The sequence below is a fragment of the Helicobacter pylori genome (assembly GCF_011175115.1).
Classification (GTDB): domain Bacteria; phylum Campylobacterota; class Campylobacteria; order Campylobacterales; family Helicobacteraceae; genus Helicobacter; species Helicobacter pylori_DF.
Window position 1 is genome coordinate 55256 of sequence record NZ_SHOW01000003.1, and the last position, 57450, is coordinate 112705.

At 39.1% G+C, this 57450-nt stretch carries 58 protein-coding genes and 6 pseudogenes (2 of these 64 only partly in view); 14 read left to right on the top strand and 50 right to left on the bottom strand.

Annotated elements, in window-relative coordinates; all coding sequences use genetic code 11:
* The 14 genes in view from rplE to rpsJ are tightly spaced (at most 36 nt apart) and all read right to left on the bottom strand, a layout consistent with a single transcriptional unit that may run on beyond the window.
* On the bottom strand, window positions 1–85 hold the 5' end (the start) of the coding sequence (rplE, locus tag EXS92_RS04465; RefSeq protein WP_000467365.1) for a 50S ribosomal protein L5. It extends 461 nt beyond the left edge of the window; the window shows 85 of its 546 coding nt (coding positions 1–85); its start codon is at window positions 83–85; its stop codon lies off the left edge, out of view.
* Between the two features lie 12 nt (window positions 86–97).
* Entirely contained in the window at window positions 98–319 is a 222-nt protein-coding gene (rplX, locus tag EXS92_RS04470) for a 50S ribosomal protein L24 (RefSeq protein WP_000834238.1), read from the bottom strand.
* Entirely contained in the window at window positions 319–687 is a 369-nt protein-coding gene (gene rplN / locus EXS92_RS04475) for a 50S ribosomal protein L14 (protein WP_000616110.1), read from the bottom strand. The genes rplX and rplN overlap by 1 nt, the downstream gene beginning before the upstream one ends.
* A 2-nt stretch (window positions 688–689) precedes the next feature.
* Window positions 690–950, bottom strand: coding sequence for a 30S ribosomal protein S17 (rpsQ, locus tag EXS92_RS04480; protein ID WP_001092746.1), 261 nt, complete (start codon window positions 948–950; stop codon window positions 690–692).
* Window positions 951–963: 13 nt separating this feature from the next.
* Window positions 964–1164, bottom strand: a complete 201-nt coding sequence (gene rpmC / locus EXS92_RS04485) for a 50S ribosomal protein L29 (RefSeq protein ID WP_000877877.1) — start codon at window positions 1162–1164, stop codon at window positions 964–966.
* A complete protein-coding gene (rplP, locus tag EXS92_RS04490) occupies window positions 1151–1576 on the bottom strand; it encodes a 50S ribosomal protein L16 (RefSeq protein WP_000928961.1) in 426 nt (141 codons plus the stop codon). The genes rpmC and rplP overlap by 14 nt, the downstream gene beginning before the upstream one ends.
* 2 nt (window positions 1577–1578) lie before the next feature.
* Window positions 1579–2283: a 30S ribosomal protein S3 gene (gene rpsC / locus EXS92_RS04495; RefSeq protein ID WP_000529972.1), complete on the bottom strand. Its 705-nt coding sequence runs from the start codon at window positions 2281–2283 to the stop codon at window positions 1579–1581.
* 3 nt (window positions 2284–2286) lie between these two features.
* The gene (gene rplV / locus EXS92_RS04500; RefSeq protein WP_000030349.1) at window positions 2287–2655 is read right to left on the bottom strand and encodes a 50S ribosomal protein L22; all 369 of its coding nucleotides are present in this window, start codon (window positions 2653–2655) and stop codon (window positions 2287–2289) included.
* Window positions 2656–2664: 9 nt separating this feature from the next.
* Window positions 2665–2946 carry a 30S ribosomal protein S19 gene (rpsS, locus tag EXS92_RS04505; RefSeq protein ID WP_000091385.1) on the bottom strand — a complete coding sequence of 94 codons (282 nt, stop codon included), beginning with the start codon at window positions 2944–2946 and terminating at the stop codon, window positions 2665–2667.
* Between the two features lie 11 nt (window positions 2947–2957).
* Window positions 2958–3788, bottom strand: coding sequence for a 50S ribosomal protein L2 (gene rplB / locus EXS92_RS04510; RefSeq protein ID WP_000985811.1), 831 nt, complete (start codon window positions 3786–3788; stop codon window positions 2958–2960).
* A 15-nt stretch (window positions 3789–3803) separates the two neighbouring features.
* Window positions 3804–4085, bottom strand: a complete 282-nt coding sequence (locus tag EXS92_RS04515) for a 50S ribosomal protein L23 (protein WP_000763613.1) — start codon at window positions 4083–4085, stop codon at window positions 3804–3806.
* Window positions 4086–4088: 3 nt separating this feature from the next.
* Complete coding sequence (gene rplD, locus EXS92_RS04520) at window positions 4089–4736, bottom strand: 50S ribosomal protein L4 (RefSeq protein WP_120887996.1); 648 nt, start codon at window positions 4734–4736, stop codon at window positions 4089–4091.
* 34 nt (window positions 4737–4770) lie between these two features.
* Window positions 4771–5346 (bottom strand): 50S ribosomal protein L3, encoded by a 576-nt coding sequence (gene rplC, locus EXS92_RS04525; RefSeq protein WP_000395323.1) that lies wholly within the window; start codon window positions 5344–5346, stop codon window positions 4771–4773.
* Window positions 5347–5382: 36 nt separating this feature from the next.
* Window positions 5383–5697, bottom strand: coding sequence for a 30S ribosomal protein S10 (rpsJ, locus tag EXS92_RS04530; protein WP_000411561.1), 315 nt, complete (start codon window positions 5695–5697; stop codon window positions 5383–5385).
* Between the two features lie 210 nt (window positions 5698–5907).
* Here rpsJ and EXS92_RS04535 point away from each other — a divergent pair, with 210 nt between their 5' ends.
* On the top strand, window positions 5908–6996 hold the full coding sequence (locus tag EXS92_RS04535) for an ATP-binding protein (RefSeq protein WP_165515699.1): 1089 nt from the start codon (window positions 5908–5910) through the stop codon (window positions 6994–6996).
* A 176-nt stretch (window positions 6997–7172) separates the two neighbouring features.
* On the top strand, window positions 7173–7751 hold the full coding sequence (locus EXS92_RS04540) for a hypothetical protein (protein ID WP_165515700.1): 579 nt from the start codon (window positions 7173–7175) through the stop codon (window positions 7749–7751).
* Here the strand turns inward: EXS92_RS04540 and EXS92_RS04545 are convergent.
* The 3 genes and pseudogenes from EXS92_RS04545 to fumC all read right to left on the bottom strand — a co-directional run bounded on the left by EXS92_RS04545 (window position 7725) and on the right by fumC (window position 12363).
* On the bottom strand, window positions 7725–8339 hold the full coding sequence (locus tag EXS92_RS04545; RefSeq protein ID WP_165515701.1) for a ribonuclease HII: 615 nt from the start codon (window positions 8337–8339) through the stop codon (window positions 7725–7727). The two genes, EXS92_RS04540 and EXS92_RS04545, sit on opposite strands and share 27 nt — an antisense overlap.
* A pseudogene (locus EXS92_RS04550) lies at window positions 8336–10968 on the bottom strand (SIR2 family protein). The gene EXS92_RS04545 and the pseudogene EXS92_RS04550 overlap by 4 nt, the downstream one beginning before the upstream one ends.
* A gap of 3 nt (window positions 10969–10971) precedes the next feature.
* Complete coding sequence (gene fumC / locus EXS92_RS04555) at window positions 10972–12363, bottom strand: class II fumarate hydratase (RefSeq protein WP_165515702.1); 1392 nt, start codon at window positions 12361–12363, stop codon at window positions 10972–10974.
* Window positions 12364–12537: 174 nt separating this feature from the next.
* Here fumC and crdA point away from each other — a divergent pair, with 174 nt between their 5' ends.
* Genes crdA through EXS92_RS04575 form a run of 4 tightly spaced genes read left to right on the top strand, consistent with a single transcriptional unit; the run spans window position 12538 to window position 18279 of the window.
* On the top strand, window positions 12538–12915 hold the full coding sequence (gene crdA / locus EXS92_RS04560; protein WP_000731628.1) for a copper resistance determinant CrdA: 378 nt from the start codon (window positions 12538–12540) through the stop codon (window positions 12913–12915).
* A gap of 4 nt (window positions 12916–12919) precedes the next feature.
* Complete coding sequence (gene crdB / locus EXS92_RS04565; protein ID WP_165515703.1) at window positions 12920–14158, top strand: copper resistance outer membrane protein CrdB; 1239 nt, start codon at window positions 12920–12922, stop codon at window positions 14156–14158.
* Window positions 14155–15171 (top strand): efflux RND transporter periplasmic adaptor subunit, encoded by a 1017-nt coding sequence (locus EXS92_RS04570; RefSeq protein ID WP_165515704.1) that lies wholly within the window; start codon window positions 14155–14157, stop codon window positions 15169–15171. Before crdB ends, EXS92_RS04570 begins: the two co-directional genes overlap by 4 nt.
* Complete coding sequence (locus EXS92_RS04575; RefSeq protein WP_165515705.1) at window positions 15172–18279, top strand: efflux RND transporter permease subunit; 3108 nt, start codon at window positions 15172–15174, stop codon at window positions 18277–18279.
* Here EXS92_RS04575 and EXS92_RS04580 read toward each other — a convergent pair.
* From EXS92_RS04580 to dnaJ, 3 genes are read right to left on the bottom strand one after another with little or no spacing between them, the layout of a single operon-like run.
* Complete coding sequence (locus EXS92_RS04580) at window positions 18260–18616, bottom strand: branched-chain amino acid transporter permease (RefSeq protein WP_165515706.1); 357 nt, start codon at window positions 18614–18616, stop codon at window positions 18260–18262. The two genes, EXS92_RS04575 and EXS92_RS04580, sit on opposite strands and share 20 nt — an antisense overlap.
* Entirely contained in the window at window positions 18610–19296 is a 687-nt protein-coding gene (azlC, locus tag EXS92_RS04585) for an azaleucine resistance protein AzlC (protein ID WP_120853241.1), read from the bottom strand. The genes EXS92_RS04580 and azlC overlap by 7 nt, the downstream gene beginning before the upstream one ends.
* A gap of 10 nt (window positions 19297–19306) precedes the next feature.
* Window positions 19307–20416: a molecular chaperone DnaJ gene (dnaJ, locus tag EXS92_RS04590; protein WP_165515707.1), complete on the bottom strand. Its 1110-nt coding sequence runs from the start codon at window positions 20414–20416 to the stop codon at window positions 19307–19309.
* 181 nt (window positions 20417–20597) lie between these two features.
* On the opposite strand from dnaJ, the gene EXS92_RS04595 reads away from it, so the two are divergent.
* Both EXS92_RS04595 and EXS92_RS04600 read left to right on the top strand, forming a co-directional pair.
* Window positions 20598–21677, top strand: coding sequence for a hypothetical protein (locus tag EXS92_RS04595; protein WP_242673983.1), 1080 nt, complete (start codon window positions 20598–20600; stop codon window positions 21675–21677).
* A 201-nt stretch (window positions 21678–21878) separates the two neighbouring features.
* A pseudogene (locus EXS92_RS04600) lies at window positions 21879–22578 on the top strand (NYN domain-containing protein).
* Window positions 22579–22641: 63 nt separating this feature from the next.
* Here the strand turns inward: EXS92_RS04600 and mnmA are convergent.
* Window positions 22642–23670 (bottom strand): tRNA 2-thiouridine(34) synthase MnmA, encoded by a 1029-nt coding sequence (mnmA, locus tag EXS92_RS04605; protein ID WP_165515709.1) that lies wholly within the window; start codon window positions 23668–23670, stop codon window positions 22642–22644.
* A 139-nt stretch (window positions 23671–23809) separates the two neighbouring features.
* On the opposite strand from mnmA, the gene EXS92_RS04610 reads away from it, so the two are divergent.
* Entirely contained in the window at window positions 23810–24571 is a 762-nt protein-coding gene (locus tag EXS92_RS04610) for a J domain-containing protein (RefSeq protein WP_165515710.1), read from the top strand.
* Here EXS92_RS04610 and nadD read toward each other — a convergent pair.
* A complete protein-coding gene (gene nadD, locus EXS92_RS04615) occupies window positions 24568–25083 on the bottom strand; it encodes a nicotinate (nicotinamide) nucleotide adenylyltransferase (protein WP_165515754.1) in 516 nt (171 codons plus the stop codon). The genes EXS92_RS04610 and nadD overlap by 4 nt on opposite strands.
* Window positions 25076–25522 (bottom strand): nickel-responsive transcriptional regulator NikR, encoded by a 447-nt coding sequence (gene nikR / locus EXS92_RS04620; protein WP_165515711.1) that lies wholly within the window; start codon window positions 25520–25522, stop codon window positions 25076–25078. The genes nadD and nikR overlap by 8 nt, the downstream gene beginning before the upstream one ends.
* Before the next feature lie 309 nt (window positions 25523–25831).
* Here nikR and exbB point away from each other — a divergent pair, with 309 nt between their 5' ends.
* The 4 genes and pseudogenes from exbB to EXS92_RS04640 all read left to right on the top strand — a co-directional run bounded on the left by exbB (window position 25832) and on the right by EXS92_RS04640 (window position 28947).
* Window positions 25832–26269, top strand: a complete 438-nt coding sequence (gene exbB / locus EXS92_RS04625; protein ID WP_001862479.1) for a TonB-system energizer ExbB — start codon at window positions 25832–25834, stop codon at window positions 26267–26269.
* Window positions 26266–26655: a TonB system transport protein ExbD gene (exbD, locus tag EXS92_RS04630; RefSeq protein ID WP_108400803.1), complete on the top strand. Its 390-nt coding sequence runs from the start codon at window positions 26266–26268 to the stop codon at window positions 26653–26655. The genes exbB and exbD overlap by 4 nt, the downstream gene beginning before the upstream one ends.
* On the top strand, window positions 26621–27487 hold the full coding sequence (locus EXS92_RS04635; protein WP_165515712.1) for an energy transducer TonB family protein: 867 nt from the start codon (window positions 26621–26623) through the stop codon (window positions 27485–27487). The genes exbD and EXS92_RS04635 overlap by 35 nt, the downstream gene beginning before the upstream one ends.
* Before the next feature lie 190 nt (window positions 27488–27677).
* Window positions 27678–28947 (top strand): annotated as a pseudogene (locus EXS92_RS04640) (outer membrane protein).
* A gap of 117 nt (window positions 28948–29064) precedes the next feature.
* Here EXS92_RS04640 and EXS92_RS04645 read toward each other — a convergent pair.
* The 27 genes and pseudogenes from EXS92_RS04645 to EXS92_RS04775 all read right to left on the bottom strand — a co-directional run.
* A complete protein-coding gene (locus EXS92_RS04645; protein WP_165515713.1) occupies window positions 29065–29793 on the bottom strand; it encodes a TerC family protein in 729 nt (242 codons plus the stop codon).
* A gap of 6 nt (window positions 29794–29799) precedes the next feature.
* A complete protein-coding gene (gene corA, locus EXS92_RS04650) occupies window positions 29800–30756 on the bottom strand; it encodes a magnesium/cobalt transporter CorA (RefSeq protein ID WP_000248511.1) in 957 nt (318 codons plus the stop codon).
* A 15-nt stretch (window positions 30757–30771) separates the two neighbouring features.
* Window positions 30772–31980: a phosphoglycerate kinase gene (locus tag EXS92_RS04655; protein WP_165515714.1), complete on the bottom strand. Its 1209-nt coding sequence runs from the start codon at window positions 31978–31980 to the stop codon at window positions 30772–30774.
* Between the two features lie 14 nt (window positions 31981–31994).
* The gene (gene gap, locus EXS92_RS04660; protein ID WP_165515715.1) at window positions 31995–32987 is read right to left on the bottom strand and encodes a type I glyceraldehyde-3-phosphate dehydrogenase; all 993 of its coding nucleotides are present in this window, start codon (window positions 32985–32987) and stop codon (window positions 31995–31997) included.
* Between the two features lie 89 nt (window positions 32988–33076).
* Window positions 33077–33778, bottom strand: a complete 702-nt coding sequence (ung, locus tag EXS92_RS04665; protein ID WP_165515716.1) for a uracil-DNA glycosylase — start codon at window positions 33776–33778, stop codon at window positions 33077–33079.
* Window positions 33775–34476: a 1-acyl-sn-glycerol-3-phosphate acyltransferase gene (locus EXS92_RS04670; RefSeq protein WP_001978381.1), complete on the bottom strand. Its 702-nt coding sequence runs from the start codon at window positions 34474–34476 to the stop codon at window positions 33775–33777. The genes ung and EXS92_RS04670 overlap by 4 nt, the downstream gene beginning before the upstream one ends.
* Window positions 34463–35626, bottom strand: coding sequence for an SH3 domain-containing protein (locus EXS92_RS04675; RefSeq protein ID WP_165515717.1), 1164 nt, complete (start codon window positions 35624–35626; stop codon window positions 34463–34465). The genes EXS92_RS04670 and EXS92_RS04675 overlap by 14 nt, the downstream gene beginning before the upstream one ends.
* 6 nt (window positions 35627–35632) lie before the next feature.
* A complete protein-coding gene (locus EXS92_RS04680; RefSeq protein WP_165515718.1) occupies window positions 35633–36997 on the bottom strand; it encodes a S41 family peptidase in 1365 nt (454 codons plus the stop codon).
* Between the two features lie 219 nt (window positions 36998–37216).
* A complete protein-coding gene (locus tag EXS92_RS04685; protein WP_165515719.1) occupies window positions 37217–38089 on the bottom strand; it encodes an HpyAIV family type II restriction enzyme in 873 nt (290 codons plus the stop codon).
* A complete protein-coding gene (locus EXS92_RS04690) occupies window positions 38089–39168 on the bottom strand; it encodes a DNA-methyltransferase (protein WP_165515720.1) in 1080 nt (359 codons plus the stop codon). Before EXS92_RS04690 ends, EXS92_RS04685 begins: the two co-directional genes overlap by 1 nt.
* A gap of 119 nt (window positions 39169–39287) precedes the next feature.
* Complete coding sequence (locus EXS92_RS04695; protein WP_158225996.1) at window positions 39288–39425, bottom strand: DNA methyltransferase; 138 nt, start codon at window positions 39423–39425, stop codon at window positions 39288–39290.
* Window positions 39418–42878: pseudogene (locus EXS92_RS04700) on the bottom strand (type ISP restriction/modification enzyme). Before EXS92_RS04700 ends, EXS92_RS04695 begins: the two are co-directional and overlap by 8 nt.
* A 23-nt stretch (window positions 42879–42901) precedes the next feature.
* Window positions 42902–43723, bottom strand: coding sequence for a carboxylating nicotinate-nucleotide diphosphorylase (gene nadC, locus EXS92_RS04705; protein ID WP_165515721.1), 822 nt, complete (start codon window positions 43721–43723; stop codon window positions 42902–42904).
* On the bottom strand, window positions 43723–44733 hold the full coding sequence (gene nadA, locus EXS92_RS04710; RefSeq protein WP_165515722.1) for a quinolinate synthase NadA: 1011 nt from the start codon (window positions 44731–44733) through the stop codon (window positions 43723–43725). Before nadA ends, nadC begins: the two co-directional genes overlap by 1 nt.
* Window positions 44723–45526, bottom strand: a complete 804-nt coding sequence (locus EXS92_RS04715) for a phosphatidylserine decarboxylase (protein ID WP_165515723.1) — start codon at window positions 45524–45526, stop codon at window positions 44723–44725. Before EXS92_RS04715 ends, nadA begins: the two co-directional genes overlap by 11 nt.
* Window positions 45520–46026, bottom strand: coding sequence for a DUF6115 domain-containing protein (locus EXS92_RS04720; protein ID WP_000953090.1), 507 nt, complete (start codon window positions 46024–46026; stop codon window positions 45520–45522). Before EXS92_RS04720 ends, EXS92_RS04715 begins: the two co-directional genes overlap by 7 nt.
* Before the next feature lie 12 nt (window positions 46027–46038).
* Window positions 46039–46533: a hypothetical protein gene (locus tag EXS92_RS04725; RefSeq protein WP_165515724.1), complete on the bottom strand. Its 495-nt coding sequence runs from the start codon at window positions 46531–46533 to the stop codon at window positions 46039–46041.
* A complete protein-coding gene (mqnP, locus tag EXS92_RS04730) occupies window positions 46526–47410 on the bottom strand; it encodes a menaquinone biosynthesis prenyltransferase MqnP (RefSeq protein WP_165515725.1) in 885 nt (294 codons plus the stop codon). The genes EXS92_RS04725 and mqnP overlap by 8 nt, the downstream gene beginning before the upstream one ends.
* Before the next feature lie 28 nt (window positions 47411–47438).
* A complete protein-coding gene (locus EXS92_RS04735; protein WP_165515726.1) occupies window positions 47439–48752 on the bottom strand; it encodes a ComEC/Rec2 family competence protein in 1314 nt (437 codons plus the stop codon).
* Window positions 48749–50209 carry a replicative DNA helicase gene (locus EXS92_RS04740; RefSeq protein WP_000349728.1) on the bottom strand — a complete coding sequence of 487 codons (1461 nt, stop codon included), beginning with the start codon at window positions 50207–50209 and terminating at the stop codon, window positions 48749–48751. The genes EXS92_RS04735 and EXS92_RS04740 overlap by 4 nt, the downstream gene beginning before the upstream one ends.
* Before the next feature lie 10 nt (window positions 50210–50219).
* A complete protein-coding gene (locus tag EXS92_RS04745; RefSeq protein ID WP_165515727.1) occupies window positions 50220–51614 on the bottom strand; it encodes an NAD(P)H-hydrate dehydratase in 1395 nt (464 codons plus the stop codon).
* Window positions 51615–51616: 2 nt separating this feature from the next.
* On the bottom strand, window positions 51617–52819 hold the full coding sequence (gene crdS / locus EXS92_RS04750; protein WP_165515755.1) for a copper-sensing histidine kinase CrdS: 1203 nt from the start codon (window positions 52817–52819) through the stop codon (window positions 51617–51619).
* Window positions 52785–53426 carry a copper response regulator transcription factor CrdR gene (gene crdR, locus EXS92_RS04755; protein ID WP_097687927.1) on the bottom strand — a complete coding sequence of 214 codons (642 nt, stop codon included), beginning with the start codon at window positions 53424–53426 and terminating at the stop codon, window positions 52785–52787. Before crdR ends, crdS begins: the two co-directional genes overlap by 35 nt.
* Window positions 53427–53514: 88 nt before the next feature.
* Window positions 53515–54793: pseudogene (locus EXS92_RS04760) on the bottom strand (restriction endonuclease subunit R).
* Between the two features lie 15 nt (window positions 54794–54808).
* Entirely contained in the window at window positions 54809–55591 is a 783-nt protein-coding gene (locus EXS92_RS04765; RefSeq protein ID WP_165515728.1) for a DNA methyltransferase, read from the bottom strand.
* Entirely contained in the window at window positions 55578–56162 is a 585-nt protein-coding gene (locus EXS92_RS04770) for a DNA methyltransferase (RefSeq protein WP_242673984.1), read from the bottom strand. Before EXS92_RS04770 ends, EXS92_RS04765 begins: the two co-directional genes overlap by 14 nt.
* A gap of 273 nt (window positions 56163–56435) precedes the next feature.
* Window positions 56436–56708 (bottom strand): annotated as a pseudogene (locus EXS92_RS04775) (DNA methyltransferase); the annotation flags it as partial.
* 246 nt (window positions 56709–56954) lie between these two features.
* Between EXS92_RS04775 and EXS92_RS04780 the strand changes: the two are divergent.
* Window positions 56955–57450: the beginning of a site-specific DNA-methyltransferase gene (locus EXS92_RS04780; protein WP_165515757.1), read on the top strand. 1958 nt of this gene lie beyond the right edge of the window; only the first 496 of its 2454 coding nucleotides appear in the window; its start codon is at window positions 56955–56957; its stop codon lies beyond the right edge, outside the window.

Sequence of the window (57450 nt, forward strand, 5' to 3'; positions counted from 1 at the left end):
GTAAAAGCATGGGGTTTTTGATGTCCAATTCTTGAGCGAGTTTTGCCCTCACTTCATTTTGATAAAATTGTTTCAAACCAAACATGTATCCAACTCCTTAGGCTTTCTTCACATTGGAAATGTGCATGGGCTTTTCTTTATGGATAAAGCCCCCTTTAGGGTTATCATCAGTAGGTTTAATCGCTTTTTTCACCACCTTACACCCTTCAACAACCACTTGAGAAGTCTTAGGCAACACCGCTAGAACCTTAGCGACCTTACCCTTATCGTCTCCTGCAATGACTTTCACCATGTCATTTTTTTTGATTTCGCTTTTCATTATACAACCTCCGGCGCTAGAGAAATAATTTTCATGAAATTAGCGTAACGCACTTCTCGGCTCACTGGCCCAAAAATCCTTGTGCCAACCGGATCTTTTTTAGCGTCCAAAATCACTGCCGCATTGTCATCAAAACGCACCAAAGAACCATTTTTCCTTTGGATTTCTTTTTTCGTTCTCACCACAACGGCTTTGACGACTTGACCGCGTTTCACCTTACCATTAGGGATAGCTTTTTTCACGGAAGCCACGATCACGCTACCCACGCTCGCATAGCGTTTGTGGCTGCCTCCTAACACCTTAATGCACATGATTTCTTTAGCGCCGCTATTGTCAGCGACATTCAATCTTGTAAAACTCTGTATCATGCTTATACTCCCACTACTAAAATTTCTTTAAGCGTGAAGGACTTGGTTTTAGAAAGCGGTCTGCACTCAATCGCGCTCACAAAATCCCCTACTTTCACCTGATTGTTTTCATCATGGATGGTGTATTTTTTGAATTTTTTAACAATCTTGCGGTATTTTTCATGCACCACTTTTCTTTCCACAAGAATCACAGCGCTTTTTTCAGCAAACTTGCTGATAACCTTGCCTTGCACCAGCCTTTTATGTGGCTCTTTCGTATTCATTGCTTACCCTTTTTTACTCAACGCTAGAAGAATAATGCGCATTAATAGCCGTGTTAATGCGAGCGATATTTCTTCTGGCTTTCTTAATCTCGTTAGGATTACTCAATTGCATAGCCTTTAATTTAATGCGCAACTCAAAAAGCTCCGCTTTCTTAGCATGCAACAACTCTTCTAATTCCTTGATACTTTTATCTTTCAATTCAGTATATTTCATTTTCGCTCTCACAAGTTACAATTTTGGTTTTAAAAGGAAGTTTGCTCTGAGCTAACGCTAAAGCTTCTCTCGCTAGTCCTTCTTCAATGCCTAGCATTTCATAAACGATTCTGCCCGGCTTGATATTCATCACCCATTTTTCCACAGAGCCTTTACCTTTACCCATCCTGGTTTCTAAAGGCTTAGCGGTCAAAGGCTTATCGGGAAATACTCTAATCCACACCTTACCCGCTCTTTTAATGTGCCTTGTCATGGCCACCCTTGCGGATTCAATCTGGCGTGAATCAATCCTCCCATGCTCTATGGCTTTAATCGCAATATCCCCAAACGCAATGGAATTACCACGATGGGCTTTCCCACGATTGCGCCCTTTCATTTGCTTTCTGTATTTTGTTCTTTTTGGCATTAACATGATTATTGCCTCCCTCTTCTGCTTCTTCTAGGCTCTCTTTCTTCTTTAGCCTCTTCTTTTTTCTCAAATTGGATGCCTTTTTGCAAAACTTCCCCTTTGAAAATCCACACTTTCACGCCAATAATACCATATACCGTCATCGCTTCAGCAAAGCCATAATCAATTTTAGCCCTTAAGGTGTGTAAAGGCACGCGCCCTTCCATATACCATTCGGTGCGAGCGATTTCAGCCCCTGCTAAACGGCCAGAAACGCGCACCTTGATCCCTTTAGCGCCGGATTTTAACGCCGCTTGCATGACCTTTTTCATCGCGCGGCGGAAAGCGACCCTTTTTTCTAGCTGGGTGGCTACATTTTCTGCGGCTAATTGGGCGTCAGCTTGGGGGCGTTTGACTTCTTTAATATTAATGGAGACTTCTTTTTTAATGAGCGTTTTTAAGCCTTCTTTGACTTTTTCAATATCCACGCCTTTTTTACCAATGATAAGCCCTGGGCGAGCCGCTACAACCGTAACGCGCAGTTTTTTAGCCGCTCTTTCAATCACAATCTCGCTCACGCCAGCGTAATAAAGCTCTTTTTTAAGGAATTTCCTAATCTTATTGTCTTCATCAATATTGCTTGGAGCAGTGCGAGCACTAGGGAACCATCTGGAAGTCCAATTCCTATTAATACCTAATCTTAAACCTACCGGATTAACTTTTTGTCCCATGCCCTACTTACCTTCTGCTTGATTTTTTTTATGGCTTTTAGAAGATTTCATTTCTTTCCCTTCTGCTACTTCTACGAATACATGAGATGTTGGCTTTCTAATGGCTGTGGCTCTGCCTTTAGCCCTTGGAATGGAGCGCCTAAGCACAGGACCAGCATCCACTCTGCAAGAAACAATCAGAGCGCTCTTGGCGTCTAAAGAGCCGTTAGCGACCGCAGAAGCCACCACTTTTGAAAGCACTCTGGCCGCTTTATTGGGCGTAAATTCCAAACTAGCGATCGCTAATTCAGCGTTCATGCCTTGGATCTGTCTTGCAATCAATCTGGCTTTAGTAGGAGATAACCGCACAAATTTTAATAACGCTTTACTCATTCTACCCCCTTACTTGCCAATCTTTTTTTGGACACTGCCTTTGTGCCCTTTAAAAGTTCTTGTAGGAGCGAATTCCCCTAACTTATAACCCACATGGTTTTCTGTGATATACACAGGGACAAAAACCCTTCCGTTATGCACATTATAAGTAAAACCAATCATTTCAGGCAAAATGGTGCTTCTTCTAGACCATGTTTTAATCGGGCGGTTATCCTTACCCTCTTTTGCCTTGAGCGTTTTTTTCATCAAGTGGTCGTCTATAAAAGGACCCTTTTTAATTGACCTAGACATTCTTTAACCCTTTATTTATGTTTCTTTCTGGAAATGATGAGCTTGTCGCTAGCTTTTTTCTTTCTCGTTTTATAGCCCTTAGCTGGAGTGCCCCAAGGCGATACAGGATGACCGCTTGTCCCTGTTTTACCCTCACCCCCACCATGCGGGTGATCCACTGGGTTCATAGCACTCCCACGAGTTTGTGGGCGAATCCCTCTATGGCGGTTACGCCCTGCCTTACCGATAGAGACATTGATAAAATCCTCGTTCCCTACCACGCCAACACTCGCCATGCATTCGCTTAGAATGTAGCGCATTTCAGAACTTGGCATCCTAAGAATGGTATATTTATTTTCCCTACCCATGATTTGAGCGCTCATCCCAGCACTTCTGGCTAATTGCCCGCCAGCCCCCGGATGCATTTCAATATTATGCACCACCGTTCCTATGGGGATATTTTTCAACTTCATCGCAAAGCCCACTTTAATATCCAAACCGCCTTCAGCAGCGATAACGCTATCGCCCACTTTCAAACCGCTTGGCTGTAAAATATAGCGTTTGTCCCCATCAGGATAGACTACAAGAGCGATACGCGCGTTTCTGTAAGGATCATACTCAATCGCAGCCACTTTCCCTTCAATATTGTATTTGTTGCGTTTGAAATCAATAATGCGATAGAGTTTTTTAGCCCCTCTCTCTTTGTGGCGGCTGGTGATGCGCCCGTTATTGTTTCTCCCTGCTGTCGCTTTAAGCTTAGTGAGTAAGCCTTTAACACTGCTTTTTGCGGTAATGTCTTTAGAGTCCAACACCGACATGAAGCGTCTGCTTGGGGTGTAGGGCTTATAAGTTTTAATCGCCATAACGCTTTCTCCTTTCTACGCGCCAAGGGCGGCAATGCTAGCGCCCTCTGGAACTTTCACATAAAATTTCTTAAACGACTTTCTTTGTCCAAGCTTCCCTCTAAAGCGTTTCACCTTACCCTCTTGTTTCAAAGAATTGATTTTCAAAGGCTCAAAGCCAAAGTAAGTTTTAAACACTTCTTTGAGCTGGTTTTTAGTTACATTTTGAGCCGTTTGGACCACTAAAACGCCTTTTTCTTGCAATCCTAATGACTTTTCAGTGTAAAGAATTGACTTTATATCCATGATGTCTGCCATTTTTTACTCCTCTGTCTTATCTTGCACCGCATGCTGAAACGCCGCTTCTTCCATCACGACAGAGCTAAACGCCGCCAAAAGATAAGCGTTTAACTCGCTCACATCAACAATAAGGCATTTTTTAAGGTTGCTAAAGGCTAACTCGGTGTATTCGTCCATGTTCATGCACACAAACAAAGTGTCTCGTTGCTCTAAAGCCTGAAACATTTGGTTGGCTTCTTTAGTCAAATGCTTTCTTTTATTGTCTTCAACCACGCCTTTTATAGCGATTTTTTCCACCACAAAAAGCTTGTTCGCTTGCGCTTTTTCTTCTAAAGCGTATTCTAAAGCCAAGCGCTTTTGTTTTTTATTGATTTTAAGGTTGTAGTTGCGCTTATTTGTAGCCCCATGAGAGACACCCCCACCGACAAACACAGGCGAAGTGATACTCCCTGCTCTGGCTCTCCCGCCCCCTTTTTGCGCCCAAGGCTTCCTACCGCCCCCGCTCACTTCAGCGCGGTTTTTACTTTTAGCGGTATTAGCGCGCACAGAAGATAAATAATGTTTCACATAAAGATAGAGGTTATGGCTGTTAATACCCTCATATCTTTTAGGTAACTCCACGCTACCCTTTTCTTTCAAATGGCTGTCTAAAACGATGGCCTTACTCATATCAAACCCTTTATATTATATTCAATGTATGGTTTTATACCGCTCTAATGCGTCCATAAGCCCCAGAAAAGCCGGCCACTGAACCCTTTAGCACTAACACCATACTTTCTTTATCAAAAGAGAGCACCTCGTTTTGGCAAGTAACTAGCTCATTGCCATAATGCCCTGCCATTTTCCTACCCTTTTGCACTCTTCCTGGCCATTCTCTGTTACCAATAGAACCAGGACGGCGATGGAAACGGCTCCCATGCGCTGCAGGCCCGCCTTGGAAATTCCAACGCTTCATCACCCCCGCAAAGCCTCTTCCCTTCGTTTTAAAACTCGCTTTAACCCTTTTAAGCGTTTCTAAAGCGCTCAAATCCAAATCGCCCAACTCTTGTTGTTGGGAAGCTTTTAAGGTAGCGAAATGGTTAAACTCTTTGCTGAGTTGGTATTTCTTTTGCTGGCCTTCAATCGCCTTATTGTGTTTTTTATGCATCGCATAGGCCACTAAAGCTTTCCCGTTTTCTAGCTGGCACACTTTCGCTTGCAAGACTTTAAGCAAGGTTACAGGCGTGCTGTTAGCATCAATGGTGCGGCTCATGCCTATCTTTTGAACTAAAAATTCCATATCTAACCCTTATTTTATGATCTCAATGCGTTAGGACTACTTCGTTTCCATAGAAGTTACTTCTACATCCACTTCAGGAGCTAAATCCAACTTCATCAAGCTATCCACGGTTTCTGGGGTGGCCGAAATAATATCAATCAATCGGCTATAAACCCTAATCTCAAACTGCTCTCTTGAATCCTTATTGACATGCGGGGAGCGTAAAACGGTGTAACGCTTATTCTTAGTCGGTAAAGGGATAGGCCCTCTAATTTCAGAACCTGAGCGCTTTACGGCCTCCACGATAGCCACAACAGAGCGATCCAACACTCTATGGTCATAAGCTTTGAGCTTCAACCTGATTTTTTCCATAAACTCTCCTAAAAGAACTCGTTTCATTCGTTACTCAAAACAGAATAAAACAATAAAATAAAAACTGAAATACTACTCAAAATGCGCCATTTAGTCAATAAATTTTGCTGTTTTTAGGGCTTTTTAGAGATTTTTACTTCCTTTTTATAAGGAAATATAAAAAAATGCGCTACGATTGTCTTAATCCAATCCCCTTTAATAAGGAAGTTCATGCCCCTTTCTTGCTTGCACCCTTTTGGGCCTTTTGAAACCCCTAAAGAGCCGGCTTTAAACAACCCACTTTTAACCCCACCTTCAAGCGATAAAATCTGTCTTTTAGGACCGATGAAATCCGGTAAAACCACTTTCGCCCTCAAACTAGCGAAGGATTTTAAAAACCCTGTGTATCTCAATTACAATGACATGCGTTTGAACCAAAACATTCTAAGCTCATGGCTTTTAAAATGGCATTTAGAAAAGAAAATGGATTTGCTCATTTTAGACAATATAGAGCGCTTGGATTTCAGCCTGCCTAAGCTCCCTAAAATCGTTCTTATCCCTAATTATTTAAGCCCCATAATGGAAAAAGATTTTAGCTTGCGCTATGCGTTAGGGTTGAATTTCAAAGAATACACTAGCTTTTTCAAACCCAACACCCCTAAAAACACCCTGTTTAACCGCTTTTTAAGAGACGGCAACGCTTTAGATTCGCTTTTTATAGAAAACGAACAGGAAAAAATCCTAAAAAAACAAGAAAATATCAAACTAGCCTTTCAAGCTTACGCCCCCTTAATGGCTAAAATCTGCGCGCATCAATCTAAGTTTGTGAGCGCTTTTTATCTTTATACGCAATTCAAAAAAGAGCTGAAAACTTCTAAAGACACCCTTTATAAATTGTTACACGCGCTAGAAAAACAACGCATCCTTTTTTTAGTCCCCAGTTTTGAAAATAATAAAACCAAATTGTATCTGTGCGATTTTGCCCTGCCTTATAGCCTGACCCCTAGCCCTTCGCTTTTAAACGTTTTTGAAAACATGGTTTTTTTAGAGCTTTACAAGCAATTCCCCCATTATGAGCTTTACTCCCATGATAATGGGATTTTTATCTTGCGCGAAAATTCTACCAACAAGCTTGCCCTCATCGCCCACGCTTTCCCCACGCCCCATTTTTTAGAAAAACAGCTTCTATGGTGCCATGAACATGGGTTTTTAAATATCGTGGTGGTTTCTATCAACGCCCCTATTTCAGCAACCAATCCCCCCTACAAACACCTTAATTTCATTGATTTTTCTTTGGATATTCAATCTATTTTGGTATAATAGTTATTATGTATTTATGTATTTAATATTATTACTAAAATTTTTAATTGATTATTTAATATTTTTTATTTTTTTTAAGCTAACTCGCTATAAGCTATCCCAGTATTTCGCCTTTTTGAGAAATACCCACCTACCCTAAAAGCGTAGGATATTTTTTTTATAGAAAGGAAGTTATAATGAACGCATTGAAAAAATTAAGTTTCTGCACCTTGCTATCCCTAGGCCTCTTCGCTCAAACAGCGCATGCTCATAGTTTAAAAGACACGATTAACTATCCTAGTTGGCTTAAAATCAATCTTTTTAACCAAAAGAACCCGCCCAATCAATATGTCGGATCGGCTTCAATTTCGGGTAAAAGGAACGATTTTTACGCCAATTACATCCCCTATGATGACCAATTGCCCCCTGAAAAGAACGCTGAAAAAGTGGCTTTTTTAAGGGCTAAAATGAACGCTTACAGCTCGTTAGAAAGCATTTTAATCACTAAAATGCACCATCACATTGTTAAAGCGCTTCACGTTAAAAATAATGTTATCAGCCATTTATTCGGGTTGGTTGATTTTTTAACGTCTAAATCCATTTTGGCTAAAAGGTTCGTGGATACCACCAACCATCGTGTGTATGTCATGGTGCAATTCCCTTTCATTCAGCCTGAAGACTTAATCGCTTACTTTAAAGCCAAACGCATCGACCTTTCTTTAACGAGCGCTACCCATCTCAGCGCCCTTTTAAATAAGGCGTTGTTCCATCTCTAAGAGTTTGGGATTTAAGATACGGTTTTTAAGCGTGAAGCTACGCCGATGAAAGGGCGTAGCCCCTAGCTTACTCATCGCTTCTATATGCTGCTTAGTCCCATACCCGCAATTCTTATCCCAGCCGTATTCCTTAAACAAAGCGTGCAATTGTCGCATTTCTCTGTCCTTAGCAGCTTTCGCTAAAACAGACGCCATAGCGATTTGAGCGATTGTTTCATCGCCCTTGATGATGGTTTGTATATGGGGGTAGCACTTGTTCAAGCCAAACGCCGTGTTGCCATCTATCTTTATTTCATTAGCCAAAGGGCAACCATTTTCTAAAATTTCTTGAATAGCGAGCTTCAAACACGCCCCTAAGCCCAAGCTATCAATTGCTTCTGCGCTTTTTTTAATCACGAAAAACCCCACCTCACCATGCGTTTTGATTTTATCTTCTAAGAAAAAGCGCTTTTTTTGGCTGAGCTTCTTGCTATCCTTAAGACCCATTTTTAGAAATTCTAAGGCTGTTTTTTCACTACACGCCACCCCAACCACAAAAAGCGACCCGGCCAAACACCCCCTACCCGCTTCATCAATGCCTAGAGTCATTTGCTTGATAAATTTTTTGAGAGATTAGGTTTTTCAGGATTAGGCAAATACTTTTCAAACACTTTCTCACACCCCCTAATAATCTTTTGTTTATACCATGAACCTTGCCCACAAAAACTACAAAACTTTTCATAATGGTCCGCCAAAACTTTCTGAATAACTTCTTGCTTATTCTTTCCAAAATGCAAAAAATGTTTTTCTAAAAATTCCCAAAAACTTTCAATAATGCTGTATTTATATTCATCTTCTTTTCTACGCTCCCCTAGTAACCCAACAGCTTTTTTAAAAAAGCTGAACGCATCTTCCTTATCTTCAGTTTCAATTCCTTGATAGATATATAATCGGGCTTGCTGGTTATCAATATAATCCACATCATAGCTATCTTTTTGATTCGCCTTACCATACGCTTGATCCAAATAATCTTGTGCTTCTTTAAACTTGCCTATTGATATATGACATATTGCATACTGTAACCAAAACTGAGGATTCTCTATAAGAATTGGAATCTCTCTTTTAGCGTCATCATAATAGTTACGCAAAAATGTAAACTTCTTATCCTTATCTCCATCTTTTTCTTTGCCAAATACACGACTCATAGTGCGATAATTCAATAACTTAAGATATGCTTGATAACTTAAATTATGGTAGCTTTTCTCTGTGTTTCTCACCCTTTTTAATATCTCAAAAGCATATCCTGTGATTTCATCATATGAGAACATGTGGCGCAAAATAAATAAAGCTAGAATACTGGAACCAGAATCGTCGTCAATCCATAAGTTTAAAGCTCTGAGCTGTTTGATATGTTGCGATTTAAGATTCCCTAATCCATCATCTCCTAATAAATATGAAAAAAGCGCAATGTCTTTGCTAGTGATATTCGCTACATGCAAAAAACAAATAACAAATAATATCTTTTTTATTTTTTTGTCGTTTAAAACATTATTTAAGCTCTTAACTAGCTTGTTATAAATATGTTCAGAATTAAATATATCTAGCAAAATAAGCAACATTTGAGCGTTGCAATTTCTTTGAAGATACCCTTTTTGTCTTTTAAAAGATTTTCCACTCAAATCTCTCGACCACAAACCAAGATAACTAATAATCTGTACAAAAATGCCTAAATCTAAATCGCTTAACTGCCCTATCTCTACTGATGAGTCTTCTGAAATAGACTTGCAACCCTCATCGCCATGCCCATCAACAGCTCTTGTTGCCAATATCAGTTTGACACAACGCGCTTCTTTAACTTTCTTAGCAATGTATTGAGAAATTTTTAATTGATTCAAATAAGAATCTATAAAGATTATAGCTTTCTTATTTCCATCTTTGAGTCGTTTTAGTAGGGTATCTATTTCTTCTTTTTGAGAAATAAAATCCCCATACCTAAGAAAATATACTAAGTTACCACTTTCAACAAGTGCTATTGCTAATTGTCTTAAAAATATCGTTTTCCCACTCCCTAATTCGCCAAACACCCCTAAAATCCCTACGCTATCTCGTGCTAATTCGCGTTTAGCTTCATCAATTTCTTTTTTTCTAGGAATTAGTTTAGGAACATAATCTGACTGAATAGGACTTTTCAAGCTATATTTATCCTTTATCCCTTCTGTTATCTTATCTCCTAGAGTGAATCCCTTACCTGAAAAACTTTTTCTAATCTGATGCCCATTTTTTAAATACTGCAAAACCTCATTTCGTAACCATCCATCTTCAAACTTACCTTGCTCAAAAAATAATTTTAAGTCATTGTCTCTAATATTGACACCCAATGAATTAGAAATGATTATTTGTTCTAAATAGCTAAAACCTAAATTAGTATCCTGTGGCCAACATTCTTGTATCTTGTTTACAAAAGACTCCATACCAATTTTAAGCAATTTCCCATACCCTTCAAATTTGTTATCGCCAATAGGATCATCATCGGAATTTTTAGGATCTGCAACCACAAAGATAGTTTTCTTCCGCATGCTTTCAGTTTTTGCAAATAAGATTCTCTCAATAGGCATATCCGCTAAAGAATATCCCATAAACACCACCAATGCAGAGTATTGCAAATCATGCATAAATTTCTCTTTCCACTCTGAAGAGTTTGCAAAAACATCACTATTAACATAAGAAGAACGACTCAATTTGAAAGAATTATCTAAATGTTTTGGTTCTAATCTATCCACACAGCCATTAATATGCAAACAAAAATTTCTAGATTTACTTGGCAACATGCTTTCAAGCGTTAAAGTATCAATATTTTTATCAACCTGCTTGCCAGCATAACAAACCAAGTCATCGTAATTTGTCGTGTAAATGCTCTTCCATGGCCATCCTACAACAACTTTTTGTTTATCCTTTGATTGTTTGACCCTAAAAATATCTTTTAATTTTTCTACAATTTTTTGATGATCTTGTTTTTTTAAGCAATATTCAGCCACATCTTTCAGATCTTTTGTCTCATAATACTTCCTCTCAAGTCCACAAAATTCACCTAATTTATCTCTTAGCTGATTGCCCAAGGGCAATTCGCCATCAAACCCTGTAGCGCCAGCTGAAAAGCCAGCCCCAAAAACACTACAGCACTCCCTCTCGCAATTTCTCTTGCCCACATTTCATAATCTTGATCCTTGATCTTAGCCATGTTTCAAGCCTTAGGCCCGATCATCTTTTCAGGCACCACGAATTTGTCAAAATCTTCAGCGCTCAAGAGTTTCAGTTCCAGCGCGCTTTCTTTTAGAGAAATGCCTTTTTTGTGGGCGTTTTTAGCGATTTTAGCGGCGTTTTCATAGCCTACATGCGGGTTAAGGGCGGTTACTAGCATTAAAGAATGGTGCAAGTAATAATCAATTTTTTCTTTGTTAGGCTCAATACCGCTCGCGCAATGGACATTAAAACTTTCCATGCTATCGCTTAGTAGCCTCAAACTCTGCAAGAAATTATAAATGATCACCGGCTTGAACACGTTCAATTCAAAATTACCCTGACTGGCCGCAATGCCAATAGCGGTATCATTCCCCATCACTTGCACGGCCACCATTGTCATCGCTTCGCATTGCGTGGGATTGACTTTACCGGGCATAATAGAACTGCCCGGCTCGTTTTCAGGGATATTAAGCTCGCCCAAACCACAGCGTGGCCCGCTCGCAAGCCATCTAATATCGTTAGCGATTTTCATTAAATTCGCCGCTAAAGCCTTAAAAGCCCCATGCGCATAAGCGATAGCGTCATGGCTAGTGAGTGCATGGAATTTATTGGGCGCAGAGATGAATTTCACGCCGCTAAACTGGCTCAATTCTTCAGCCACTTTTTCGCTCAATTCCTTATGAGCGTTTAGCCCTGTGCCTACGGCAGTCCCGCCTATGGCTAATTCCCTTAAATGTTCCAAACTCTCTAAAATTTGTTGTTTAGAATGCTCTAACATGCTCACATACCCGCTAAATTCTTGCCCCAAAGTTAAAGGCGTAGCGTCTTGTAAATGCGTGCGCCCGATTTTGACAATCTCTTTAAATTGTTGGCTTTTGTCTTTAAAGGTTTTTAACAGATTCTCTAAACTAGGCAGTAGTTTGTGCGTGATTTCTAGCACGCTCACAATGTGCATTGCGGTAGGGAAAGTGTCGTTAGAGCTTTGAGACATGTTCACATCATCGTTAGGGTGGATGAGTTTTTTCTCCCTGAAATTACCCCCTAAAATTTCGGTAGCCTTATTGGCAATGACTTCATTGAGGTTCATGTTCGTTTGAGTCCCGCTCCCTGTTTGCCATATCGCTAAGGGAAACTCGCCGCACAACTCGCCTTTTAAAATGCAATCGCACGCTTTGATAATGGCTTGGGATTTTTCTAGGCTTAATTTCCCTAACTTGTGGTTGACTACCGCCAGACTCCTTTTGAGTTTGGCAAATGCGCCAATGAGTTCTTTAGGCATTTTTTCAGTGCCGATCTTAAAGTTTTCAAGACTGCGTTGCGTTTGAGCCCCCCAGTATTGGCTATCATCCACTTTGATTTCGCCCATCGTGTCATGTTCGATTCTAAATTGCATACTAATCCTTTGAAATTTGATTTTAAAACCTTAAAAAAATAGCATAAACTCTTATACCTTCTACTTAAAAACCTTAATTTTTTAAACACCATTTCCACAATTTTTACACACAAGAGGGTTATCATTCGTCCGCAACAAGAATTTTCTTGTTATCTTAATGTAAAGGTCAAAACGATGAAAAAGTTAGCCGCTTTATTTTTAGTAAGCGTGTTGGGGGTTATGAGTTTAAACGCATGGGAGCAAACCCTAAAAGCCAATGACTTGGAAGTGAAGATCAAATCCGTGGGTAACCCCATTAAAGGCGATAACACTTTTGTGCTTAGCCCCACTTTAAAAGGTAAGGCTTTAGAAAAAGCTATCGTTAGGGTGCAGTTTATGATGCCTGAAATGCCCGGCATGCCAGCGATGAAAGAAATGGCGCAAGTGAGTGAAAAAAACGGCCTTTATGAAGCGAAAACCAATCTTTCTATGAACGGGACATGGCAGGTGAGGGTGGATATTAAATCCAAAGAGGGCCAGGTTTATCGCACTAAAACAAGCCTGGATTTATAAGCGCATGCTGTCTTTTATAAGTGCGTTTTATAAGGGGGGCGTTTCAATACGCCTTTTAACAGCCTTGTTACTGCTTTTTAGTTTGGGTTTGGCTAAAGATTTAGAGATCCAATCTTTTGTGGCTAAATACCTTTCTAAAAATCAAAAAATACAAGCCTTACAAGAGCAAATTGACGCTTTAAGTTCTCAAGAAAAAGCCGTTAGCAAGTGGGATAACCCTATTTTGTATTTAGGCTATAACAACGCTAACGTGAGCGATTTTTTCAGGCTAGATAGCACCTTAATGCAAAACATGAGCTTGGGTTTATCTCAAAAAGTGGATTTAAATGGTAAAAAACTCACGCAATCTCAAATGATCAATTTAGAAAAACAAAAAAAGATATTAGAGCTTAAAAAAACCAAGCAGCAATTGGTGATTAATTTAATGATAAATGGCATTGAAAATTATAAAAACCAACAAGAAATAGAGCTTTTAAACACAGCGATTAAAAATTTAGAAAATACCCTCTATCAAGCCAACCATTCCAGTTCGCCCAATTTAATAGCAATCGCTAAATTAGAAATTTTAAAATCGCAATTAGAAATCAAAAAAAACAATTTAGAAGAAGCGCTCTCTAGCAGCCATTATTCTATGGGTGAATTGACTTTTAAGGAAGATGAGATTTTAAGCATCGCCCCTAAAAATTTTGAATTTAATAAGGAGCAAGAGCTATATAACATTAGCGCCACTAATTACGATATTGCGATCGCCAGGCTTGATGAAGAAAAAGCGCAAAAAGACATCACTTTGGCTAAAAAAAGCTTTTTAGAAGACGTGAATGTTACCGGGGTGTATTATTTCCGCTCCAAACAATACTATAACTACGACATGTTTAGCGTCGCTTTGTCCATCCCCTTACCCCTTTATGGCAAGCAAGCCAAATTAGTGGAACAAAAGAAAAAAGAAAGCTTGGCGTTTAAAAGCGAAGTGGAAAATACCAAAAACAAAACGCGCCACCTGGCCCTAAAACTCCTTAAAAAATTAGAAACCTTGCAAAAAAACCTAGAATCGATCAATAAAATTGTAAAACAGAATGAAAAAATCGCGCAAATTTATGCGCTTGATTTGAAATCTAATGGCGATTATAACGCTTATTACAACGCTTTTAATGACAAAATCACTATGCAAATCACCCAGCTTGAAACCTTGAGTGCTCTAAATAGCGCTTATTTGTCCTTACAAAACCTCAAAGGATTAGAATGAAACGGCTTTTATTGTTCGCCTTGATTTTATTTTTTAGCCCCTTATTCGCTAACGCTCAAAAAACTCAAGAAATTAAAGAAACTAAAGAAGCTAAAAGCCAAACCCGTTTTAATATTTCCACCACTAAGGTCATAGAAAAAGAATTCGCCCAGAGCCGGCGCTATTACGCGCTTTTAGAGCCTAATGAAGCGCTGATTTTTTCTCAAACCCTGCGTTTTGATGGCTATGTGGAAAAGCTTTATGCGAATAAAACCTATACCCCCATTAAAAAGGGCGACAGGTTGTTGAGCGTGTATTCCCCTGAATTAGCGGGCGTTCAAAGCGAATTGCTATCGTCATTGAAATTCAACCAGCAAGTGGGAGCGATTAAAGAAAAATTAAAACTATTGGGGCTAGAAAACTTTAGCATTGAAAAAATCATCAGCAGCCATAAAGTCCAAAATGAAATCACTATTTACTCTCGTTTCAACGGCGTTATTTTTAAAAAAAGCCCGGATCTCAATGAGGGGAGTTTCATTAAAAAAGGGCAAGAGTTGTTTCAAATCATAGATTTAAGCCGATTGTGGGTGCTTGTTAAAGTCAATCAAGAGGATTTAGAGTTTTTAAAAAACACGCATCAAGCGATTTTGTTCGTAGAAGGGGTTAAAGGCAAGCAAGCAATCACGCTTGAAAACATCAACCCCATCATAAACCCGCAAGATAAAATGCTAGAAGTGCGCTTCAATGTGCCTAACGCCCAACAGCTTTATTACCCTAACATGTTCGCTCAAGTAGAAATCTTTCAAAAACCCCAAAAAATGAAGATTTTGCCTAAAGAAGCGGTTTTGATTAAAGGGGGGAAAGCTATCGTGTTTAAAAAAGATGATTTTGGCTTAAGCCCGTTAGAAATTAAAGCCGTTCGCTTGAGCGATGGGAGCTATGAAATTTTAGAGGGTTTAGAGGCGGGCGAAGAAGTCGCTAATAACGCTTTATTCGTGCTAGACGCTGACGCTCAAAACAATGGGGATTATTGAATGATAGAAAAAATCATTGATTTAAGCGTTAAAAACAAACTCCTTACCACTTTAGTCACTCTACTCATTTTTTTAGCCTCTTTGTGGGCGATAAAAAGCGTTCGTTTAGACGCTTTGCCGGATTTAAGCCCCGCTCAAGTGGTCGTGCAAATCACTTACCCCAATCAAAGCCCTAAAATCGTGCAAGAGCAGGTTACTTACCCATTAGTTTCTACTTTCATGAGCATCGCTAACATTGACACGGTTAGGGGGATTTCTAGCTATGAAAGCGGCTTGATTTACATCATTTTTAAAGACGGCGTCAATTTGTATTGGGCTAGAGACAGGGTTTTAGAGCAATTAAACCGAGTGAATAATCTACCCAAGGACGCTAAAGTGGAAATAGGGAGCGATTCCACTTCTATTGGCTGGGCGTATCAATACGCCCTATCTAGCGACAGCAAGAATTTAAGCGATCTGAAAGTCTTACAAGATTTTTATTACCGCTACGCGCTTTTAGGGGTTGATGGGGTGAGTGAGGTTGCAAGCGTGGGGGGCTTTGTGAAAGATTATGAAGTAACGCTTCAAAACGATTCTTTGATCCGTTATAACTTGAGTTTGGAACAAGTCGCTAACGCGATTAAAAATTCCAATAACGATACCGGTGGGGGGGTTATTTTGGAAAACGGGTTTGAAAAAATCATAAGATCGCATGGCTATATCCAATCTTTGAAGGATTTAGAAGAAATTGTCATTAAAAAAGAAGGGGCTATCCCTTTAAAAATCAAAGATATAGCCAGCGTTAGGCTAACGCCAAAACCACGCAGAGGAGCGGCTAATCTCAATGGCGATAAGGAAGTGGTGGGGGGGATTGTTATGGTGCGCTATCACGCTGACACTTATAAGGTGCTTAAAGCCATTAAAGAAAAAATCGCCACCTTACAAGCGAGTAACCCTGATGTGAAAATCACCAGCGTGTATGACAGGAGCGAATTGATTGAAAAAGGCATTGACAATTTGATCCACACGCTCATAGAAGAAAGCGTTATTGTGCTAGTCATTATTGCGATTTTCTTACTGCATTTCAGGAGCGCTTTAGTGGTGATTGTCACTCTGCCTTTAAGCGTGTGCATCAGTTTCTTGCTCATGCGTTATTTCAATATTGAAGCGAGCATCATGAGTTTAGGGGGCATTGCGATCGCTATAGGGGCGATGGTGGATGCGGCTATTGTGATGGTGGAGAACGCTCACAAGCATCTGCAACACATTGATACGAAAGACAACACTCAAAGGGTTAATGCCATCATGCAAGGGGTTAAGCATGTGGGGGGCGCGATATTTTTTGCTTTGATGATCATTGTGGTTTCTTTCTTGCCTATTTTTGCGCTCACCGGCCAAGAAGAAAAGCTTTTTGCCCCTTTAGCTTACACCAAAACCTTTGCCATGCTAGTAGGAGCGCTGCTTTCTATCACCATGGTCCCTATTTTAATGGTATGGCTCATTAAAGGGCGGATTTTAGAAGAATCTAAAAACCCCATTAACGCTTTTTTCATGAAAATTTATGGTGTGAGTTTGGATTTTGTACTTAAGTTCAGATACGCTTTTTTAATAGCAAGCGTCCTAGGTTTAGGGGGGTTGTATCTAGCGTATAAAAAACTCAACTGGGAATTTATCCCCCAAATCAATGAAGGGGTAATCATGTATATGCCTGTAACCATTAATGGCGTGGGTATTGATACCGCTTTAGAATATTTGAAAAAAAGTAATAGCGCTATCAAGCAACTGGATTTTGTCAAACAGGTTTTTGGTAAAGTGGGGCGCGCTAACACCAGCACCGATGCCGCCGGTTTAGGAATGATAGAAACCTACATTGAATTAAAGCCAAAAAACGAATGGAAAGAAAAGCTCAGCTATAAAGAAGTTAGGGACAAATTGGAAAAAACCCTGCAATTAAAAGGCCTAACCAATTCATGGACTTACCCCATTCGTGGCAGAACGGACATGCTCTTAACCGGCATTAGAACGCCCCTAGGCATCAAGCTCTATGGTAACGATACGGACAAATTACAAGAATTAGCGATCCTTATGGAGCAACAGCTCAAAACCCTAAAAGAAAGCTTGTCCGTCTTTGCCGAGCGATCCAATAACGGCTACTACATCACGCTGGATTTGAACGATGAAAATCTAGCTCGTTACGGCATCAACAAAAACGCCGTGCTAGATGCGATCAAATTCGCTCTGGGCGGAGCCACGCTCACTACCATGATTAAAGGCGTAGAAAGTTACCCTATTTCTTTACGATTAGAAGACACCGAAAGAAACACCATTGAAAAATTAAAAAACCTCTACATCAAAACCGCTTACAATTACATGCCCTTAAGGGAGTTAGCCCATGTGTATTACGACAACTCGCCGGCGGTGTTAAAAAGCGAAAAGGGCTTGAACGTGAATTTTATCTATATCGTGCCGCAAAATGGTATCAGCTCTGACACTTACAGGCAACTGGCTCAAAAAACGCTAGAAAAAATCCAGTTGCCTAGCGGGTATTATTATGAATTCAGCGGCGAAAGCCAGTATTTAGAAGAGGCGTTTAAAACCTTACAATACATCGTGCCGGTGAGCGTGTTTATCATTTTTATTTTAATTGTCTTTGCGTTAAAGAATTTCACTAATTCCTTGCTATGCTTTTTCACTCTGCCTTTTGCGTTTTTGGGAGGGTTAATTTTTATGAATATCATGGGCTTTAACATGAGCGTGGCGGCGTTAGTGGGTTTTTTAGCCCTTTTAGGGGTAGCGAGCGAAACGGCTATTGTGATGATTATTTATTTAGAAGACGCGTTTCAAAAATTCATCAAAACCCCCCTAAAAGAGCAGACGACTACCGCCTTAAAAGAAGCTATCATGCATGGGGCGGTGCTTAGGGTAAGGCCCAAGCTGATGACCTTTTTTAGCATTTTAGCTTCACTCATTCCTATCATGTATAGCCATGGCACCGGTAGTGAGATCATGAAATCCATCGCCGCACCCATGCTAGGGGGCATGATAAGCAGCGTTGTTTTAACGCTTTTTATTATCCCTACGGCGTATTTTGTGATTAAAAACGCTAGAGTTAGGAAACATGAATATTAAAAAAAGCCTTTTCTAACGCATGGCTTTGGACTAAAACCATATAAAGAATGGTAGGGAGCGTGATGCTTAAAACAAACACCTTAAAAATGCGGTGCAAAAGGATAACGGACAAAAAAGCGGTGATTTCATTGATCCCATAAGGGGGTTTTAAAATGTGAATGTCTTTAAAACAATAGATCACGAGCATGCCTATCACTGAGCATGATAAAGCCCTACCCAAATAACGCACAAAGTCATTGGGCGGGTTTTTAGAATTAAACACCATAAAAGGCCAAATGCGCGTGAAATAAGTCGTTAATATGATGACTAAAAGAATGAGTATAGAATGCATTAACATTCTAACTGCTTTCTAAACAAAATGAGGGCAAGCACCATTAAAACCAAAGCGATGAGCAAAAAGTATTCAGTCCCAAAGAGCGCTAAACAAACAACCGCAATAATGATCCCAAGCCATGCGTTTTTGTGGTTTGTGTTTCGTTTGTATTGCTCCATGAACAGCACGATAAAAATCGCTGTCATCACAAATTCCATGCCTTGAGTGTCAAAAGAAAAATGCGAACCCACTAACGAACCCACTAACGAGCCAAAAATCCAATAAGAGTGGTTGAGTAAGGAAATGCTAAAAATAAAGTCTTTTTCACTCACCCCCTCTTTAGGAGCGTATAAATTCAATAGAGCAAAGGTTTCATCCGTGAGCGCATGCGCTAAATAGGGCAAACGCCATTGGGTGTTTTTGAATCGATCTAGCATGGAAAGCGCATAACAAGTCTGCCTCGCATTCACTAACAAGCTCACAATAACGACATTCATCAAACTCGCTTGCGCGCTTAAAAGCGTGATCGCTACAAACTGCACCGCCCCAGCATAAATGAATAACGACATGAACAAGGCGACCTTATAATCATAGCCATGCTGGACTAAAAGCATTCCAAAAGTCATTCCCATAAGCAAATACCCTAAAAAGATAGAAATGGTATGAGGGAAAGCGTCTTTGAAAGCTTTTAGAAACTCGCGCACCAATAACCTTTTATTTGAACCAGTCTTTAATTTTAGAAACGCAAGTTTCCAAAACGCTTTTATGCGGTTCGCCTTCATAGCCAAAACTCGCATGCAATTTTTCCAATAACCCCTGCTGCTCTTTATTCAAACTTTTTGGATAAATCACTTGCAACACCACGATCAAACTCCCCCTATAAGAGCTTTCGGGGTGCTTCACGCCCTCGTTTCTAAACGCAAAAGTTTGCCTGTCTTTGGCGTTTCTAGGGATTTTTAATTCCAATTCGCCTCCTCTTAAAGACGGCACTTTAATCGTATGCCCTAAAGCGATAGTGGTGAAAAACACCGGCGCTTCAATGAACAAATCACAGCCTTCGCGCTTGAAATGCTCATCTTCTTTGACTCGCGCTTCTAAATACAAATCCCCTCTTTTCCCCTTCTCGTATTCATTGCCCTTATTTTTAAGCACCATGCGGTTTTGATCATCAATGCCCTCAGGGATTATCGCATCAATTTCTTCATCTTTAAGAATATAGGTTTTACCCTTACACGCTTGGCATGGGGTTTTAATGATCTTACCCTTGCCTTGACACGCCCCGCAAGTTTGCGCAAAACTCATAAAACCTTGACGCATGAACACCTGCCCCTGCCCACTGCATTGCTTGCAAGTCTCTAGGGCTTTGTCTTTAGCACCCGTGCCATCGCAACTTTCACAAACACTCTGGTATTGGACCTTAATGGTTTTTTTACAGCCAAAAACCGCTTCTTTGAAACTCAATTCAAGGGTTTGCAAATAATCCGGTGCGATAGAGCTTTTTTGCCTTTTACTCCCCCTAGCGCTAAACCCAAAAGCGTCTTCAAAAAACGAGCCTAAATCTTCAAAAAAATCAGAAAAATCGCTCTGGCTTGCGCCGGCTTGGTTTAAGCCTTTTTTACCATACCTGTCGTATAAAGCCCGCTTCTTTTCATCGCCTAGCACCCCATAGGCTTCATTGATGAGCTTGAATTTTTCTTCGGCTTCTTTATCGCCGGCGTTTCGGTCCGGGTGGTATTTTAAGGCCAGCTTTCTGTAAGACTTTTTAATGGTCTCTTGGTTGCTGTGTTTTTCCACTTCTAAAATTTCATAATAACTCAATTCCACGATCGCTCCAAAAATGGCATCAAAACGCTTATTTTATCTTAAAAGCGATAATTTTGCGTGTTTTTGCGCATGCCAAAACTTAGATAAAATAACACGATGAAACTATAGTAATAAAGATAACCTTATGAGATTTTTTTGCTTCTTTTTATTTTTTCTAACCTTTTCAAACGCGCAGATAATGATGACTTTTGATTCCCAAACTAACGCCAAGCTCTCGCGCTCCAACGAACAGCTTTCTGACATGCTTTACAAACTCAATGAAAGTTTAAGAATCTATCAAAACGTGCTTTCCAACAACCAGGATCAACTTAAAGAAATCAAAAAGGCTAACAGCACCCTAACTAGCCAGAGGCGTTTTTTTAACGCCAGCCAGATCCGCCTTATGGACACTGATGCACTATTGAAACAAAGCGCTTTGGAATTAGAAAAATTACAAGCTTTAGAAAAACGCTTAAAAGAAAGCATGGAGCAAGAACGCTTAATCAAAGAATCCCAAACGCTTTTCTTGCAAGAACATTGCCCTTATTTGAGCGGCGTTAAGAATTTAGAAGAGGCGTCAAACGCTTTAGAAGTCCAAGAAAAAAACAACGCCCTTTTCTTACTCAAAGAGCCTAAACTCGCCCAATTGCTCTCACGATTGGATTTGATGAGCACTTTAAACGCCTTATGCGATCAGGTTTTAGAAAATGAAATACAGGATCAACAATCCCGTAACAAAACCCTAGAATACAACGCCCTTATGAACCATGATTTTCAAGCCTATAAAGCCATGCGTTTGAAAAAATTTAAAAACAAGCTTCAAAGCCAAATCCAAGCTAAAGAAGACGCCCTAAAAACCTTTTTACCCCTAGAAAAACGCCTAGAAACTTTGAAAACGCATTTTTTATGCGATAAAGAAAATCTAAAATCATGCGCTAAAGAATTGCGCCAACGCTACCAAAATGCCCTGATAGAGCGAGATAAGGAATTAAAAAACGCTAAAAACAACAAAGAAAAGCATGCTCTAATCCTAGCCAATTACGAACACACTTTAAAAACCTTGAATATAGAATTTTTAAGCGAATTGAGTGAGCAAATGGCGTTTTTGAATGAAACCATGGCGTTAAACGCCCGAGTTTTAGCCCTTTTAGCCAAACAGCATGCCAAAACGCCAAAGCCTTCCAATTTGAATGGCGATTTGAGCGATAAAAAGGCTTCCATTAAAAATATCCGCCTAGATCCGCATGGATTCCCTAGCTTTGAAAATTTTAAGCGAGAGTAAGACAATATTTGACAAGCAAAAACAATTAGAGTAAAATAAGAGCATAACTTCTAGGAAGGATCTCTTTTATTAGGAGATCCCACGACCCTTGTGAACCCATAGAATACAAGCGCGAACCCTAGATATTTTTATCCGTTCCTTTTTTCAACACTGACATGTTGAAAGGAGCGGAGCTTTCCTTATATTACTTAGGATTTAAGAATGTCAAAAAAAGTAGCTATACTTGTGGATGGAGACTTTTTTATAAGATGCTACAAATCTCATCTTAAAAAGCAGTCTAGTGACAAGTATGAAGGTCTTAACCCAAAAAAATTAGCACGCCATGCTCATACTTATTGCCTAAAGCATATCCCTAAAGCATATCAATAAAAAGAATGATGAAGAACTATACCGCATATTTTTTTACGATTGCAAGCCATTAAAGAAAAAGGCTCATTATCCACACACTCAAAAAGCTCTAGATCTATCCAAAAGCCCAACCTATAAAGAAAGGGAAGAGTTACACGAACACTTAATTTCCAAACCTTGCTTGGCGTTAAGGTTGGGGTATCTTGACGAGAAAAATGCCAGATGGATCATTCGTGACCAAGAAAAAGAAAAGAAACTTTTTAACAGGAGAATAAGTATAGAGGAATTTCAAAATGATGATTTTATCTATCACGCAAAGCAAAAGGGCGTTGATATAAAGATAGGACTTGATATAGCCACTTTAGCGTTGAAAAAATTAGTGCAAAAAATCGTTTTAATTTCTGGTGATAGCGATTTTGTCCCTGCTGCAAAACTTGCTCGAGTTGAAGGTATCATTTTCACTCTTGATCCTATGGGAAATCATATTAGAGAGGATCTAAAAGAACATATTGATTATTTGACCACTAGGTTGCCACAATTTAAACAACAATAATAACGCCTATTCGATAAAACATTAAGAGACTGCCAAAAGGCGTATCTCTTAGTTCTTTAGTTTTTAAACAATCACGCCCCCGCCAAGCAAGATGTCATCTTGATAAACGACTAAGGCTTGCCCTTTAGCCACGCCATAAAAAGGCTCTTCAAACTCCACTTCAATCATCTCATCTTTCAAGCTGACAAACGCTTTAGCAGGCACACTCCTGTAACGAGCCTTGATGAAGTATTCGCCATTTTTAAAATCTTTCATTAAAGACTTGTTTTTAGCCTTAAGCGAATGCGTGGCTAAATCTTCTTTTTTGCCCACAATCAACTCGTTCTTTTTAGCGTCAATCCCCACCACAAAATGCGGCTCTAACGCACCTTTAACACTAAAGCCTTTGCGTTTGCCAATCGTGTATTGCATATAGCCCTTATGCGTGCCAATGACTTCGCCTTGTAGGTTTTTCACCACGCCCTCTTTTTCCACTTCAACATGCTTTTTTAAAGTGTCAATGTAGCTTTTTTCCACAAAGCAGATTTCTTGAGATTCCTTATAAGTCTCTAAAGTGCCTAAAAAAGGCATCGCATTCAAGGCTAAAGGCTTAATATCCTTTTTTAGCAAATCCCCTAAAGGGAACACCAATTTAGCGATAACTTCATGCTCTAAAGCGTATAAAAAATAGCTCTGATCTTTAGTTTTATCCAAAGCTTCTTGAATATAACTTATCTTGTCAATTTCTTTGACTCTCGCATAATGCCCGGTAGCGATCTTTTCACACCCTAATTTTAAAGCGTGATCTAAAGCTAGCCCAAACTTCATTAAAGGGTTGCACAACGCGCATGGGTTAGGGGTTTGCCCTTCTTCATAGGCGCTGATAAATTCATCATAAACCGCGCTTTTGAAATCCTTTTGAAAATCCAACACCTCTAAAGGAATGCCTAAAAACTCGCACGCTTTTTGAGCGTTTTTAATGTATAAATCATGCTTTTTTTCACTCGCATGGAGCTTTAAATAAATCCCCACTAATTCATGCCCTTGCTCTTTTAAGCTATAAGCGCTATAAGAGCTATCCACCCCCCCACTGAGTAATACCGCTATTTTCATTTTTAATCTTTCATTATGAGTTATGGCTCGTAGTCTAGCACAAAAACCATTCATAACCACCTTTTTTTAACCATTGGCATGCTAAAATACCTAAAGATTTTTTAAAATCGCATCAAAACGCACGGAGAAAATAAGGGTAATGGCCAAAATTGAATTGTTAGCCAAATTCACGCAAGTCGCGCTCCCTAACAGCCACCCTTTATTGAAAAAAGTTTTAAACTACGCTAAAAAGCATTTCAGCCAGTGCCACATGCTCTCTTCATCGTTACTCATTTTAAACGACACGGAATGCTTCAAAAAAAACTACTTGCTTAATTGGGTCTATCATGCCCTTGAATGCGCGCATGAAAAAGATATTAGCCAATATTCATTAGAAGAGATTTTACAAAAAAGCCACTTGCCCATACGCATCAAAATCATAGCTCAAAACACGCTTTTAGAAAAAATAGAAGTGAAAGTTTTAACCTTTGGGGCAGAATACGCGCTTTTTATCACCAAACACCCTATCGCCAAGCGGTTTTTACGCCAAAAATTCAGCGGCTGTGTGTTTTTGGAAACCCAAGATGAATTGCATATAAGAGGCGACTCAGAGCGTTTTTGGGAACTCATTGTAACGCTCAATGAAAATAGAATCGTCCATAACGCATGCTTAGATTTCATCTACCCTAATGGCTTTGGCAAGGACAGCTACACCACTATGGCTGAGCGCAAATTAAGAGAATGCTATAAAGCGTTAGGTTTCATCAAGCATGAAAATTTCAGCGAAGTCAAAAAGCGCTATTTAGAATTGGCTAAAACCTACCACCCTGATTTATGCGATCTTAAAGAAAAAAAGGCTCTTTATGCCAAACGTTTTGCGATCATTCAAGAGGCGTATCGCCACATTAAAAAACACGCCTAAACCCCCAAGCTAGCCCTAATCGTGCTAGAAGAAATCGGCGCGTCAATGCCTTTTAAAGGGAAATAACGCCCCTTAAATTGGATTTCTTCATAGCCAATCCTTTCAAAAACCACTAATTCCACCCTTTTTAAAAGCTCTTTAGCGTTAGTCCAAGAAGAAAGATGCCTCAAGCAATCCGCTCCTATGACTAAATAAAGCGTTTGGGGGCTGTAGAGTTTTTGGAAATGAAGAACGCTTTCTATCGTAGGCACGGCCCTTTCTTGCTTGATTTCAAAATCGCTCAATAGCACCCTATCCATTCTCTTTAAAGCTCTTTCTAATTCCTTAAAACGGGTTTGCGCATCCAAAAAACATGGCTTTTTGAAAGGGTTTTGATAAGCGGGCAAGACAATGAGCTGAGCAAAGGGCAATAATTCTAAAGTTTGATCAATAATGGCTAAATGAGCCTTGTGTAAGGGATCAAAACTCCCTCCATAGAGCGCTAATTCTTTATATTGTAAGACGCTATTCATTGCATTCAAAGCTAGACGCCTTAGTCAATTTAGCGAATTTAACCCCCCTAAGCCCCCCAATTTCCAATTGCAAGCGTTGGATTTCAAGCGAATTGCCTTGTAAAATAATCGTTTCTAAACAATTATGCGCATCCATATGAATGTGCGTGGTGCATAAAACATGCGTCCCGCTGTCATGCTGAATGTCTATCATGCGCTGGTTTAATTCCCTTTGGTGGTGATCATAAATCACCACAAGCACGGCGATTTTGCTCTCATCATTAGGGTTATCTTCTGCCCAATTGTCTTCTACTAATTTTTCTCTGATCATGTCGCGCACTAATTCTGAACGAGAAGAATAGCCGTTTTTAATGATGCGGTTGTCTAATTCGTCTAATAAATTTTGTTGCAAAGAAACCGAAAAGCGGATGATTGAATCGTCTTTATTGGGTGCATCCATTGAGAAAAGTCCTTTTTTGGCATGAGTTTATTAAAAGTCGCTCATGCTAGTATGATTGAATTAATTTAAAATGAACCATTATAATACAAACTGGATTTAAATGGTTGGCCATAAGAGCGTTTGAATTTGATTGTAATTATTAGCTTAATCATTATTGACTTGTTATTATTAAAACAATATAATCAACAATCCAATGTTCCTTTATCATTTTTAGAGGATTATGCGAATTGGTGTTTCTTAGAGCGTTACCCTAGAACGGCTTGCTTTAGTTTTAGGGGAGTTATTTGATTATAGACAAAAGGAGTTTTTATGGGCGGTTTTTCAGTGGGAATGTTGAAAGATTATGTGGACATATTTGTTTTTGCGGTGCTTGGCGTGGCCAGTTTTTTAGCCTTGTGGTTTGCGATTGAAAGGGTTATTTTTTATTCTAAAGTCGATTTGAAGGCTTATGATGATATAGACGCCCTAAATTTGGATTTAACCAAGAACTTGACCATTCTCTATGTGATTTTTTCTAACGCGCCTTACGTGGGCTTATTAGGAACAGTTTTAGGGATCATGGTGATTTTCTATGACATGGGCGTGAGCGGCGGGATGGACGCTAAAACGATCATGGTAGGTTTGTCTTTGGCTTTAAAAGCGACCGCTCTAGGGCTTGCTGTGGCGATCCCTACTTTGATCGCTTATAATAGCTTGTTGAGAAAATCCGATGTTTTGAGTGAAAAATTTAGGATCATGAAAAAATGAAAAGCATCAGAAGAGGCGATGGGCTGAATGTTGTCCCTTTCATTGATATTATGCTCGTTTTGTTGGCGATTGTGTTAAGCGTTTCTACTTTTATTGCACAAGGTAAGATTAAAGTCAGTCTCCCTAACGCTAAAAATGCGGAAAAAACGCAGTCAAACGATCAAAAAGTGGTGGTCATCTCCGTAGATGAGCATGACAATATTTTCGTAGATGACAAACCGACGAATTTAGAAGCTTTGAGTGCTGTAGTCAAACAAACAGACCCTAAAACCCTTATAGATTTAAAAAGCGACAAAAGCTCTCGTTTTGAAACTTTTATCAGCATTATGGATATTTTAAAAGAGCATAATCATGAAAATTTCTCCATCTCCACAGAAACTAAGTAAAGTCTCAACGAGTGTCAGCTTTTTAATTTCTTTTGCCCTATACGCTATAGGGTTTGGCTATTTTTTACTGCACGAAGACGCCCCAGAGCCTTTAGCGCAAGCCGGGACCACTAAGGTTACCATGAGTTTAGCCAGCATTAACACCAATTCTAAAGTGAAGACGAATGCCGAATCCGCTAAACCCAAAGAAGAGCCTAAAGAAGAACCCAAAAAAGAAGAACCCAAGAAAGAGGTAACAAAGCCTAAGCCAAAACCCAAGCCTGAGCCAAAACCTAAACCTAAACCTAAACCTAAACCTGAACCAAAACCTAAGCCTGAGCCAAAGCCAAAACCTAAACCTGAGCCAAAACCCGAGCCTAAAGTTGAAGAACCTAAGAAAGAAGAGCCTAAAGAAGAACCCAAAAAAGAAGAAGCTAAAGAGGAAGCTAAAGAAAAAAGTGCCCCTAAACAAGTAACGACTAAAGATATAGTCAAAGAAAAAGACAAGCAAGAAGAGTCTAACAAAACCTCTGAGGGTGCAACTTCTGAAGCTCAAGCTTATAACCCAGGGGTGAGCAACGAATTTTTAATGAAGATCCAAACCGCTATTTCTTCTAAGAACCGCTACCCTAAAATGGCGCAGATTAGGGGCATTGAGGGCGAAGTGTTAGTGAGCTTTACAATCAATGCTGATGGGAGCACTACAGACATTAAAGTAGTCAAAAGCAACACGACTGATATTTTAAACCATGCAGCTTTAGAAGCCATTAAAAGCGCGGCGCATCTATTCCCTAAACCAGAAGAAACCGTGCATCTAAAAATCCCTATCGCTTATAGCTTGAAAGAAGACTGATTAGTCTTTCTTTTAAGGGCGGTTTTTAAGCCTTAAAAGTTAGGCCAAAACCCCTATTTTTCGCAATTTACAAAAAAAAAAAAAACAAAATCTCTAAAATTCAGAGCTAAAATTAGCCATAAAATTCCATTTATTGCTTATAATATGAAGTTTCTTTGTATCAAAGAAAAATCTATTAAAAGGAGAAAACATGAAAATCAAAAAATCTCTCTTACTCTCTCTTTCTCTCATGGCTTCATTATCAAGGGCTGAAGATGACGGATTTTATATGAGTGTGGGCTATCAGATCGGTGAAGCGGTCCAACAAGTGAAAAACACAGGAGCATTGCAAAATCTTGCAGACCGATACGATAACTTGAGCAACCTTTTAAACCAATACAATTACTTAAATTCCTTAGTCAATCTAGCCAGCACACCGAGCGCGATCACCGGCGCGATTGATAATTTAAGCTCAAGCGCGATCAACCTCACTAGCGCCACCACCACTTCCCCTGCCTATCAAGCTGTGGCTTTAGCGCTCAACGCCGCTGTGGGCATGTGGCAAGTCATAGCCCTTTTTATTGGCTTCAGGCTGCGCGTTTGTGAAAGAAACTTTAAACTCTTTGGAGCAACACACCGCTTATTATGGCAATCAGGTCAATCAGGATAGGGCTTTATCTCAAACCATTTTGAATTTTAAAGAAGCCCTTAACACCCTGAATAAAGACTCAAAAGCGATTAATAGCGGTATCTCTCACTTGCCTAACGCCAAATCTCTTCAAAACATGACGCATGCCTCTCAAAACCCTAATTCCCCAGAAGGTTTGCTCACTTATTCTTTGGATATCAACAAATACAACCAACTCCAAACCACCGCGCAAGAATTGGGCAAAAACCCCTTTAGGCGTATCGGCGTGATTGACTATCAAAACAATAACGGCGCGATGAATGGGATCGGCGTGCAAGCGGGTTACAAACAATTCTTTGGCAAAAAAAGGAATTGGGGGTTAAGGTATTATGGTTTCTTTGATTACAACCATGCGTTCATCAAATCCAATTTCTTCAACTCGGCTTCTGACGTGTGGACTTATGGGGTGGGCATGGACGCTCTTTATAACTTCATCAACGATAAAAACACCAACTTTTTAGGCAAAAATAACAAACTCTCCGTGGGACTTTTTGGTGGCTTTGCGTTAGCCGGGACTTCGTGGCTTAATTCCCAACAAGTGAATTTGACCATGATGAATGGCATTTATAACGCTAATGTCAGCGCTTCTAACTTCCAATTTTTGTTTGACTTAGGCTTGAGAATGAACCTCGCTAGGCCTAAGAAAAAAGACAGCGATCATGCCGCTCAGCATGGCATTGAATTGGGCGTGAAAATCCCCACCATTAACACGGATTATTACTCTTTCATGGGGGCTGAACTCAAATACAGAAGGCTCTATAGCGTGTATCTCAATTATGTGTTCGCTTACTAGGTGGCACAAACCCTCCTTTTAAGGGGGCTTCATTGCGAAATGCCCCTATGCACTTATGAGTTTTGATTAAAATTTAGTTGTTCATAAAAGCATGAAAGCCTTTTAAAAAAACGCTTTTTAATTTTTTTTCATTTTCTTTTCTATGAAAATGTTCAAGCATTCTATGAGCAAAGCAAAACCAATGCCCGCATACAAATAGTTTTTATTGATGTGCAAATGCAAGCCTTCTAAAAACAAGATCACGCCCACAACGAGCAAAAACACAAAGGCTAAAGTTTTGACGCGATAATGCTTTTCAATAAAATCGCCAACGATTTTGGAAAAAAACATCATCACGATTACAGATAAAACGATAGCAAGCGCCATGACTTCTAAGTGTTTAGCGATCCCAATAGCCGTGATCACGGAGTCTAAAGAAAAAACAATGTCTAAAAACATGATTTCTATTAAGGTGATGAAAAAGCCAAACGCTTTTTCTTGGCGTTTTTCTTTAGGGTAAATCTGCTCTTTTAGTTCCACTAACGCTTTAAAAGCCAAAAACGCCCCCCCTAAAAGCAGCACCACATCACGCCATGAAAAGCTCATGCCCGCTATAACGAATAAAGGTTTTTGCAAATGGCTGATGAAAAACAAACTCCCTAAAAGCCCTATACGAGCGATCATAGCCAGACCCAAGCCTAAAATCATGGCCTTATTTTGCTGGTGTTTGGGGAGTTTATAAACCATCACCGTGATAAAAATGATGTTATCAATCCCTAAAACGATCTCTAAAAGCGTGAGCGTAGCCAAGGAGATTACGCCATGCGGTGTAGAAAGAGCGTCTAAGAGCGAAGATAAAAATTCCATGAAAGGCTACAACCAGCCTTTCTTTTTAAAATAGAGCACAGGCAAAATCGTAGAGATCGCCATGACAATCAGCGCGAAAAGATACCCGTATTGCCATTCTAACTCCGGCATGAATTTAAAATTCATGCCATAAATCGTGCCAATCAATGTGGGGGGCATCATCGCCATAGTCGCCACAGTGAAGAGTTTGATGATTTTATTTTGCTCCACATTGACTTGAGAAGCGAACAGGTTTTGAATGTTATCAAGGGAGTTGAGATTGACCGTCGTAGACTCCACTAACGAGCTGAAATCGGTTAAAATGATATTTAAATTATTTTTAGTATCGCTATCCACTTTATTGCTCCTTAATAAAGCGGTGATGATGCGCCGTTTGTCAAAAAAGGAATCCCTTAAAGCCACATTAAATTCTTGCAAATTGGACAAGCGCACTAAAATATCATCATGCGTAGAAGTTTCTTTGAAAATGATGTTTTTACGCAACAGGCTTGTTTGTTTGTTGATCCACTCCAAACATTCTACCCCTTTTTCAAAATACACTTCAAAGATTTTGGTTAGAATATCAAACCCGTCTTCAAATTTTTTAGGGCTAGCCAAAACCTTTTTTTGGATAGAATCAAAGATTTCTAAAGTCCCATAATAGATCGTGAAAAGAATGTTATTGGACAAAATAAAGGTCGCCATTTCCGTGTGGAAAGTCTCATTTTCATCCTGGTTGGTGAAAAAAGCATTAATCGTAACGCTGGAGCTGTCTTCCCAATATTTGGTTACTGATGAGACTCGTTGGGAATGATCCGTGTTGTAGTGGATGGCGTATTCTTGGCTTAGAGTGGCTAATTCATTGGGCGTGGGGTTGATGAGCTCAAACCATAAAACCTCATTTTCTTCTATATCAAAGCCATTAAAATCATTAAAGCGTTTTTTAATGACAAATTTTTGCTGTTTGAAAAACACATTCACCATAAGCGATCCTTAGAGTTAATGGCGTTTGTCCAAAACCTCAAAACAAGGTAAAATTTTGCCCTCTAATAATTCCAAACTCGCTCCCCCACCGGTAGAAATAAAGCTCATGTTATCCTTTTCGCCCGCACGGTTGATCGCATCAATGGTATCGCCCCCGCCAATGAGCGAGAAAGCGTAAGTGTCAGCGATCTTGTGGGCTAAAAAGGTTGTGCCTCTGGCAAATTCTTGTTTTTCATGCACGCCTAAGGGGCCATTCCATATGATCGTGGGCGCGCTCTCTATGACTTCAGAAAATAATTTCACGCTCGCAGGCCCTATATCAGCGATCTTGTGTTTAGGCTCAATGTCTTGGACGGGTGAAATTTTGATGTGTTTGGAGTTAAGAATATCATCAGTGGTTACAGCGTCTATGGGTAAATAGACTTTGACTTTTTTTTCTTTCGCGCTTTTTAACAACTCTAGGGCGTCATTGATTAGGGCGTCTTCTACAGAAGAATCTTGCACATCATAGCCTAAGGCTTTTAAGAAGGTGTTGCTCATCGCCCCGGCAATGATGAGCTTGTCAATGAGATCTAAAATGTTTTTTAATAAAGTGAGTTTGGAGCTGACCTTAGCCCCCCCCACAATCAACAATAAAGGGCGTAAAGGGTGGTTAAACGCTTGATAAAACGAATCAATTTCTTTTTTGAGTAAAAACCCGCTCACTTTAATAGGGGCGAATTTAGCGGTGCCATAAGTGCTGGCATGCTTTCTGTGGCTCGTGCCAAAAGCGTCATTCACAAACACATCGCACAAGCCCGCTAAATCCTTAGCCAGATTTTCATCATTTTCTTCTTCACCTTTTAAAAAGCGGATGTTTTCTAAAAGAAAAATCCTTGTGGGCGCGTTTTCGTTTAAGGCTTGCTTGAGTTGCGCGATATTTTGAGAAAAAACCACTTCATGGTTTAAGAGTCTTTCAAGGCGTTTCAAAAAGGGCTTTAAGCTCAATTTTTCTTCAACCCCTTTAGGGCGACCCAAATGGCTCACTAAAATAATATCTTTAGCCTTATTGTCAATACAAAATTGGATGGTAGGCAAGCTCTCTCTGATGCGCGTGTCATCAGTGATATTCAAATTTTCATCTAAAGGCACGTTAAAATCCACTCTAATAAGCACCCTTTTATGATTGACATCCACCTCTTGAATGTTTTTAACGTTTTGCATAAACGACATTTTAGCTAACATGAAAATCCTTTCTTTTAATTTTGTGCTATATATTGCGCCATGTCTATCAAGCGCTCGCTATAACCCATTTCATTATCATACCATGCCAATACTTTAGCATTTTTTTCGCCTATCGTCATGATCTGATCATCAATCACGATCGCGCTAAAAGGCGAAGAAATAAAATCGCTTGAAACGAGCCTTTCTTCATCAACGCTCACAATCCCTTTAAAGGCATGCTTGCAAGCGTCTTTAAGCGCATGATGAACGCTTGCTTTACTCACAACTTTTTTAAAATTTAAAGACAGATCCACCAAGCTCACATTAGGGGTAGGCACTCTAATCGCAAGGCCTGTAATCTTAGGGCCTAAATGCGGTAAGACTAGCGAAATGGCTTTGCTCACGCCGGTGCTTGTGGGGATAAGGTTTAAACTAGCCGCTCTAGCACGGCGGATGTCCTTGTGCTTGGTGTCTAAAAGGTTTTGATCGTTAGTGTAGCTGTGGATGGTGGTTAAAAGCGCGTTTTCTACTTTAAAGGCTTCATCTAAGATTTTGAGTAAAGGAGCGGTAGCGTTAGTCGTGCAAGAGGCGTTAGAAATCACGCTTTCGTTATGGTAATTAGTGTGATTCACCCCATAGACAAATGTGGGGGCGTTTTGCGCGGGAGCGGAGATGATGACTTTTTTCACGCTGTTTTTAAGATGAGCGCTTGAAGCTTCTAGGGAATTGAATTTCCCCGTGCATTCTATGATGATTTCTGCGTTAGCGGCAGAAAAATCAAGCTTGTTAATGTCTCGCTCGCTCAACACTAAAATATTTTTACTATGCCCGATATTTAGGGTTCTATTGGCGTTTAATTTGGCTTCAAAATGCCCATGCACGCTATCATGGCGTATCAAATGCAAAAGAGTTTCTAATTCAGCGGTGGAATTGATGGCTACGATTTCTACATCTTTTCTTTGACTGGCGACTCTTATAGTGCACAAACCGATGCGCCCAGTCCCATTGATAGCGATTTTAATTGGCATGTTTTCCCTTTATTTAAAAATTAGCATTTTATCACAAATGCTTTTAAATCAAGGCATTCTTAAGGGGTTCTAGTCTCATTAAGCATCAATCACAAACTGAAATCAAAATCCTTATGATAAACCTCTCTATAAGCTTTTTGAACGCTTGTAAAAACCCCACTCCCTAAAAACCCCCTAGATAATGGGCTGGGGTGAGGGGCTGTGATGATGATGTGTTTGTTTTTAGGGATTAGCGCGATCTTTTTTTGGGCGACTTTCCCTAATAACACCACGATTAAAGGGGAGATCGTTTCAAAAAGACGCATCAGTATCCTATCGCTAAAAGCTTCCCAGCCAATATATTTGTGTGAAGCGGCTTGGTTTTTTTCCACGCTTAAAATGGCGTTCAATAACAGCATGCCCCTTTTAGCCCATGCGTTCAAATCCCCACAACAAGGCACAGGCACGCCTAAATTCGCATGCAATTCTTTAAAAATATTTTTTAAGCTTGGGGGGATGGGGGCGTTTTTTTCCACGCTAAAGCTTAAGCCCATCGCCACCGGCAATTCTTGTTCATTTTCTAGGTAGGTGGAATGGTAGGGGTCTTGCCCTAAAAGGATGATTTTAACCGCGCTAGGAGGCGTTAGATTGAGCGCATAAAACAGATTAGAGCTTTTGGGGAAAATGGTTTTAGGGCTTTTTAGGGCTTCTAGGTAGCGTTTTTCTATTTCTAAGAAATAAGGCTTTTTAAATTCGCTTTGCAAAAACTCCCGCCAAGCCAAACTCAAAGGAGCGTAGTCAAAAAGCTTCATGCGTTTAGTTCGTGGTAGTGTTTTAAATACTCTTTTTGCATGCGTTCTTGTAATTCTTCATACCAGGTAGGCGAGCTAAAATCAGGCGTATAGCTTTCTAGCATGACTAAGCGGGTGCGTGCTTTATAGGCTTCTAGGGGCTTGGAATTAAAGATTTTAATGGAATTGATTAACACCATGGGCTGGATTTTGAGCTGGAATTTTTCAGCGATGATTTTAGCCCCTTGCTTGAAGGGGAGGAATTTTTCTCCTCCTTTGCCTCTAGTGCCTTCAGGGAAAATCACTAAGGGGCGGTTTTGATCCAGTTTTTCTTTACACGCTTTCAAAAGGCTCACAATCCCCTTTTTATCCTCTCTGTCAATTAAGATCATTCCGGTATCGGTTAAGGCATGCCCATAAAAGGGGATTTCACCCAGCTCTTTTTTAGCGATCCAGCAAATATTACTGGGGTGGTAGGCTTCTAAATAAATGATGTCTAATAGGCTTTGGTGGTTTAAGACAATGAGTTTAGCGTCCGTATCAAAAGCGCCTATTTTTTCTAAATGAACCCCGGTGAGAGAAAAAAAGCACGAACAAGCCCTACGGCTGGAGCGGGCGTTATTGTTTTTGCGGTTAAAATAATTGAAAACAATGATAACAGCTAGTCCGATAGCGATCACTAAAGCCCTATAAATCGCTCTTAAACTATTTGACTTCATCTTTTTTGACCCATCCTATTTGTTCATGCGGCGTTAGGATTTTATAATAATCATCATGCGAGCCTAAGATTTTAATCGGCATTTCATTTTTAGAAAGCCCTAAAATGGTGGAATTTTGCGTGGGCAGAATGCGGATTTTTTTATGAGCGAGCAAAATGGCTGATTTTTGCGTGAATAAAAGGTGGTACAAAACAAACCCTAAGCACAAAATCCCAAGCCCTAAAAAAATGAGTTTGCGCCCAAAAATGAAAAACAACGCCAAGAAAAACACGCACAAAGCGAGCAGCGCCACATTAGAAAAGACTAAAAAATTGTTTTTAGGGATGAGATCGCTTTGGATACCAGTAGTGTCTTGAGTGGGAATGGCTGAAAAAGATAAGGTCTTAAATTGCTTATTTGAAAGCGAGAAATAATCAAAAGAAAGGTTTTGAATAGTCTTAGGCAACACGCAATAATAAAAAACGCTCCCTTCTTTAGCCTTGATCTGGTTTAAAGAGGCGTTATCAAACCCTTGTTTGATCGCTTCTTTGATGTGAAAATCTTCCCAAGTGGCTTCTTTGAACGCTATTTCCATCACCAAAATATTGTTTTTATCGTCATAATCTTTGGTTTTGTATTGCAAGACTTGTAAATCTTTAGCCATGACATTCGCGTAACGAGGGTTTTTGGACAGATCCGTTACCTGCAAAGCAACTTTTGGGGCTATGGAATGATCGATGTATTTGTCTTTATTGGAAAACGCGCTCACTTCTAAGGACGGAATACTCGCTTTCATGCCCTTAATCTTGTAATAATAAGTCGCTCTGAAAAGCTCTTTTTCCACCTTTTTCCATTTAGGCATCTTATTTAAAAGCTCAATTTGGGTTTTATCCCACCCGTCTTTGATTTTGGCTTCCAAAAACTCAGCGTCAAACAGCAATAAATCATAAGTTACGCCTATAATTTGACCGATATAAACCGGGGTGTTTTCCAAATCTTCTAATTGGGGGATTTTCACATAAGCCACTTTAGCCTTGATCTCTTCTGGCTCATGAGCGTCCTCAGCAACCAAAAAAGCCGCCAAAAAGCTTAAAATCAAACTGATGATTCTAAGGATTTTGATTGAGTGGGCGCAAAAACTCATTAACGATTTTTCAAATAAAAACCCCATGAGTTTTTATTTCTTCTTAGGCGCTTTTTCGTCCATTTTCTCATCAACGATAGACCAGGTTTTCAAGCTGTCAATAGCGGTTTTCAGTTGAATGTCATCGTTGATCATTTTAGGAGTAACCTCTTTTTCCTCTTCGCTTTTCTTGTCTTTATCCGCCTCTTTGGAATTAGGGGTTTTATCATCAATCTTTTTAAGCTCTTGCTCTAAATGGTGTTTTAGATCCGCTTCTTTCAAGCTGAATTTATTCTCATTGTCTGGCGCTTTACCCGGATAAATCACAATATCAGGCGTGATCCCCTTAGCTTGAATGGTGCGCCCGCTCGGTAAATAGTAGCGTGCGGTTGTGATTTTAATGGCTTCGTCTTTATTGACAGGGAGCAGCATCTGCACGCTTCCCTTACCAAAGGTTTTTTCACCGATAATCACGGCCCGTTTGTGATCTTGCAGTGCCCCTGCGACGATCTCGCTCGCGCTCGCTGAACCGCCATTGACTAACACCGCAATAGGCAAATTGGTATAAGGGGCTCTGCCGTTAGCCTTGTATTCTAAATTTTCTTCTTTGTTTTTGCCTTTTTGAGAGACTAAAACCCCCTCTTTAATGAATAAGTTAGACAAGCCCACCGCCTGGTTTAACAACCCTCCAGGATTGCCTCTTAAATCCAACACGATCCCTTTAGCCTTAGGGTTAGCTTTTAAGCCTTCTAAAACCGATTTGGTAACATTCTTGTCAAAACCACTCACTCTCACATATAGATAAGGGGTTTCTTTAATCTTTTTCACATAGACAGAGGGGATCTTGATAATATCCCTAACGATATTAAACACCAAGGGTTTTGGCTCATTTTTCCTAACAACAGTGATCTGAATAGAGGTTTTTGGCTTGCCGCGCATGAGATTAACCGCATCATCAATGCTCATGCTCAGCGTGCTTTCGTTATTGATTTTTAAAATGCTATCGCCTGATTTAACCCCAGCCTTGTAAGCTGGAGTGCCTTCTAAAGGCGCAATAACGGTCAAAACGCCATCGCGCATGCCCACCGTGATCCCAAGCCCCCCAAATTCGCCCTCGGTTTGGGCTTGAAATTCCTTAAACTTCTTTTCATTCAAATACGCTGAATGCGCGTCCAAATTAGAGAGCAAGCCTTCAATCGCTTTAGTCATGATCTCAGAAATACTGATTTTATCCACATACTTTTTTTCAATTTCTGTAACCACATTAGAGAAACGACTGAACGCTTCCACCCTTTTAGCCGCTAATTCTTGCGGATCTTCTTTAACCGGCTTGACCGGCTTTTTTTCCTTAACTTCACCACCATGCAAACTCACAGCAAGAGAAATCGCTAACAACCCTTTAAAAAGTCGTTTTGTCATTGTTAATAGCACCACCCATTTTTGAGATTAGAAAGAATCACCCTTAAGGTTTTATTCAATTTTTGCGTTTATTCTATCTAAAATTTAGATAACATGCCCATTCATTCACTCATTTTGAGCCTAAACAACAAAAACGCGTAACTCCCCGATCCGTTCACATGCAAATCGCAAAGCATGCCCGTTACAAAAACATTAGAAATGGGGCTTACTTTAGAGCCTCTATCGCAAAGACAATAACTTTTCTTCTAACTTTGACGCTAATTGCTGATAGATCGTTTTATTCTGTTGTCTAAAATACTCCATTAATATTTTTAAAACTTTTTGTTCTGGGAATAAAATTAACACAAGATTAAAAATTCCATCATTATCCAAAAGCTTCCTATAAACGCTTGGCACTAAATCTTTGATTTCTTTAAAGCTCTCTAAAGGATTTTCATCAAGATTCAAACTGGGTAAATCGGGTAAAATTTCACGCCATCGCGCTAAATGGTTTAAAACCTCATCCCAAACTTGTGGGATATTAAGATTTTCAAACAACTCCTTACCATAACACAAATTCAAAGGCACGCCATAATCAACAGATAATTTTTGCAATTCTTCTTTATAATAATTTTGATTTTTATTCAAACCCTCATCTATAAAGTAAAAATAGCCTTGAATGTTTTCGCCATAATGATGGATTAAAGCCTCTAATTTCCTTTCAAAGTTGTCTATTTGCCCTCTCTTTTTGGCGCTGTCATGGTCATCTCGCATTTTTTGTTCTATAAAATAATAGGTGTTATCTTTTTTAACCAACTGATCTAATTCTAAAGATTCCCTTTTTTCTTTATCCTTATTGTAATAAGGAATTTTTTTAGATAAAGGTGAAAAGTTATGCTCTTTTAAATATTGTTCTATTAAGCATTCAAACGCATCGCCAAACTTAATCTCATGGGAAGTCAATAAATTTTGTAATAATTTTGTTTTAGGCTTAGTGGGTCTAAAAATCCCCAGATAGCGTTCAGGATTTTCGGCAATATTTTCAAGTAATTTTGCTTTAGATGTTCCAAAAACAAAACGATTAAAAATCTCGTTAAAGGTTTGATAGTCCATTAAGAGTCCCTTTGGCAGATATAACGCAATTCATCTAGCAATAAAAATTGATTTTGGTAATACGCATAAAAAAATTTCCAACCATTATGGTTGGTTTTATTCAAATATTTAGCGCTCATTTTATGAATAGAAGTTTCATAATTTTCATTATCCCTCACTTGTCCGTTTTCTAAAACTTGACAAATTTTTTCTTTGTTAGATGAGTATAAAAAATCCCCGATTTTTAATAATTGTTTAGAAATTAAAAGACTCATAGGGATTTTTGGGGGTTTAGTTTCTAAATCTAAATTAGTGATAAAATCGCTTTTATCCCTAGTGTTATTAAGGCGTTTTGCCGCTTCTTTGATATAAAAAGAATCTTTTTCAATGCCAATAAAATACCTGTTCATGGATTTAGCCACAGCCCCTGTTGTGCCTGTGCCAAAAAAGGGATCTAAAATAATGTCTTTAGGTTTGGTCGCGCTTAAAATGATTTTTTTTAAGAGCGCTTCTGGTTTTTGCGTGGAATGCACTTTTTTACCTTGCGCGTCTTTTAGTCTTTCGTTACCAATGCAAATAGGGATTTGCCAAACCGATTTTTCTTGTTTGTCGTTATTGAGGTACTTCATTGTTTTATAATTAAAGGTAACTTTGCTGTTTTTGTGTTTAGCGCACCAAATAAGCGTTTCATGGGCGTTGCATAGTCTCTTGCCAGCAAAATTAGGCACCGGATTGCTCTTGTGCCAAATAATGTCATTGAGTATCCAAAACCCTAAATTTTGTAAATGAAAACCAATTCTAAAAATATTTTGGAAACTCCCTATCACACAAATACTGCCATTATCTTTTAAAATCCTTTGGCATTCTTTTAACCAATCCAAACAAAAGGCATCGTATTCTTTAAAAGAGCCAAATTTATCCCAATGATCCTCAACGCCTTGAAATTTTGTGCCTTCAAAACGCTTCAATTCCCCCTCTGTTTGCATAAAATAAGGGGGGTCAGCAAAGATAAAATCAACGCTTTTATTAGGAAAGTCTTTCAATTTTTCTAAACAATCCCCCTCTATGATAGTGTTTAAGTTTTCTTTTAAAAAATCCATGATTAACTAACCTTTTATATCTGCAACTCTAGCCATTTTAACACAAGCGTTTTAAGGCTATCTTAATGTTTAATCTCTGACTCTGTTCTCATCAAATGATAGAAGCTATCTGTCTCCATCTATTCTAAACGATACAACAAAAACGCATAACTCCCCGATCCATTCACATGCAAATCGCAAAGCATGTTCGTTACAAAAACATTAGAAATGGGGCTTACTTTAGAGCCTCTATCGCAAATGAGAGCGAGATTAGGCAAGGCAGAATAAAGGGAAGGCTGAACCTCCGCCTCTGCGGTAGATGTTGTTATCGCTTGTTTCTTTGCTGATGAATGCGGCATCAAAGTCAAAATCTCCGATAGCTTTGGCTTGGCGCGATAAGATAAGGGCGATATTGGTATTAAATGGGGGGGGGGGGGGTGGATTTTGCAAGATTTCTTGCATTAACGCTTTGCTGTCATTCCCTTTTAAATGGGGCAAATCGCTCGTTAAAAATCCAAGCGTTTTTTGGATTTCAATCGTGCGCGCGATGACTTTAATGATGTTGCTTACATGATCAAAGTCGCAAGGCTCGTTTTTGTGGCTTTTTAAATACTTGTCTAAAACACCATACCCCCCTATCATGTAATGATAAATTTCTTTACTCACCCCCCTAAAATAAGCGCTATGGTTGATATAAAGGCGTTGTTCTGGTTCGTTATGAGAGGGTTTTTTGATGATGTGATCATGTGCTTCTTTGTAGCAGGATTCGCCTATGGTGGCGTCTTTTAATTTGTTAAAGCTGTGATTTAGGCTTTCTTTATTTAAGACATGCAAGCCGATTAGTTCAATCCCTAAAAGGCTTAAAGCCCTAAACAAATCTTTATTGTTTGTGAAAAGGATTTTAGGGTAATCGGCTTTGAGAAAGTCTTCATAACGCTTGCGGTAATTTGGGGAATACAATAGCGCATAGATATAGCCTAAAACCTCTAACGGCTCAAAAGAGTGGCTATAATGCTTGTCTATGAAACTTCTAAACTCTGGCGTAAAATTTTCGGTGTAGTTGGGGTGTTTGAATTGATAAAGGGGGTAATTGACCCCAGCTCCATTACCCCCAGAGCTTAACCCTTGATCGTTAATATGAGAGCTTATAAAGCATTGCGTCCAACTTTTATCGTTGTTTTTTAGCTGTCGTGGGGTGTTTAGTGCGACATTTTTGCGCGTTTGATTGGGTGTTTTAGGGTTTGTTGGGGGGGTAACATGTGCTTAAAAACATCATAAACTGGATATGCTAAAAAAGTCCTTGAACTAGGTGTGTAATAAGTCCAACGATAATCAAAGGGGCGGTATTGGCACGAAACGATGTATTCTTCTAAACGCTTAATATTAGTCTCAACTTCTCTGATAGCATTGTTTAAACGCCAATCTCTGCTATCATCGCCAATATTATATTTTCTGCGTAACTCGCTAGGTTCTAAGATTGAAAAATCTTTTAAAAGCTTGAGCAAGCTTTCTTTGTCTTTATGGAAAACGACATGATCTCGTTTCGAACAAATGCCGGTACCTCCAACTTGAAACATATCCTGAACGCTAAAGCCTTGTTCGTATTCATCTAACAAGAGGGTTTCTTGGGGTATGAGTAAGTAAAAAGGCTCTCTTGGGGTCAGCTCAAGCCATTCAATACTATCCAAATCGTTTTGGGCTAAAAAGGCGTATTTTTCAGCCCTTTCACCATACACATCATAATAAAAGATTTTTTGCTTGGTTGTTTGCGCCTTTTTGACAAAGAGGTTAATGGACACACCTTGCATGATATTGAAAACGTTTTCATCTTTTGCGCCTTGTGGGGTTTCCTCCTTTTTCCTCGCATTTCCATGCAAGTTTAGGATATAAAGCTCATCGTAGCATTCTAAAAGAGAGCGCCTTAACCCCCTAAAAGTAGGGTTGTCTAAAAAGGCGTTGTTAGAGATAAAGCCAAAAAGGCCATGCCCTAAAGATTTAATCTTGTTTTGAGCGAAACGCATGAATTTCACGTAATCGTCTAAGAGCCATTTAGGGTTTTTCTCCTTTTGCAGTTTGTATTTGGAATGGAGGCTTTTAAGGGCCTTTAGGGCGTCTTTGCTGCCGCTTTCTTTTTGTTTTTGAATATTGTCTAAAAGCGTTTGGATTTTATCGGTAAGCTTAACCTTTTTTTCTATTTCTATGGTTTGAAATTCAGGTTCTATGCCGTAAGTGGCTTTCACTTCCCATTCAAACAAGCCCTTATTCTCGCTCGCCCCGCTATAAGGGGGGTTACCGGTGATGATAAGGATATTTTCATTTTTTTTAATTTCTTGAGCACTTTTAAGCTCTGTTTCAAAAATCGGGTTTAGCCCACGATAAGCAACGATCTCACTAGGCTGTATGAGAGTGTTGGTTAAAATGATTTGAAGCGCATCGTTTTCTTTGAGAGGCTTTTTAAATTCCTCCTTAAAGGCTTGGCTGAGGTTCAAATGAGCGATCGCATAAGGAGCGATCAAGTATTCAAACCCATAGAATTGCTTCAAGAGGTTTTGGTATTTGTCCTCTTTAGTGGAGGTGCCTCCATCGCTTGTTTTTCTCACTTCTAGCGCTTTTCTAAACGCTTCCAATAAAAAAGTGCCGGTGCCGGTGGCAAAATCTAAGAGCTTGATGTTTTCGTTATCTAAAGCGCTTTTTAAGCCTAAGGGAGCGTCTTTGAAATGCGTTTTAAGCAGGCTATCCAAAGCGTTAATGATGAATTTCACCACAGAATCTGGGGTGTAATACACGCCCTTTTTCTCTCGCAATTTAGGGTCATAAGCACTTAAAAAGGTTTCATAAAAGTGCAAATAAGGGTCTTTATCGTCATTCAAATCTTTAATGATAGAGCCCATATCAACACGATTGATCAAGCTTAAAATTTCATTTAAAAGCCATTGGATTTCTTTGATTGCATCAAGCTTCTTTAAAAAATCCGCCATTTCTCTGATCACAGCGAAGTTTTTAGGGATAGAGCTTCTCACATTATTCAAATCTATTTTTTCAAAAGGGTGGTTGAGCTTGGCTATAAAAAGGCTGTAAGTGAGCGTTTGAGCGAACGCATCGCTAAAGTCTTCAAAACTCAATTCTTCATAAAGATATTCTTTAAAATTCTTAAAAATGCTAGAAACTTGATCGTCTTTTTGGTATTGGATTAAAGCGTCTTTTAAATACCTGGTGGGCGCACTTAATGCGTTTGCGAAATCTTTAGCGTTAGTGATAGGGGCTGCTTCGTGATTGAAAAAGCCTCTAAACAATTCAATGAGATCGCGCTCGGTTTGCGGCTTGGGTTTTAGGGGTTTAGAGAGTTCCTCAGGGCTAGCGATAGAAATTTTTCTTTTAATTGAAGGCTTATTCTCTTCATCTTTCCCTACCCACACGAACTTAAGGTAATCCGTGAGCATGAGATTAGGATTCAATTCTAAATATTTAAGGATTTGTTCGCTTTTTAAGAGCTGGTTAAGATCAGTCCCTACCCTTTTATTTTCTATATAGCCGATGTTAAGCCCTTGATAAGAAACGCGAAAATCAGGCTGACCCCCTTATTTGTCTCTTTTAGGCTCATGTTCAATCTTAAATTCTTTATTGAAATGGTCTTTTAAACCCTTAAGCAAAATTTGTAAAAAGGCGCGGTGCGTGAGTTCATTACTTTCAGGCGTCAGATCTTTAATGCTTTCTAAGTATTCTTTTAGCATATCAATAACCCCTTTTTAAAGTTTTAAGCCATTTTCATGTGCATGTCAATGAAAGTGGCTTGATGGATTAAAGCCCCTACGCTAATGGCATCCACGCCGCTTTTGGCGTAAGCACTGATGCTCTCTAGCGAGATATTCCCGCTCGCTTCTAGTAAAACAAAAGGATAATGCGCATCCCTGTAAGCGGCAATTTCTTTCGTTTCTCCAACGCTCATGTTATCGCACATCACAATATCCGCTCCCGCATTCATGGCGTTTTTGGCCTCTTCAAAGCTCTCGCATTCAATTTCAATTTTAGCCGTGAAAGGCAAGTTTTTTCTGGCATGCGTTAAAAAGCTTTTGAGATCTTTGACATGCTTTAAATGCGTGTCTTTAAGCATTAAAGCGTCATCTAGCCCTAAGCGGTGGTTGCTCGCTCCCCCATTAAGCACGGAGTATTTTTCAAAAATCCTTAAAAGGGGTCTGGTTTTTCGTGTGTCCAACAAACGCACCTTGTGAGAATTTAAAGCTTCTACAAAACGGCTCGTTAAAGTGGCGATCCCGCTGCTGTGTTGCAACAGATTTAAAAGGGTGCGTTCAACCTTTAAAAGCATGCTAAAATCCCCCCTAATCTCCATTAAAGTGTCTTTAGGCTTGAAACGCTCTTTATCTTTAATGGTTTGAGTGCATTCAATGCCGGTCATTTGAAGCAACTCTAAAGCGTATTTTTCGCCTGAAAACACGCCCTCTTGTTTAGCTCTCACAAAGGCTGTGGCTTTAAAATCCTTTTCTAACACCCTTTCAAACAAATCCCCATGCCCTAAATCTTCTTTTAAAGCGCATTCTAAAAAGGTTCTAATCTCCATTAGGACAACTCCATCATTTTAGTTAAAGCGAGTTTGGCTAAACGCGCCACCTCATCTTTTAATTCAATCGCATTGTAAGCCCTGTGGTTTTTATAAGCCTTTAAGACTTCAAACAAATCCTTTAAAGTCGTTTCGTTCATGGTAGGGCAAAAGGCGAGCGTGCTAGAAAGAATGAAAGTGTTTTGATGGTTACGCTTGGCTTTCAAACGATTGACTAAATGGCTTTCAGTGCCTATGGCGACTTTTTGATGGGGGCTTAGCTTTTCTACAAATTCTATGATTTGACTCGTTGATCCGCTAAAATCAGCGTTAGAAACCACGCTAGGTTCGCACTCTGGATGGACAGCGATTAAAATATCCGGGTATTTTTGGCGGTAAAATTCAATGTCTTCCAATTTGAAAAGCTGATGCACCGAACAAAAGCCGTTGTAACAAACCACATCAGCGTTTTGGATTTCTTCTGGGCTATTTACGCCTAAAATCGTGCTTTTTAAGCCGTTTTCTAGGGCTAGATTTTCCCCCAAGCATTTATCCGGTAAAAAAAAGATTTTTTTATTTTGTTTTAAGGCGTGATTGAAGATTTTAGAAGCGTTCCTGCTGGTGCAGACCACGCCATCATCTTTAGCGACTTTGGCTTTCACTTCAGCGTTAGAATTGATATAAGTGATAGGGTAAAATTCTTTAACGCCGTATTCTTTCAATAAATGAACGCTTTTATCGTAGTAATGGCTGTCTATCATTCTTGCCATAGAACAGCATGAGAGTTTGGGCATGATCACTTGCTTGTCAAAGGCTAGGGCTTTCACGCTCTCGCCCATGAAATGCACCCCGCAAAACACGATGAGGTTTTTATCGCTCTGGCTTGCGATTTTGGCTAATTCCAAGCTATCGCCTGTGTGGTGGGCTAATTCTACAATCTCATCTTTTTGGTAAAAATGAGCCACTAAAAGCGCGTCTAAATCGTTCAATAATTCTAAAATAGAAGTTTTTAAATCGTTATCAGTTGGCATGAAATTCCCCTATACTTTCCCCAAACTTCACGCTTTTTTCTTTCAAATCTTTAAAAGCGGTGTTTTGAATGAATAAAACGATAGTAGAGCCCATTTCAAAATTCCCTAAATTATCCCCTTTTTTCACCTTAATCGGCGGGTTGTAAGAATAGGTTTGCGTGAAACGGGCTTTAGCGTTAGTTTGGATATTCTTATCAAAATTAAAACGCATTTTACCCACATTTAACGCTCCCACCGCTACAAAATACAACCTATTGCCTTGAATGTCTTTTGCAACAAGCACTACCCGTTCATTGCCCACAAACAGATTGTTGTTTTTGTGTAATGAGGGCTTATTGACTGGCAGTAATTTCCCCGCAAAATAACGAGCCTCTAAAATTTCTAAATCGCAAGGGGCATGGTAGTGGTGGTAATCTTTGGGCGAAAGGTAAAAATTCGCATAGAAAAAAGAAGGGCTTAAGGGGTTGATTTCGCCCACTAATTCATGCGCTTTATAGGGCATGCCTTTAATTTGTAAAGCGCTATCGTTGTCTAAAAAAGCGCATTCGGTGATTAAAGCATCGCAAGGCGCAATGCAAATATTAGGGGCTTTGTCAAAGGGGCGTTCTTTTTTTAAGGAGCGCGTGAAAAGGGCGTTCAAACTCTTATAATTTTCCAAAGGCTCAAACTCGCTCAAATCAATTTTAAAGATCTTAACATAAAGGGCGTTGATGCCTTTTTGGATAAAAAAAGGGAATTCATAGCCAGCCACAGAGCCAAAAACCCTTGAAAGAGCGTTGCTTAAAGCTACCATTTTAACCCTGCCATGTTCAGTATAAATTCCACCTCGCCCTTACTCACTTTAAATTCTTTAGAAATAGAATCCACGCTATAACCCTCTTGATACATTTTTAAAACCTGTTTTTCATTGATCTCATCGCTAGCGGCATAATGCCCCATGTCTTTGAATTTGTTTTCTAAAGTAATGATTTTTTCTTCTAAATAATCGCGCTCTTTGTCCATGGATTTTTGGATTTCTTGCAACTGGTTATAAAGGTGCGAAAGAGTCGTTTTTAATGAGCTATCCTCTTTAGCGCTCTTTTCTAAAGAAAGGCCTTCCAAACGCCCCTCTAATTCTTTCAAACGCTTAGAATAGATATAATTTTCTTGATAGGATTCGTCTAAGGTTTTTTCTAAACGCCTCATTTTATGGTAAAACTCTTTTTCTTTAAGATACAAATACCCCACCAAGCACACCAACACCAATAAAATCGCTCCTAAAACGACCATAAACAAATCATTAGAAGATAACATTACCGCTCCCGTTCATAATTTTAAGCCTTTTCTTTCGCTATGGACAATGAAAGAATCATAACGCTTAATGTCTAAGGCGTGCATGCGAGTGATTTCTAAAAAATTTTTATCCCTAGCCACGCCAAAAAAGGCTAGGATTTTCCCCTCTAACACACAACGCCCGTAATAAGTTTGAGGCGCTATCAGGCTTTGTTTTTTGATACAAATTAACCCATGCCCTAAAGCAGTGATGCGATCCTTTTGCTCTAATTCAAGTAATTTTTCTTTTAAAAGCAGGCTCTCTAATTTTTCTAATTTAAAATACAGCGCTTTGAGCAATTCCAGAGTGTCATTTTCAACGTTCAAGCGTGAAAAATCAAAGCCAGAACCCAACCAATCAAATTCTTCTAACACCGCTAAAGAGCGTGTGGTTTTAGAGATAAACCTTTCATAAGAGAACGATAAATCGCATTGGACTAAGCGCGTTTCAAACCCTAAAGCTTGGGATCTTAAAACCAACTCATGCATGCTTGAACCCCACATCAAGGACAATAAAAATAAAAAACACCACCCCCAAATAGCCATTACTCACAAAAAAGGCTTTAGGGATGTTTTTATAATCTCTAGCCACTAAGATCTGCTCATAGAGTAAAATCAAGGCTGAAACCCCTAATCCTAAATACGCAAAAATCCCCCCATGATAGCATTTCACAAAACAAAGCCAGCACACAAGCGCCACAAGGTGCGAGAGCCTTGAAAGATTCAAGCACCATTTTTCCCCTAATTGGCTAGGAATGGAAAACAAGCCCCTTTCTTTATCAAACTCCATATCCTGTAAAGAATAGAGCAAATCAAACCCAGCCACCCATAACATCACCCCTAAAGCCAAAAAGACATTCCATAAAGGAATATCCCCTAAAACCGCCACACTCCCGGCAATGGGGGCTAAACCCAAAGCCAAACCCACGATAAAATGCGCCAAAGAAGAAAAGCGCTTGAAATACGAATACCCCCCTAAAATGATTAAAAAAGGTAACGAAAGCCTGAAAGCTAAAGGGTTAATGAAATAGCTCACCCCCACGAATAAAAGAGCGTTTAAAGCGCTAAAAACCACCATGCCTTTAACGCTGATCCTGCCATCCACGCTCGGGCGGTTTTTCGTCCTTGGGTTATCCTTATCAATATCTCTATCCACCAAGCGGTTAAACCCCATAGCGAAGTTTCTTGCCCCCAATAAGGCTAAAAAACAAAGGATTAAGGTTTCTAACCCAAAAAAGAGCGTTTGATTTTTTTGATAGGAGCTTATGACCATAGCCATGAGTAAAAACATGCTAGAAAATATCGTATGCTCTAATGCGACCAATTCGCTTAAAGCTTTGATTTGATGCGTGATTTTTTTAAGCAATTATTTGATCCCTAATAAAATGACTTTTCTAACCTACAATTAAGCTAGGCATTATAATATATTGATAGCAACAATACAAGAAAAAGCCCATGCTCAAAACATTCATGCTTAAATAAACTTTAAAGAAACGCGCGCTTAAAATCGTTAAAAACAAATGCACCCCTAAAAGCCATAAGGGCGAAGAAACCGAAATCGTGGGGATTGTTAAAGGCATGCTTAAGAAATGATCCAATAAAGACCCTAAACCCACCGCATGCAAGAACAAACTCAAAGGGAAAAACACGATAAAAATCAAGCCTAAAGGAATGCTAAAGAGCTGGTAGGGCGAAAACATAGGGAAAAAGGCATGCGCGACAATGAGCATGTTCAAAAACACCAGCGTGCTTAAGCTTATGACTTGAAAAGATCGCCTTAAAAAAGAAGAGGTTTTAAAAAAAATTTGAGTGTGTTTTAAGAATAAAAAGATGTACCACACCCCACAAACAGAAAGCAAAAACCCCACGCTAAAAAGCAATTTAGGGAGTAACGCTATGGCGATACAGCACGCTAAAACCAAAAGTTTAAAACTCAAAATCCTTACCCCAAAAAAGCATGCCAAAAACCCTAATAAGCCCATTAAAAACGCCCTGAAAAAAGAGGGTAAAAAATCTAATAGCAATAAATACCCCAGCAAAAAAACCCACACCAAAACCCCTATATCATAAAAAGCGTTCCTATAAGGGAAATAGCGTTTTTGTAAGGGGGTATAAAAAAGCGAAAAAAGGAAATACACGCTCGCGCTCAAAATCCCTAAATGGAACCCGCTAATGGCCAGTAAGTGGTTGATCCCTAGCGCGTTAGCCCTGTCTCTTAAATCCTTATTCAAATTATCCCCTATAAATAACGCTCGATACAAATTACCCACTAAAGCGCTTGAATGAGCGCTGTCAATGAAATGGTGCAAACGCGATTTGAAATTGTGTTTTCGCGTTAAAGAAAAAGAATAAGTTTGAAAAAAGCATGATTTTAGAGACTCCAAAAACGAGCAAGGTTTGATTTTGCCAAAAAATTGCGCATGGCGGTATTGGAGGTTTTTTAAAGGCTCTTTAATGGTGGTGTAAAAGATCATGCCCTTAGATTGGAGTTTTAAGACAAAATAGGTTTTTTGATCTTTAGTTTTAGGGTATTGCAACAAGATTTGAGCGTTTAAGCTTGTAGGTTTTGAAAAATCAAGCTTTTGGTGATTCAAGTATTCTAAATAAAGGTTGATCGCCAACAAAAGGCTTAAAAACACCCCACACCATAAGTATTCTTTGGGGGTTGCAAGAAGTTCAAACGCCCCCTGAAAAGTTTTATCTTTCAAGTTGTGGGTATTTCAAATTTAGTTTCTTGTCCCTCTTCTAAATGGGAATCTATGGGCATGTCTTCATAGCGCGTGAAAGGAGCGTTAAAGCGCGTATAAACCGTTCCTGTAGCCCCATTCCTGTTTTTAGCCACAATGATTTCAGCCTCTTCAATACTGCCATTTTGCTTGTGGATACGCCTTTCTTCATTAACTTTTAGGTGCAACTCTTGCGCCTCTTCAATTTTGCCTTCTTTTTTGAGTTTGTCTATTTTATTGTCTTCAGCCCTCATTTGATAGATATAGCCTCTATATAAAAATAAAACAATATCAGCGTCTTGTTCAATCCCTCCGCTGTCTTTAATATCCGAAAGAATGGGCCGTTTATCGTCTCGGTTTTCTAGGCTGCGGTTGAGCTGCACTAACGCTATGATAGGGATTTCTAATTCTCTGGCTAAAGTTTTAAGCTCCCTTGAAATTTCAGCGATTTGCTCATGGCGTTCTTTAGTGGCTTTACTCCCTGACATGAGTTGCAAATAGTCAATAAAAGCGATACCCAATTCCTTGTGTTGGGATTTAAGCTTTCGCAGTTGCAAGCGGATTTGCTCTATCCTCACATAACTTTTATCGTAGAAAAAGAGTTTTTTGCAAGAAAGGTGATCGTAGCATTTGGCTAAATTTTCCCATTGATCATCATCAAGCCTCCCGCTCTCTAAATCATGCATGTTAATAGAAGTGAGATCCGATAACGCCCTTAAAGCGAGTTGCTCTGCGGACATTTCCAAACTAAAAACCGCTACCCCCCTATCGTCATTGAGCGCAGCTAAGACCATGTTCATCATCAAACTGGTTTTACCCATAGACGGCCTTGCCCCTATAATGACTAAACTCCCCTTATTGAAACCGCTCGTATAATTATCCAACTGGACAAAGCCAGTCGGTATGCCAGTAACTTCCAAACTCCCTTTTCTTTGGTTTTCTGTAATAAGATCCATTGCGCTTTCAAGCACTTCTTTAATGCTCCTAAAGCCCTCTATGGTGCTGCCATTCAATAACGCATAGACTTCTCGCTCCACAGCGCCTAAAATATCGCTGGATTTTTGCGCGCTTTCTAGGGCTTGCTCTCTAATGGTGTTAGCCAAGCCAAAAAGTTTTCGTTTAATGGAAGCGTTTTTAATCTCTTCCACATAGGCTTCAATATTATCTATGGGGCTTGCCGCAAAAATAGCGACCAAATCTTCTTCTTTGATTTGCTTGTCTTTAGGCATTTTTTGGCGGATAAAGTTCTCATCAATGGGGCAATCTTCTTCATGCAGTTTTAAAGCGATTTCAAAAAACAAGCCGTTAGGCGGGTAGTAAAAATCGCTAGGCTCTAAAACGCTATGGACCTCTTCAATCTTATGATTGGCCAACACAATGCCTGAAAGCACGATCCTTTCAATGTTTTGCAATTGCTGCAAATGCTTTAAATGATCCATTTTTATCCTTTTATAATCGTTTGATCTTTTCTATCAGATCTAGGGGCGTTAAAGCGTAATTATTCTTAAATTCCAAACCCGCTAGCGCGTGCGCTAAACTTGCGTTAATAGTGGCGTCTAAAGGCGTGTAGTTTTGAGAAAGCAAGCTTAAAATAAGCCCCGCTAACACATCGCCACTGCCTGCTTTGGCTAAAGCCACGCTCCCTAAAATGTTGATAAAAACCTGCCCTTGATGAGCGATTAGGGTATTAGCCCCTTTTAAAAGCAAAACCACCTTGGGGTATTTTTGAGAAAAATCCCTTGCGATTTCTAGTTTATTGTCTAACAATTCTAGCATGCTTATATTGATCCCCACTGATTTTAACAACGATAAAAACTCTTTAGGGTGAGGGGTTAAGATCACTTCTTTTTCTAAAGCTTGCAAGACCTCTTTATGGTAAAAAACGCCCGCATCTAAAACGCATGGGGCTAATTCAAGCCACTTGTTAAAATCCTTTGGGATATTTTCTAACCCCATGCCAAGAGCGAACGCACTGAGTTTTTTAGGGAAATTTTCGCAAAAAACCAATTCTAAAGGCTTATTATTGGAAGTTATCTCGCATTCTAACGCTTGAATACTCACCACCCCAGATCCAAAACTTAACGCGCTTAATGCGCTCAATAACCCCGCCCCACTATGCTTGCCCAAAAGCACATGCGCATGCCCGTAATCGCCCTTATGAGCGTTTTTTTTATCCCTTAAGGGCAGTTTGAGATCGCTTTTTTCTAATAAAAAAGTCTCTGTTGGGATTTCATAGATTTGATTAAAAACCCCCAAATGCCCCACTTTCAATTCCCCCACATAGTCTTTAGCCCTATCGCTTAATAAGCATGATTTGATAGCGCCCATGCTGATAGTCAAATCCGCTTTAAACGCTCCCTTATCCACCCTGCCTTTAGAATCGATCCCGCTAGGAATGTCGCAAGCGATCTTAAAGCGCGCTTTTTGAGAAAGGCTTTCAAAGTTTAAAAACGGCTCTAATTCGCCCTTAAAAGCGCTCCCTACCACGCAATCCACTAAAACATCGCATTCTAAATCTTCATTCTTTTCTTCCCATGTTTTGATAACTACCCCCACTTTTTTGGCCCTTTCTTGTTGCAATTGGCACATGGGGCTTTTGGCTCGTTTCATTTCAAAAACTAGCGTTTTAAAACACCCCATTAAACGCCTAGCTAGAGCATAACCATCGCCTCCATTATCCCCACTCCCACAAAGGATAATGACCTTAGCGCCTAAAGAAGCGTTTTGTAAAACCGCCCTTTCTAAAGCCATAGCGGCATTTTCCATTAAAATGTCTTCGCTTAAAAACAATTCTTCAATCGCCCTTTTGTCTAGAGCATCCACTTTTTCATACACTGAAAGCATCTTTATCCTTGAAAATGAACGCAAAACGAATTTTCATAAAACGATCCTTTTAAAGAGGGTTCGCTATGAATTTCTAAACGCATTTTATACTTTTCACACACTTTTTTCACTAAATCTAACCCTATACCATAACCCAACACGCTAGAATTGAAACGCGCATAACGAACGCTTAATTCGGTGATCTTGTCTTTAGGGATTTCATACCCTAAATTTTTCACTTTCAAAAACTCGCGCGTTAGCTCTATGTGGATATACCCATGCATGACGCTGTATTTGATCGCATTCATGAGCAAATTGCTATAAAGCGAAAGGAAATCCTGCTCTTTAGCCTTCAATTCCACTCCCACTAAATCGCTTTTAAATTCCAGCTTGTGGTAGTCTATCATCTCGCTAAAAAGCGTGTTTTCTTTAATAATTAGGGCTTTTAAGTCTAAAAGCATAAGGGATTCGCGCTCAATATCTTGCATCACCAAATACGAGAGCGAGCGGTATAAAAAACTCATGCGCTGGATAGCGATTTTAATGCGGCGGTGTTGTTGGCTGTCTTCTAGGGTTTTTAAAGACAAGACTAAAGCGCTCATGGGGGTGTTTAATTCATGCGTGGTGTTTTTTAAAAAATGATCGATGCGCGTGATTTCATTCCTAATGGGCTTTAAAAACAAACGCCCCAAAAACACAGAAACCCCTATCACGCATAAAAACGCTACGACAAACACTAAAACAATATTACGATACAAAGAAGAAAAATGAAGAGGTTTAGAATTTTTAAAAAGCATTTTAGCCACGCCTAAATGGGCGAAAGTTTCATCGCTGAATAGGTAATATTCCCCCTTAAAACTAAAAAAGCCCGCCTCTTTATGGGTTTTAATCAAATCCGCGCTCTCAGGGATATTAGAATATAAAACACGCTTTTTACTATCAAAAAGAGCTATAGAAGCGTCTTTATAGCGTGAGATTAGAGCGTTTAAAGCGTTTTGATAATCCGCATGCGTTTGCATGTGCAAGGCAATCACTTCACTAGCGATCTTAGAAGCCATTTTGTCCATGTCCATGCGTATCATTTTGATTTTTTCGTTTTTTTCATAGTTAAACGCTAAAACGCTAATCACTAGCATCAACACAAACGAAGAGCCCAAATAAGTCCCTAAAAAGAGTTTGAGGGATTTTTTTTCATAGTGGGTTAAAGCGATAGCCCACCCCCTTATGCGTTTCTATGCAATTTTTACCCAAAAGCTTGCGCAACACCTTAATGTAAGTGCGTAAGGTGGAATCATCAATCGCTTGCTCCCATAAGTTATTTTCTAGCGCTTGAGAGCTAATGATTTGCCCTTTATGCTCTAAAAAGTATTCTAAAAGTTGGGCGGTTTTGGGAGGCAAGATCTCTTTTTTGCCCCTGACACTCAAGCAATTTTGGTGATAAAAAATGTTAGGCATGATTTCTATGGGATCATCATTGAAAAACCTTTTAATACGCGCTTCTAATTCGTCTAAATCAAAAGGCTTTTTCAAGTAATCGCTCGCCCCCAAATTAAAAGCGTTTTTTAAGGTAGCGTTATCTTGTAAGGCGGTGATAAAAATCACAGGCGTAGAGATTAAAAAATCGTTTTTGATGCGCTTAAACAATTCCAAGCTATTCATTTCAGGCACTTGCACATCTAAAAGTAAGAGGTTAAAACGCTCAACCGAGAGCCTTTCATAAGCTTCTTTCCCATTAAAAGCGCAAAACACTTCATAGCCCAAATGCTCTAAAAACGCCTTAACGCTCTCGCTTAAAAGGTAATCGTCTTCTAGTAAAAAAATCTTTTTTTGCATGGGGGTATTGTAGCGCTAATTCTATAGCCTTTTATACTAAAAGCGGTTATGAAAAATGCTCTCTTAAGAAAGACACCGCCTTATTTTATCAGCCGTTTTTAGAATGCAATAAATCTTTATTGTATTCCAACATAGCATTTTGTAAATCAAGTTTATATAACACATTTTCAATGTAAGTCAAATAAAGGCTTTCTTGTTCTTCTTTTAAGCCTTTAGATAAAACCGCATCGCAATTTTTAAAATACAAACAAATATGTTTATTTTGCGTTTGAGATATTTTCGCATGGTTAAAAGCGTCAATGTAGATTAAGTTTTCCCATTTATCCAAAAGATCAAATTCTTCTATAGAGCGAGCCAAGCATAAAGGCACAATATGGTGCAACTCAAAACCCTTTTCTTTTTTAACGCCATGTTTTTCAAAATAAAGGGCTTTTTCTTTAATGGAGCGTTTGAGCTTTTTATCGTTTTGTTTGTTTTCTTCATTGAGCGTTTTTAAAATAAGCCTCTCTTTATTGGTTTCAAAAAACACGCTTTGTTCTAGCAAGCTAAAAATTTGTTGGGCTTGATTTTTCCAATTATGATAATCTCTCTTTTCTAGCTTATTCCCGTTAAAATGGTTAGGGTTGCAATAATTTTGCACTAACTCTTTTAATTTTTCTTTTTGGATACGGCTTAAACTCCTATACTCTCTAACGTACTCTATAATTTCACTTCTAGTAAAATTTTCAATATTTAAAAATGTAACAAAAAACATCATTTCTTCAATGTCTAAATAATGATTTTCAAGCTCTATCATCACCTCTCTGCATTCTGCCCCAAAACCCTGTAAAAGATTTTCTAAAGCTTGCGTGTAACAAAAATTTTTTCTTAACAAATCCTGCGCGTTTAAAAATTCTATAGCTAAGGGAGTTAAACTGATATATTTAATATTGCTTTGAATGTAGGGGTTTGTAGGTTCCTTATTTTTATTGTAGCGTTCAATCAACCCCATTCTATGCATATCTACAAAAAGATTTTTTCTCAAGCTATCTTGAGTTACTTGATTCTTTTTTCTTAAATTATCTTGAGACATTTCAGATTTACAGATATTATCAACCACTTTTGCATTTTGCATAAACCTCTTCGCCTATGATATTGCTAGGGCGTTTGCTCATATCGGTGGTGCGGATTTGTAAAAAATCCTCTCTCGCTTCATTAAAAATAGCTTGAATAATAATTTTAATCTTATTTTGATCGTAACGATTGTGTTGGGATAAGTGTAAGCCCCTATAATCAGAGCTTTTTATACGATTAGCTAAGAATTTCAAACACTCTTTACTAGGATCAAGCTGTGTGATTTCTAGCAAAATTTTTTCTAATTTTGGCATGTTAAATATCCTTTTTTATTTGTATTCATTATACCTAAACATTTCCAAACCCTCATGCACATATTCAGCATGGGTTTCACACCCTATAAAATTACGCCCCAAACTTTTAGCCACTAAGCTAATCATGCCACTGCCACTAAACAAATCTAAAATCAAATCGTTTTTGTGAGAGCTAGCCTTTATCATGCGTTCAATGAGCGCTTTAGGTTTAATGCTAGGGTGTTTTGGCTTAAGGATTTTACCATTCTCTTTTTCAACATGCCTTTGTGAAGTGATTTCCCACACATCAAGGCATAATTTGCCCTTAGGGTTAGGGAACCAGCGTTTGTTGTTTTTTAAAATCCCTTTATTTTGAGCATGCTTGATGCGTTCAGCGGATTCATAAGCGGTGCGCACTTCATCGGCATTAAAGGTGTAGTTTTTCTTGTGCATGCTATAAAATAAAATGCTTTCTTGCGCGTGGTTATAACGCTTTTTGGCGTTGGCAAACCCATCTTTTTTAACCCAAGTGATAAAATTTAAAAAATGCGCTTTTTTTTGGCACAAATACGCTAAAAATAAAGCGCAATTAAAAGGGGTATTAAAAATATAAAAACTCCCCGTATCTTTGATTTTGGGCAGCACTTTATCAATCCAAGCGTAAGAAAATGTTAAAAACTCTTCATCATTTTTAAAACTATCCCATGAAGCAATTTTAAGATTGTAAGGAGGATCAATAATGGCTAAATCAACGCTTTTATCTTCTAGTTTGTCTAAGAATGTGAAAACATCTTCTATATAAATCTTATTCAAAATCAAACAAGTTTCCTAATTTTTGCTCAATCAAGGGCTTATAATTTTCATAGAGTTCATAACCTATAAAATTTCTTTTTAAAAGCTTTGCTTCTCTTAAGGTTGTCCCGCTCCCGCTAAATGGATCTAGAACCACATCGCCCACGCAACTATACAATCTAATCAAACGCCTTGCTAATTCAGCCGGCATTAAAGCCGCATGCTTACCAAAAGCAATATCGTTTTTATTAGGGATTGGGATTTCCCAAATTTGTTTAGTAAATTCCACCCATTCCTCTTGAGTCAATTGGCTTTGTTCTTTTTGCTCTTCTGTGGGTTGTTTGGGCTTGCCATCTTTGACAAACACGCCGATAAATTCTATAGTATTTTGCGCATAAAAATTTCTAGGATAAGGGTAGCTCCCAAACATCAATCTTTTAGTAGGATTTACGCGTTTCCAAATATAGACATCTAGTAAGAACATTCTAGGCTTGTTTTCTAGCGTGTTGTTTAAATCATGCAAAATGGAGTGTTGAATATCAGCATGCAAATCAAAGATATGGCGGTTATAATGCGTGTTTAAAACCTTTTTAAGCATGGGCAGTGAAGTGCCCAACCGCTAAAGACGATTGGGCTTCCTAGGCTGATGTTGCCCGTAGGGAGAGTTTGGTTCTCACTCTGTGTCCCTATAGTAGGGATTTTACAGAGTTTGAGCTCCAACGCATTCCCTACAGGTCTCACACATCATATCTCCAAAGGCGTAACTTTGCACACTTCCTGTGCTAGATACGAATGTATGGGGATATTATACCACGAATTGGTAGCATTCATCCCAAACGCTAAAGACGATTGGGATTTCTGCTTGGGTGGTTAAAGGCACATTAATGCATAGCTTACCATTGGGTTTTAGCACTCTATGGCACTCAAGCCAAACTTTTAAAAGACCTAAAAGATAATCTTCATATTTTTCTAACGCCCCCAAATCTTCAACATGTTGGGCTGAATGCTGTAAATCTTGTGTGCCATTTTTTGCGTAATCTTTGATGTTGAAATAAGGCGGGCTTGTGATGATCAAATCCACGCTATTATCTGGCACTTCATTCATGTTGGTGCTGCTGTGATAAAACACTTTATTGATATTCAATCTTATTTTTACCTTTTATTAAACTTCAATGGGTTTTGCATGAAAGAATTTTACAATGAAATGGGGGTATTTTAAAAAATGAGTCAGTCAAGGCAATCTAAATTTTCAATGAGTCAAACTCCCTAACGCTCTCGCTTAAAAGGTAATCGTCTTCTAGTAAAAAATTTTTTTTGCATGGGGGTATTGTAGCGCTTAATGGGTGGGCTTTGTTATAATACTTTTTTATGTTTTTTAAGGAGCGTGATGATGAAAACGAACGAAGTGCAATTTTATGAAGTTTTAGAAAACCTTTTCATAGGCGTTAAGGTTGAAGACCAACAAGAAAGCCTTTTAGATCCTAGCCCTAAAGCGGTGAAAAATGGCATGATCAACCTCATGAAAGCTAAAAGCCAGTATTACCACCATAAAAAACAAGAATTAAAAAAACTCATTGATTTAAAATGCCAAGATAACAACAATCTCAAAGAAGAATTGTTTGACAAACTCTATAGCTTTTTCAAGCGTTATTTGAGCGCTAATGGAGGGATTTATTTCAACGACACGCCCCTTTATGACAGCCTTTATACCAAAAGCGGTTATGAAAAATGCTCCCTTAAAAAAGACACCGCCTTATTTTATAAAACCAAAGATCTCTATTATGTGAAAAGCGAAACGATTTATAAGGATTTTTGCTTTGAATTAGAAAACATTCTTTTTAATTTTGACACTTCTTCATTGGAAAGTAAAAAGAATAATGAAAAAA

What these genes read in the sequence shown, in the direction of transcription:
- rplX (WP_000834238.1), bottom strand. Translation starts at nt 319, where the DNA reads ATGAAAAGCGAAATCAAAAAAAATGACATGGTGAAAGTCATTGCAGGA.
- rplN (WP_000616110.1), bottom strand. Translation starts at nt 687, where the DNA reads ATGATACAGAGTTTTACAAGATTGAATGTCGCTGACAATAGCGGCGCT.
- rpsQ (WP_001092746.1), bottom strand. Translation starts at nt 950, where the DNA reads ATGAATACGAAAGAGCCACATAAAAGGCTGGTGCAAGGCAAGGTTATC.
- rpmC (WP_000877877.1), bottom strand. Translation starts at nt 1,164, where the DNA reads ATGAAATATACTGAATTGAAAGATAAAAGTATCAAGGAATTAGAAGAG.
- rplP (WP_000928961.1), bottom strand. Translation starts at nt 1,576, where the DNA reads ATGTTAATGCCAAAAAGAACAAAATACAGAAAGCAAATGAAAGGGCGC.
- rpsC (WP_000529972.1), bottom strand. Translation starts at nt 2,283, where the DNA reads ATGGGACAAAAAGTTAATCCGGTAGGTTTAAGATTAGGTATTAATAGG.
- rplV (WP_000030349.1), bottom strand. Translation starts at nt 2,655, where the DNA reads ATGAGTAAAGCGTTATTAAAATTTGTGCGGTTATCTCCTACTAAAGCC.
- rpsS (WP_000091385.1), bottom strand. Translation starts at nt 2,946, where the DNA reads ATGTCTAGGTCAATTAAAAAGGGTCCTTTTATAGACGACCACTTGATG.
- rplB (WP_000985811.1), bottom strand. Translation starts at nt 3,788, where the DNA reads ATGGCGATTAAAACTTATAAGCCCTACACCCCAAGCAGACGCTTCATG.
- EXS92_RS04515 (WP_000763613.1), bottom strand. Translation starts at nt 4,085, where the DNA reads ATGGCAGACATCATGGATATAAAGTCAATTCTTTACACTGAAAAGTCA.
- rplD (WP_120887996.1), bottom strand. Translation starts at nt 4,736, where the DNA reads ATGAGTAAGGCCATCGTTTTAGACAGCCATTTGAAAGAAAAGGGTAGC.
- rplC (WP_000395323.1), bottom strand. Translation starts at nt 5,346, where the DNA reads ATGGAATTTTTAGTTCAAAAGATAGGCATGAGCCGCACCATTGATGCT.
- rpsJ (WP_000411561.1), bottom strand. Translation starts at nt 5,697, where the DNA reads ATGGAAAAAATCAGGTTGAAGCTCAAAGCTTATGACCATAGAGTGTTG.
- EXS92_RS04535 (WP_165515699.1), top strand. Translation starts at nt 5,908, where the DNA reads ATGCCCCTTTCTTGCTTGCACCCTTTTGGGCCTTTTGAAACCCCTAAA.
- EXS92_RS04540 (WP_165515700.1), top strand. Translation starts at nt 7,173, where the DNA reads ATGAACGCATTGAAAAAATTAAGTTTCTGCACCTTGCTATCCCTAGGC.
- EXS92_RS04545 (WP_165515701.1), bottom strand. Translation starts at nt 8,339, where the DNA reads ATGACTCTAGGCATTGATGAAGCGGGTAGGGGGTGTTTGGCCGGGTCG.
- fumC (WP_165515702.1), bottom strand. Translation starts at nt 12,363, where the DNA reads ATGCAATTTAGAATCGAACATGACACGATGGGCGAAATCAAAGTGGAT.
- crdA (WP_000731628.1), top strand. Translation starts at nt 12,538, where the DNA reads ATGAAAAAGTTAGCCGCTTTATTTTTAGTAAGCGTGTTGGGGGTTATG.
- crdB (WP_165515703.1), top strand. Translation starts at nt 12,920, where the DNA reads ATGCTGTCTTTTATAAGTGCGTTTTATAAGGGGGGCGTTTCAATACGC.
- EXS92_RS04570 (WP_165515704.1), top strand. Translation starts at nt 14,155, where the DNA reads ATGAAACGGCTTTTATTGTTCGCCTTGATTTTATTTTTTAGCCCCTTA.
- EXS92_RS04575 (WP_165515705.1), top strand. Translation starts at nt 15,172, where the DNA reads ATGATAGAAAAAATCATTGATTTAAGCGTTAAAAACAAACTCCTTACC.
- EXS92_RS04580 (WP_165515706.1), bottom strand. Translation starts at nt 18,616, where the DNA reads ATGTTAATGCATTCTATACTCATTCTTTTAGTCATCATATTAACGACT.
- EXS92_RS04595 (WP_242673983.1), top strand. Translation starts at nt 20,598, where the DNA reads ATGACTTTTGATTCCCAAACTAACGCCAAGCTCTCGCGCTCCAACGAA.
- mnmA (WP_165515709.1), bottom strand. Translation starts at nt 23,670, where the DNA reads ATGAAAATAGCGGTATTACTCAGTGGGGGGGTGGATAGCTCTTATAGC.
- EXS92_RS04610 (WP_165515710.1), top strand. Translation starts at nt 23,810, where the DNA reads ATGGCCAAAATTGAATTGTTAGCCAAATTCACGCAAGTCGCGCTCCCT.
- nadD (WP_165515754.1), bottom strand. Translation starts at nt 25,083, where the DNA reads ATGAATAGCGTCTTACAATATAAAGAATTAGCGCTCTATGGAGGGAGT.
- nikR (WP_165515711.1), bottom strand. Translation starts at nt 25,522, where the DNA reads ATGGATGCACCCAATAAAGACGATTCAATCATCCGCTTTTCGGTTTCT.
- exbB (WP_001862479.1), top strand. Translation starts at nt 25,832, where the DNA reads ATGGGCGGTTTTTCAGTGGGAATGTTGAAAGATTATGTGGACATATTT.
- exbD (WP_108400803.1), top strand. Translation starts at nt 26,266, where the DNA reads ATGAAAAGCATCAGAAGAGGCGATGGGCTGAATGTTGTCCCTTTCATT.
- EXS92_RS04635 (WP_165515712.1), top strand. Translation starts at nt 26,621, where the DNA reads ATGAAAATTTCTCCATCTCCACAGAAACTAAGTAAAGTCTCAACGAGT.
- EXS92_RS04645 (WP_165515713.1), bottom strand. Translation starts at nt 29,793, where the DNA reads ATGGAATTTTTATCTTCGCTCTTAGACGCTCTTTCTACACCGCATGGC.
- corA (WP_000248511.1), bottom strand. Translation starts at nt 30,756, where the DNA reads ATGGTGAATGTGTTTTTCAAACAGCAAAAATTTGTCATTAAAAAACGC.
- EXS92_RS04655 (WP_165515714.1), bottom strand. Translation starts at nt 31,980, where the DNA reads ATGTTAGCTAAAATGTCGTTTATGCAAAACGTTAAAAACATTCAAGAG.
- gap (WP_165515715.1), bottom strand. Translation starts at nt 32,987, where the DNA reads ATGCCAATTAAAATCGCTATCAATGGGACTGGGCGCATCGGTTTGTGC.
- ung (WP_165515716.1), bottom strand. Translation starts at nt 33,778, where the DNA reads ATGAAGCTTTTTGACTACGCTCCTTTGAGTTTGGCTTGGCGGGAGTTT.
- EXS92_RS04670 (WP_001978381.1), bottom strand. Translation starts at nt 34,476, where the DNA reads ATGAAGTCAAATAGTTTAAGAGCGATTTATAGGGCTTTAGTGATCGCT.
- EXS92_RS04675 (WP_165515717.1), bottom strand. Translation starts at nt 35,626, where the DNA reads ATGGGGTTTTTATTTGAAAAATCGTTAATGAGTTTTTGCGCCCACTCA.
- EXS92_RS04680 (WP_165515718.1), bottom strand. Translation starts at nt 36,997, where the DNA reads ATGACAAAACGACTTTTTAAAGGGTTGTTAGCGATTTCTCTTGCTGTG.
- EXS92_RS04685 (WP_165515719.1), bottom strand. Translation starts at nt 38,089, where the DNA reads ATGGACTATCAAACCTTTAACGAGATTTTTAATCGTTTTGTTTTTGGA.
- EXS92_RS04690 (WP_165515720.1), bottom strand. Translation starts at nt 39,168, where the DNA reads ATGGATTTTTTAAAAGAAAACTTAAACACTATCATAGAGGGGGATTGT.
- nadC (WP_165515721.1), bottom strand. Translation starts at nt 43,723, where the DNA reads ATGGAGATTAGAACCTTTTTAGAATGCGCTTTAAAAGAAGATTTAGGG.
- nadA (WP_165515722.1), bottom strand. Translation starts at nt 44,733, where the DNA reads ATGCCAACTGATAACGATTTAAAAACTTCTATTTTAGAATTATTGAAC.
- EXS92_RS04715 (WP_165515723.1), bottom strand. Translation starts at nt 45,526, where the DNA reads ATGGTAGCTTTAAGCAACGCTCTTTCAAGGGTTTTTGGCTCTGTGGCT.
- EXS92_RS04720 (WP_000953090.1), bottom strand. Translation starts at nt 46,026, where the DNA reads ATGTTATCTTCTAATGATTTGTTTATGGTCGTTTTAGGAGCGATTTTA.
- EXS92_RS04725 (WP_165515724.1), bottom strand. Translation starts at nt 46,533, where the DNA reads ATGCATGAGTTGGTTTTAAGATCCCAAGCTTTAGGGTTTGAAACGCGC.
- EXS92_RS04740 (WP_000349728.1), bottom strand. Translation starts at nt 50,209, where the DNA reads ATGGATCATTTAAAGCATTTGCAGCAATTGCAAAACATTGAAAGGATC.
- EXS92_RS04745 (WP_165515727.1), bottom strand. Translation starts at nt 51,614, where the DNA reads ATGCTTTCAGTGTATGAAAAAGTGGATGCTCTAGACAAAAGGGCGATT.
- crdR (WP_097687927.1), bottom strand. Translation starts at nt 53,426, where the DNA reads ATGCAAAAAAAGATTTTTTTACTAGAAGACGATTACCTTTTAAGCGAG.
- EXS92_RS04770 (WP_242673984.1), bottom strand. Translation starts at nt 56,162, where the DNA reads ATGCTTAAAAAGGTTTTAAACACGCATTATAACCGCCATATCTTTGAT.